Origin of the sequence: Deinococcus aerolatus, assembly GCF_014647055.1 — a bacterium.
Lineage (GTDB): Bacteria > Deinococcota > Deinococci > Deinococcales > Deinococcaceae > Deinococcus > Deinococcus aerolatus.
Window position 1 is genome coordinate 1 of sequence record NZ_BMOL01000020.1, and the last position, 49,757, is coordinate 49,757.

General features: G+C 65.8%; 50 protein-coding genes, 1 rRNA gene and 2 pseudogenes. 33 read left to right on the plus strand and 20 right to left on the minus strand.

Annotation, left to right across the window (positions count from 1 at the left end; all coding sequences use genetic code 11):
- Positions 1-67 (plus strand): 16S ribosomal RNA (locus IEY31_RS15660); the annotation flags it as partial.
- A 116-nt stretch (positions 68-183) separates the two neighbouring features.
- On the opposite strand, the gene IEY31_RS15665 is transcribed toward IEY31_RS15660, so the two are convergent.
- Entirely contained in the window at positions 184-474 is a 291-nt protein-coding gene (locus tag IEY31_RS15665) for a hypothetical protein (RefSeq protein ID WP_229723707.1), read from the minus strand.
- Between the two features lie 193 nt (positions 475-667).
- On the opposite strand from IEY31_RS15665, the gene IEY31_RS15670 reads away from it, so the two are divergent.
- Together IEY31_RS15670 and IEY31_RS15675 are read left to right on the plus strand one after the other, a co-directional pair.
- On the plus strand, positions 668-1,192 hold the full coding sequence (locus IEY31_RS15670; RefSeq protein WP_188973678.1) for a hypothetical protein: 525 nt from the start codon (positions 668-670) through the stop codon (positions 1,190-1,192).
- A gap of 5 nt (positions 1,193-1,197) precedes the next feature.
- Positions 1,198-1,821 (plus strand): ComF family protein, encoded by a 624-nt coding sequence (locus tag IEY31_RS15675; protein WP_188973768.1) that lies wholly within the window; start codon positions 1,198-1,200, stop codon positions 1,819-1,821.
- Between the two features lie 12 nt (positions 1,822-1,833).
- On the opposite strand, the gene IEY31_RS15680 is transcribed toward IEY31_RS15675, so the two are convergent.
- The 3 genes from IEY31_RS15680 to IEY31_RS15690 all read right to left on the minus strand — a co-directional run bounded on the left by IEY31_RS15680 (position 1,834) and on the right by IEY31_RS15690 (position 3,395).
- Positions 1,834-2,250, minus strand: a complete 417-nt coding sequence (locus IEY31_RS15680; protein ID WP_188973680.1) for a methylglyoxal synthase — start codon at positions 2,248-2,250, stop codon at positions 1,834-1,836.
- 147 nt (positions 2,251-2,397) lie between these two features.
- Entirely contained in the window at positions 2,398-3,045 is a 648-nt protein-coding gene (locus tag IEY31_RS15685) for an SRPBCC family protein (RefSeq protein WP_188973682.1), read from the minus strand.
- Between the two features lie 110 nt (positions 3,046-3,155).
- A complete protein-coding gene (locus IEY31_RS15690; protein ID WP_188973684.1) occupies positions 3,156-3,395 on the minus strand; it encodes a hypothetical protein in 240 nt (79 codons plus the stop codon).
- A gap of 178 nt (positions 3,396-3,573) precedes the next feature.
- Here IEY31_RS15690 and IEY31_RS15695 point away from each other — a divergent pair, with 178 nt between their 5' ends.
- Both IEY31_RS15695 and IEY31_RS15700 read left to right on the plus strand, forming a co-directional pair.
- Positions 3,574-4,518 carry a DMT family transporter gene (locus tag IEY31_RS15695; RefSeq protein WP_188973686.1) on the plus strand — a complete coding sequence of 315 codons (945 nt, stop codon included), beginning with the start codon at positions 3,574-3,576 and terminating at the stop codon, positions 4,516-4,518.
- Positions 4,515-6,017 carry an ABC transporter permease subunit gene (locus IEY31_RS15700; protein WP_188973688.1) on the plus strand — a complete coding sequence of 501 codons (1,503 nt, stop codon included), beginning with the start codon at positions 4,515-4,517 and terminating at the stop codon, positions 6,015-6,017. The genes IEY31_RS15695 and IEY31_RS15700 overlap by 4 nt, the downstream gene beginning before the upstream one ends.
- A 109-nt stretch (positions 6,018-6,126) precedes the next feature.
- Here the strand turns inward: IEY31_RS15700 and tkt are convergent, their stop codons facing one another.
- Genes tkt through IEY31_RS15715 form a run of 3 tightly spaced genes read right to left on the minus strand, consistent with a single transcriptional unit; the run spans position 6,127 to position 9,316 of the window.
- Positions 6,127-8,109: a transketolase gene (gene tkt, locus IEY31_RS15705; RefSeq protein ID WP_188973690.1), complete on the minus strand. Its 1,983-nt coding sequence runs from the start codon at positions 8,107-8,109 to the stop codon at positions 6,127-6,129.
- Between the two features lie 53 nt (positions 8,110-8,162).
- On the minus strand, positions 8,163-8,576 hold the full coding sequence (locus tag IEY31_RS15710) for a GntR family transcriptional regulator (protein ID WP_188973692.1): 414 nt from the start codon (positions 8,574-8,576) through the stop codon (positions 8,163-8,165).
- 38 nt (positions 8,577-8,614) lie between these two features.
- Entirely contained in the window at positions 8,615-9,316 is a 702-nt protein-coding gene (locus tag IEY31_RS15715; protein ID WP_188973694.1) for a phosphoribosyltransferase, read from the minus strand.
- Between the two features lie 307 nt (positions 9,317-9,623).
- On the opposite strand from IEY31_RS15715, the gene rpsP reads away from it, so the two are divergent.
- From rpsP to IEY31_RS15740, 5 genes are all read left to right on the plus strand, one after another.
- Positions 9,624-9,872: a 30S ribosomal protein S16 gene (rpsP, locus tag IEY31_RS15720; protein WP_188973696.1), complete on the plus strand. Its 249-nt coding sequence runs from the start codon at positions 9,624-9,626 to the stop codon at positions 9,870-9,872.
- Between the two features lie 100 nt (positions 9,873-9,972).
- Positions 9,973-10,212 (plus strand): KH domain-containing protein, encoded by a 240-nt coding sequence (locus tag IEY31_RS15725; protein WP_188973698.1) that lies wholly within the window; start codon positions 9,973-9,975, stop codon positions 10,210-10,212.
- Positions 10,213-10,214: 2 nt separating this feature from the next.
- Positions 10,215-10,784: a ribosome maturation factor RimM gene (gene rimM / locus IEY31_RS15730; RefSeq protein WP_188973700.1), complete on the plus strand. Its 570-nt coding sequence runs from the start codon at positions 10,215-10,217 to the stop codon at positions 10,782-10,784.
- A 7-nt stretch (positions 10,785-10,791) separates the two neighbouring features.
- Positions 10,792-11,604 carry a tRNA (guanosine(37)-N1)-methyltransferase TrmD gene (trmD, locus tag IEY31_RS15735; RefSeq protein ID WP_188973702.1) on the plus strand — a complete coding sequence of 271 codons (813 nt, stop codon included), beginning with the start codon at positions 10,792-10,794 and terminating at the stop codon, positions 11,602-11,604.
- 78 nt (positions 11,605-11,682) lie between these two features.
- Positions 11,683-12,288 (plus strand): LON peptidase substrate-binding domain-containing protein, encoded by a 606-nt coding sequence (locus tag IEY31_RS15740; protein WP_188973704.1) that lies wholly within the window; start codon positions 11,683-11,685, stop codon positions 12,286-12,288.
- Between the two features lie 55 nt (positions 12,289-12,343).
- Here the strand turns inward: IEY31_RS15740 and IEY31_RS15745 are convergent, their stop codons facing one another.
- Complete coding sequence (locus IEY31_RS15745) at positions 12,344-13,426, minus strand: lipid II:glycine glycyltransferase FemX (RefSeq protein ID WP_188973706.1); 1,083 nt, start codon at positions 13,424-13,426, stop codon at positions 12,344-12,346.
- A 122-nt stretch (positions 13,427-13,548) separates the two neighbouring features.
- Here IEY31_RS15745 and IEY31_RS15750 point away from each other — a divergent pair, with 122 nt between their 5' ends.
- Positions 13,549-14,583, plus strand: coding sequence for a peptidylprolyl isomerase (locus tag IEY31_RS15750; protein WP_188973708.1), 1,035 nt, complete (start codon positions 13,549-13,551; stop codon positions 14,581-14,583).
- 220 nt (positions 14,584-14,803) lie between these two features.
- Here the strand turns inward: IEY31_RS15750 and IEY31_RS15755 are convergent, their stop codons facing one another.
- Positions 14,804-15,775 carry an MBL fold metallo-hydrolase gene (locus tag IEY31_RS15755; RefSeq protein ID WP_188973710.1) on the minus strand — a complete coding sequence of 324 codons (972 nt, stop codon included), beginning with the start codon at positions 15,773-15,775 and terminating at the stop codon, positions 14,804-14,806.
- Positions 15,776-16,073: 298 nt separating this feature from the next.
- Between IEY31_RS15755 and IEY31_RS15760 the strand changes: the two genes are divergently transcribed.
- From IEY31_RS15760 to IEY31_RS15785, 6 genes and pseudogenes are all read left to right on the plus strand, one after another.
- A complete protein-coding gene (locus tag IEY31_RS15760; protein WP_188973712.1) occupies positions 16,074-16,211 on the plus strand; it encodes a hypothetical protein in 138 nt (45 codons plus the stop codon).
- Between the two features lie 384 nt (positions 16,212-16,595).
- Positions 16,596-17,936: a S8 family serine peptidase gene (locus IEY31_RS15765; RefSeq protein ID WP_188973714.1), complete on the plus strand. Its 1,341-nt coding sequence runs from the start codon at positions 16,596-16,598 to the stop codon at positions 17,934-17,936.
- Between the two features lie 18 nt (positions 17,937-17,954).
- On the plus strand, positions 17,955-20,513 hold the full coding sequence (locus IEY31_RS15770; protein WP_188973716.1) for an HD domain-containing phosphohydrolase: 2,559 nt from the start codon (positions 17,955-17,957) through the stop codon (positions 20,511-20,513).
- 377 nt (positions 20,514-20,890) lie between these two features.
- The gene (locus IEY31_RS15775; protein ID WP_188973718.1) at positions 20,891-21,184 is read left to right on the plus strand and encodes a WGxxGxxG family protein; all 294 of its coding nucleotides are present in this window, start codon (positions 20,891-20,893) and stop codon (positions 21,182-21,184) included.
- Positions 21,185-21,483: 299 nt separating this feature from the next.
- A pseudogene (locus IEY31_RS15780) lies at positions 21,484-21,633 on the plus strand (hypothetical protein); the annotation flags it as partial.
- 207 nt (positions 21,634-21,840) lie between these two features.
- Entirely contained in the window at positions 21,841-22,743 is a 903-nt protein-coding gene (locus IEY31_RS15785) for an MBL fold metallo-hydrolase (protein WP_188973722.1), read from the plus strand.
- Between the two features lie 32 nt (positions 22,744-22,775).
- Here the strand turns inward: IEY31_RS15785 and IEY31_RS15790 are convergent, their stop codons facing one another.
- On the minus strand, positions 22,776-23,252 hold the full coding sequence (locus IEY31_RS15790; protein ID WP_229723709.1) for a hypothetical protein: 477 nt from the start codon (positions 23,250-23,252) through the stop codon (positions 22,776-22,778).
- Between the two features lie 430 nt (positions 23,253-23,682).
- Here IEY31_RS15790 and IEY31_RS15795 point away from each other — a divergent pair, with 430 nt between their 5' ends.
- Entirely contained in the window at positions 23,683-24,270 is a 588-nt protein-coding gene (locus IEY31_RS15795) for a hypothetical protein (RefSeq protein ID WP_188973726.1), read from the plus strand.
- A gap of 125 nt (positions 24,271-24,395) precedes the next feature.
- On the opposite strand, the gene IEY31_RS18935 is transcribed toward IEY31_RS15795, so the two are convergent.
- A complete protein-coding gene (locus tag IEY31_RS18935; RefSeq protein WP_268238966.1) occupies positions 24,396-24,527 on the minus strand; it encodes a hypothetical protein in 132 nt (43 codons plus the stop codon).
- 635 nt (positions 24,528-25,162) lie between these two features.
- Between IEY31_RS18935 and IEY31_RS15800 the strand changes: the two genes are divergently transcribed.
- The 3 genes from IEY31_RS15800 (at position 25,163) to IEY31_RS15810 (ending at position 27,346) form a co-directional block, all read left to right on the plus strand.
- The gene (locus tag IEY31_RS15800) at positions 25,163-25,771 is read left to right on the plus strand and encodes a queuosine precursor transporter (RefSeq protein WP_188973728.1); all 609 of its coding nucleotides are present in this window, start codon (positions 25,163-25,165) and stop codon (positions 25,769-25,771) included.
- Between the two features lie 186 nt (positions 25,772-25,957).
- On the plus strand, positions 25,958-26,419 hold the full coding sequence (gene queF, locus IEY31_RS15805; protein WP_188973770.1) for a preQ(1) synthase: 462 nt from the start codon (positions 25,958-25,960) through the stop codon (positions 26,417-26,419).
- A gap of 486 nt (positions 26,420-26,905) precedes the next feature.
- A complete protein-coding gene (locus IEY31_RS15810) occupies positions 26,906-27,346 on the plus strand; it encodes a YdeI/OmpD-associated family protein (RefSeq protein WP_188973730.1) in 441 nt (146 codons plus the stop codon).
- A 341-nt stretch (positions 27,347-27,687) separates the two neighbouring features.
- Here IEY31_RS15810 and IEY31_RS15815 read toward each other — a convergent pair whose 3' ends face one another.
- Together IEY31_RS15815 and IEY31_RS15820 are read right to left on the minus strand one after the other, a co-directional pair.
- Entirely contained in the window at positions 27,688-28,686 is a 999-nt protein-coding gene (locus IEY31_RS15815; RefSeq protein WP_188973732.1) for a Gfo/Idh/MocA family protein, read from the minus strand.
- A gap of 336 nt (positions 28,687-29,022) precedes the next feature.
- Positions 29,023-29,235 (minus strand): hypothetical protein, encoded by a 213-nt coding sequence (locus IEY31_RS15820; RefSeq protein WP_188973734.1) that lies wholly within the window; start codon positions 29,233-29,235, stop codon positions 29,023-29,025.
- Positions 29,236-29,584: 349 nt separating this feature from the next.
- Here IEY31_RS15820 and IEY31_RS19115 point away from each other — a divergent pair, with 349 nt between their 5' ends.
- Positions 29,585-29,758, plus strand: a complete 174-nt coding sequence (locus IEY31_RS19115; protein ID WP_373289186.1) for a helix-turn-helix domain-containing protein — start codon at positions 29,585-29,587, stop codon at positions 29,756-29,758.
- Between the two features lie 566 nt (positions 29,759-30,324).
- Positions 30,325-30,597: a DUF4242 domain-containing protein gene (locus IEY31_RS15830; RefSeq protein WP_188973738.1), complete on the plus strand. Its 273-nt coding sequence runs from the start codon at positions 30,325-30,327 to the stop codon at positions 30,595-30,597.
- 290 nt (positions 30,598-30,887) lie between these two features.
- Here the strand turns inward: IEY31_RS15830 and IEY31_RS15835 are convergent, their stop codons facing one another.
- The 4 genes from IEY31_RS15835 to IEY31_RS15850 form a co-directional block, all read right to left on the minus strand.
- Positions 30,888-32,081: an MFS transporter gene (locus IEY31_RS15835; protein ID WP_188973740.1), complete on the minus strand. Its 1,194-nt coding sequence runs from the start codon at positions 32,079-32,081 to the stop codon at positions 30,888-30,890.
- Complete coding sequence (arsN2, locus tag IEY31_RS15840) at positions 32,081-33,064, minus strand: arsenic resistance N-acetyltransferase ArsN2 (protein WP_188973742.1); 984 nt, start codon at positions 33,062-33,064, stop codon at positions 32,081-32,083. The genes IEY31_RS15835 and arsN2 overlap by 1 nt, the downstream gene beginning before the upstream one ends.
- Positions 33,058-33,537 carry a MarR family winged helix-turn-helix transcriptional regulator gene (locus IEY31_RS15845; RefSeq protein WP_188973744.1) on the minus strand — a complete coding sequence of 160 codons (480 nt, stop codon included), beginning with the start codon at positions 33,535-33,537 and terminating at the stop codon, positions 33,058-33,060. Before IEY31_RS15845 ends, arsN2 begins: the two co-directional genes overlap by 7 nt.
- Before the next feature lie 356 nt (positions 33,538-33,893).
- Positions 33,894-35,102 (minus strand): YbfB/YjiJ family MFS transporter, encoded by a 1,209-nt coding sequence (locus IEY31_RS15850; protein ID WP_188973746.1) that lies wholly within the window; start codon positions 35,100-35,102, stop codon positions 33,894-33,896.
- Positions 35,103-36,022: 920 nt separating this feature from the next.
- Between IEY31_RS15850 and IEY31_RS15855 the strand changes: the two genes are divergently transcribed.
- Positions 36,023-36,832: a BKACE family enzyme gene (locus IEY31_RS15855; protein ID WP_188973748.1), complete on the plus strand. Its 810-nt coding sequence runs from the start codon at positions 36,023-36,025 to the stop codon at positions 36,830-36,832.
- On the opposite strand, the gene IEY31_RS15860 is transcribed toward IEY31_RS15855, so the two are convergent.
- Positions 36,823-37,614 carry a FadR/GntR family transcriptional regulator gene (locus IEY31_RS15860; protein WP_188973750.1) on the minus strand — a complete coding sequence of 264 codons (792 nt, stop codon included), beginning with the start codon at positions 37,612-37,614 and terminating at the stop codon, positions 36,823-36,825. The genes IEY31_RS15855 and IEY31_RS15860 overlap by 10 nt on opposite strands.
- A gap of 141 nt (positions 37,615-37,755) precedes the next feature.
- Between IEY31_RS15860 and lhgO the strand changes: the two genes are divergently transcribed.
- From lhgO to IEY31_RS15905, 9 genes are read left to right on the plus strand one after another with little or no spacing between them, the layout of a single operon-like run.
- Positions 37,756-38,964 (plus strand): L-2-hydroxyglutarate oxidase, encoded by a 1,209-nt coding sequence (gene lhgO, locus IEY31_RS15865; RefSeq protein ID WP_268238967.1) that lies wholly within the window; start codon positions 37,756-37,758, stop codon positions 38,962-38,964.
- Positions 38,965-38,989: 25 nt separating this feature from the next.
- Positions 38,990-39,967 (plus strand): TAXI family TRAP transporter solute-binding subunit, encoded by a 978-nt coding sequence (locus IEY31_RS15870; protein WP_188973754.1) that lies wholly within the window; start codon positions 38,990-38,992, stop codon positions 39,965-39,967.
- Between the two features lie 7 nt (positions 39,968-39,974).
- On the plus strand, positions 39,975-40,382 hold the full coding sequence (locus tag IEY31_RS15875) for a hypothetical protein (RefSeq protein ID WP_188973756.1): 408 nt from the start codon (positions 39,975-39,977) through the stop codon (positions 40,380-40,382).
- A gap of 14 nt (positions 40,383-40,396) precedes the next feature.
- Positions 40,397-42,451, plus strand: a complete 2,055-nt coding sequence (locus IEY31_RS15880) for a TRAP transporter permease (RefSeq protein WP_188973758.1) — start codon at positions 40,397-40,399, stop codon at positions 42,449-42,451.
- Positions 42,451-43,614, plus strand: coding sequence for a CaiB/BaiF CoA transferase family protein (locus IEY31_RS15885; protein WP_188973772.1), 1,164 nt, complete (start codon positions 42,451-42,453; stop codon positions 43,612-43,614). The genes IEY31_RS15880 and IEY31_RS15885 overlap by 1 nt, the downstream gene beginning before the upstream one ends.
- Before the next feature lie 30 nt (positions 43,615-43,644).
- Positions 43,645-44,817, plus strand: coding sequence for an acyl-CoA dehydrogenase family protein (locus tag IEY31_RS15890; protein ID WP_188973760.1), 1,173 nt, complete (start codon positions 43,645-43,647; stop codon positions 44,815-44,817).
- Complete coding sequence (locus tag IEY31_RS15895; RefSeq protein ID WP_229723710.1) at positions 44,814-45,743, plus strand: dihydrodipicolinate synthase family protein; 930 nt, start codon at positions 44,814-44,816, stop codon at positions 45,741-45,743. The genes IEY31_RS15890 and IEY31_RS15895 overlap by 4 nt, the downstream gene beginning before the upstream one ends.
- Entirely contained in the window at positions 45,740-46,519 is a 780-nt protein-coding gene (locus tag IEY31_RS15900; protein WP_188973762.1) for an SDR family oxidoreductase, read from the plus strand. The genes IEY31_RS15895 and IEY31_RS15900 overlap by 4 nt, the downstream gene beginning before the upstream one ends.
- A complete protein-coding gene (locus tag IEY31_RS15905) occupies positions 46,516-47,475 on the plus strand; it encodes a 2-hydroxyacid dehydrogenase (RefSeq protein WP_229723711.1) in 960 nt (319 codons plus the stop codon). Before IEY31_RS15900 ends, IEY31_RS15905 begins: the two co-directional genes overlap by 4 nt.
- A gap of 71 nt (positions 47,476-47,546) precedes the next feature.
- Here the strand turns inward: IEY31_RS15905 and IEY31_RS15910 are convergent, their stop codons facing one another.
- The gene (locus tag IEY31_RS15910; protein ID WP_188973764.1) at positions 47,547-48,644 is read right to left on the minus strand and encodes a M20 family metallopeptidase; all 1,098 of its coding nucleotides are present in this window, start codon (positions 48,642-48,644) and stop codon (positions 47,547-47,549) included.
- Between the two features lie 411 nt (positions 48,645-49,055).
- A pseudogene (locus IEY31_RS15915) lies at positions 49,056-49,622 on the minus strand (DDE-type integrase/transposase/recombinase); the annotation flags it as partial.
- Positions 49,623-49,757 lie beyond the last annotated feature (135 nt).

The following is a 49,757-nucleotide window of genomic DNA, read 5'->3' on the forward strand; positions in this document are numbered from 1 at the left end:
GTTCATGACTGGGGTGAAGTCGTAACAAGGTAACTGTACCGGAAGGTGCGGTTGGATCACCTCCTTTTACAGGTCACATTACTCAACACCAGAAGCGTCCTTCAGCGCCCCGGAACCATGATGGTTCCGGGGCGCTTTCTCGTTTGGTGCTGCGCCCAATCGGCTGACGGTGTGACGGTGGACTCAGGCGCTTAAGGGCAGGACCAGTGCGCGGGCCTTGACCCCCCGAGTGTGGGGATGCAGAGCGAGGGCCAGCATTTGCGTGTCCGGGCGCAGCAGATAGGGTAGCCACGTCTGGTGCAGCGTGTTCATGGCCGCGGAGGCGTGACCAACCGGACAGCCGCGCAGCACCAGCACAGCGCGGCTCCCGCCCACCGTGATCCAGAGGTCCGCCGTGGCCTCACCGTTCAGGCCGCTGGCCGTGCGGTACTCAAATGTATGGGCCTGCCTCAGCAGATGCATCGTCTGGTTCACTGCTCCTCTGGGCTGTTGCCCGCTTGATTGTCTTGAGTGAAGGTCCCTCAGCCTACGCAGCAAAGGCTGCGCCGATTGTCCCGCAGATGCCCCTGTTGGATAGACAACTGCGCCCCGGTGCCATGCGGGTTGAATCTTCTCAACCGCGCAAACATCACCATGCCATCTCCCTTGTCTTCGTTAAACTGCCCTTATGGGCGGTCTTCCGGTGTCGGAGCTGTTGCGCGAGTATCAGGGCTACGTGCTGGCTTACCGGTTGCGTGCGGCGGTGGGCGGACGGGTCGCGCCGGACGGTGAGCAGCTGAGCCTGCCCGCCTACGCCTCCACGCGTATCGAGCGGCAGGACCTGGCCCGTGGTCTGATCAAGCAGGGGCTGGACGCGGGGCGTATGCGCCGGCTGGACAGGCTGTCCGACACCCTGATGTTCGGCTTCTGGCTTAATCCTGCCGAGGTCGCGGCCTTCCTGCGCGCCGCCATCCGCGAGGGCAGCCATCCGGCACTGGGCCGCCCGGACGCCTTCGCCGCGTTGCTGACGCACAGCGAACGTGCGCGGCTGGGCGAGGCCGGGGTGCAGCAGGTCTGCGCCCATCATCTGGCCTGCCTGACCCTGGCCGTCCCGATGCTGGACCCGGACGGGCTGTCGCGGGCGTGGCAGCGGATTGAGGACACCACCCCCCCACTGTTTCTGGACGAATTGGCCGCTGTGGGCGTGGTTTGAACGGAATGCTGGCCAGCCTGTGGCGGACCCTGCTGCCCCGTGCCTGTCCCGGTTGCGGCGCACAGCTGGGCACCGAGGCGGGCTTGTGCCGTGCCTGCCGGGCTGGGTTGACGGCACGTGTCGAGTCCCACAGTCCGCTGCGGCCTCGACCAGAGCCGCATCTGGTGACGCTGGGCCGGTACCAGGGCGTGGGGCGCCGGGCCGTCCGCGCCCTGAAATTCGGTGGAGCGCGGGATCTGGCAGGTGTGCTGGGGGAGGCGCTGGCAGCGGGCGTTCCACCCGAGTGGGGCGTGGGCGCGGTGGTGCCGGTGCCGCTGCATCCCTCCCGGCAGCGCCAGCGCGGCTACAACCAGGCCGAACTGTTGGCCCGCGAGGTGGCCCGTCAGCTGGGGGTGCCGTGCGTAGATGCGCTGCGGCGCACCCGCGCCACCCATCAGCAGGCTCGGCAGCAGGCCGCCGGGCGCCACGAGATGGCCGGAGCATTCGCGGTCAGGCCCGGTCGACTGCCGTCTGGCCCGCTGCTGCTCCTGGATGATGTGATGACGTCTGGAAGCACCCTACTGGCCTGCCAGGATGCCCTGCACGCGGCGGGCGCGGCGGAGGTGTATGTCGCGGTGGTTGCCCGGTGAGGGTGAGGCGGCTCAGGTTGGAGGGCCGCTCTGCTCACGCAGCCACAGCATCAGGGCCTGGGCGCTGGCGGGGTTGGTGGCCAGTGGAATGTCGTGAACGTCGCACAGGCGCACCAGCGCGCTGACATCCGGTTCATGGGGCTGGGCTGTCAGCGGGTCGCGGAAGAAGAAGACGGCCATCACGCGCTCCTCGGCAAGCCGCGCGCCGATCTGCTGGTCTCCGCCCAGCGGCCCGGACAGGACCCGCTCGACCTCCAGCCCGGTCTGCTTGTGCAGGATGGCCCCGGTGGTTCCGGTGGCGACCAGATGAAAGCGCGACAGGACCTCGCGGTGGGCCAGCACGAACATCGCCAGTTCCAGCTTCTTCTTGTCATGCGCGATCAGCGCCACCTGCCGGGTGCCTGAAGGGGTGGGGAGCGGTGCGGTCATTGGGCCATTGTGTCACGGGGTCGTCATGGGCCACACACTCTGACAATCGGCGTCTCTCAACACAACTAAAACAGAATCGAGAGACAGCCGGGGACACGAAAAGGCCGGAGCACATTTGCCCCGGCCCCTCTCAGCTCAGAATTCGGCTCAGTTCTTGGCACTGCCCTCAAAGGCGGCCTTGAACTTCTGCAGGTCCTCAGCGATCTGCTGGCTGGGTTCCTCGCCGAACAGTTTGGCCACGGCGGCGCCCAGTGGGCCAGCCGGCGGGCGGTAGCTGAGGGCCACATGCACGCGGGTTCCGCCGTTGGGCAGTTCCTCGAACTGCACGCTGCCCGCGTTGTCTACGGTTGCGCCCGGCAGCGAGTGCCAGCCGATGCGCTGGCCCGGCTTGTCGTTGACGATCTCGGCTTCCCACTCGACATGGGTGCCCAGCGGAGCCTTGGCCACCCAGCGGCTGCGCTTCTCGTCCAGCTCGGTGACGCTTTCCAGATGGCTCATGATCTGGGGCAGATTTTCCAGCTTGCGCCAGTAGTCGTAAACGGCCTGGGTGGGCCGGTCGATAACCACGCTGTGCTCCACGAAAATGGGCTTGGAGGCCGCCGCGCCGCCGCCGCCAACTGCGGCCATCACCGGGTCATTGCCGGTGGCCGCGCGGTAGGCCAGGTAGCTGCCCACCGCAGCCATGCCCAGGCCCAGCACGCCGCGCTTGCGCAGGCCCATCAGCAGCAGGGCGCCGCCGGCTGCTCCGCTGATCATGCGGGTCTGGTCCATTCCACTGTCTTCTGTTTTTGTCATGGTTGATCCTCCGATAACCGGCAGTCTAAGGGTTGGGCGCGGGGGGGCCGTGAAAGGTAAACCAATCCAGAATATGCGCCGGCCAGGCGGCTCCTGAACCCGCCGGAACTTCAGGGCCTGGGGTCAGGCGCAGGCGTCCCCTGCTGCTCATGCTGCTGCTCGATCTCGTCGGTGGCAGCGCGGTCCGCTGCGGTGGCCGGACCCCCCTCCAGGTGCGCGTCGAGGTTGGTGTTGGCCCCGTAGCTGCTGGCCGCGCCGCCCTGATGGGTGTCCATGTCGATGGGCGTGCTGATGGCATCCGGAGCCGGAGCGCCGGGCGTGCTGGACGTGGTGGGTTTTCCCTCTCCCATGATGTAAAGCCCTCCTGAAATTGTGTCTGGGCCATGGTCGCGCAAACCCGGCGGCGGGAGGTGTGCAGACCTTGACCTGGGGTTGATCTGAGGGTGGCTCTGGTTGGACCGGGAGGAACGCGACATAAGGGGGTGGACTCCCCCCGTCACCCGCCGCATGCTCTACCCTGACGGATGTATGAGCGCTGCCGCCTCCCCGCGTCCTGAAGGTCTGGATCCCCTGTCGTTGACGGCCATCCTGGTGACCATCGTGTTCTGGGCCTCGGCCTTCGCGGGCATCCGGGCTGGCCTGGAGGCGTTCTCGCCGGGGCACCTGACGCTGTACCGCTTTCTGGTGGCGGGCCTGGCGCTGGGCGTGTACGCGCTGGTCACGCGCATTCCGCTGCCCAGCGCCGGGGATCTGGCGCGTATCTTCGGCCTGAGCTTCATGGGCATCACGCTGTACCACGTCCTGCTGAATTACGGCGAGGTCAGCGTGCCGGCCGGAACCGCCAGCCTGATCATTGCGGCAGGCCCGGTGATCACGGCGCTGCTGGCCACGCGTTTCGGAGGCGAGCGGCTGAACCTGCTGGGCTGGCTGGGCACCCTGACCAGTCTGGGCGGCGTCACGCTGATCGTGCTGGGCAGCGGGCAGGGGGTCAGCTTCACGCAGGGGGCGCTGCTGATTCTGGGCGCGGCGCTGTTTACCAGCATCTACTTTGTGTTTCAGAAACCGCTGCTGCGGCGCATGAATCCACTGCACTTCACGGTCTGGTCGCTGCTGCTGGGCACCCTGCCCATGCTGGTCTTCCTGCCGGGTTTCATGGGTGAGCTGCGGGCCGCGCCCGTGTCGGCCCATCTGGCCCTGATCTACCTGGGGCTGTTTCCCTCGGCGCTGGCGTACCTGACCTGGACGTTTGCGCTGTCACGGGTGCCGGCCAGCACCACCACGTCGTTTCTGTACGTCAGCCCGGTGCTGGCCATCGTGATCGCGCTGGTGTGGCTGGGCGAGCTGCCCCGGCCGGTCACGCTGCTGGGCGGCGCGGTGGCGGTGGCCGGGGTGGTGCTGGTCAACACGCTGGGCCGCCCCAGACGGCCTGCCCCACTGCCCGCACAGGCCACACAGGGGGCAGCGGAAACATGAGCGCCCCCGCTGCCGAACAGCCGCCTGCCCCGCCTGCCGACGCGCCCATCGTGCTGGAGGACGTGAGCGTGCGCCTGGGCGGCGAGACGGTCCTGAGCGGCGTGACGCTGGACGTGCGCCGCGGCGAGTTCCTGGCGCTGATCGGTCCCAGCGGCGGCGGCAAGAGCACGCTGCTGCGGGTGATCGCCGGGCTGCTCCGGCCGCTGTCGGGCACGGTGCGCGTGGGGTCGGTCCCGGCGCTGGTGTTCCAGGACTACCGCCTGCTGCCGTGGCGCACGGCCCTGCGGAACGTGGCCCTGCCAGCCGACCTGGGGGCCGGGGGAGGGCTACCCCCGAAAGAGGCGCTGCATCTGGTGGGCATGGACGCCTATGCGGGCTACTTCCCGGCGCACCTGTCGGGCGGCATGCGGGCGCGGGTGGCGCTGGCCCGCGCGCTGGCGCAGAGCGGCGACGTGCTGCTGCTGGACGAACCCTTCGCCGCGCTGGACGCCCTGGTGCGCGAGCGCTTCAACGACGAGCTGCGGCACCTGCATGAGAAGACCGGGCGCACCACCGTGCTGGTCACCCACTCCATCCGCGAGGCGGTGTGGCTGGCCGACCGGGTGGCCGTGCTGCGCGACGGCAGGATCGTGGAGGTTCTGGACACGCGCGGCGAGGGCCGGGTCAGCGCCTACACCGACGGCCTGGAAGCGCACCTGCGCGGCGTGCTGGGCACCGGTGACAGCACCCGCCTGCGCACGCCCCCCCGCGAGCGCCTGAGCCTGTCGGGGCTGCTGCCGCTGGCCGCCATCGCGCTGGGCCTGCTGGGCTGGCATCTGGCCGCCACCCGCCTGAACCAGCCGTTCCTGCTGCCCACGCCCACCGCTGTGTGGCGCGAGCTGACCACCACCTTCCCGGAGCTGGCCGCCGCCTTCTGGGTCACGGCCCGCACGGCGCTGGCGGGGCTGGTGATCGGCGGTCTGGTGGGGGTGATCATTGGCTACCCGCTGGCGAAGTTCCGGCCGCTGGAGCGGTTCTTCAGCCCGTTTATCATTGCCGCGCAAAGCACGCCCATCGTGATTCTCGCGCCGCTGCTGGTGTCGTGGCTGGGCTTCGGCTTCGTGCCGGCAGTGGTGGTGTCGGCCCTGAGCGCCCTGTACCCGATCATGATTGCCACCCTGGTCGGCGTGCGCGAGGTGGACCGCACCTTCTACGAGCTGTTCGGCAGCCTGCAGGCCACCGCGCTGCAACGCCTGACGCGGCTGGAACTGCCCGGCGCCCTGCCGGTAATGCTGGGCGGCCTGCGGCTGGCCGCCAGCCTCGCCCTGATCGGCGCGGTGGTCTGGGAATTCGTGGACGCCAACCAGAAGGGGCTGGGGCTGGCGGTGCAGGTGGCCGGCACCTACCAGAACAAGGCCGCGCAGTTCGCCGCCATCGCCCTGCTGATTCTCTTCGGCGTGCTGATCTACGCGGTCATCACCGGGCTGGAACGCGGCGTGATGCGGCGGCGCGGGCGGTAAGCGGCCGCTTTGCCGGCGTCTGCGGAGCCATTGCGTGGCCATTCCCCTCGTCCCAAACTCAAAACTCCCCCAGCATCACGCCGGGGGAGTTTCTGTGCGGAGACGGCGCTCAGAGAATGCTCTTGACCACCTTCACCACGTTCTCCACGCTGAAGCCGAACTTCTCGAACAGGATTTCGGCGGGGGCGCTGGCCCCGAAGGTGTCCATGCCGATCACCGCGCCGTCCAGACCCACCCACTCGTACCAGGGGGACTTGGCGGCGGCCTCGATGGCCACCCGCCTGACGCCGGGGGTCAGCACGCTGTCGCGGTAGCCCCGGTCCTGCTCGCGGAAGATTTCCATGCATGGCATCGACACCACGCGGACGGCGGTGCCTTGCTGGCCCAGCGCCTCGGCGGCGTCCAGCGCCAGTCCCACCTCAGAGCCGCTGGCCACCAGGATCACGGCGGGGTTCTCGGCGTCCCGCACGGTGTACGCGCCCTTCTTCATGCCTTCCGCGTTGCGCGGCAGAATCCGCAGGTCCTGGCGGGACAGGGCCAGTGCGGTCGGTCCATTCTCGTATTCCAGCGCCATCTGCCATGCCAGAGCGGTTTCGTTGGCGTCGGCGGGCCGGATGACGTGCGCTCCCGGCACGGCGCGCAGCATGGCCAACTGGTCAATCGGCTGGTGGGTGGGGCCGTCCTCGCCCAGCCCGATGCTGTCGTGGGTCAGCACGTAGGTCACCGGCTGCATCTGAATGGCCGACAGGCGGAAGGCGGGCTTGAGGTAATCGGCAAACACCAGGAAGGTGCCCACCAGCGGGCGCACGCCGCCGTACAGCGAGAGGCCGTTGGCAGCGGCGGCCATGCCGAACTCGCGCACGCCGAAGTAGACGTTGCGTCCGGCGTAGTGGTCATGGTTCAGTACCCCGCCGTCCTGAATGGTGGTCTTGGTGCTGCCCGACAGGTCCGCGCTGCCGCCCATCAGTCCCGGCACCACCGCCGCCAGCGCGTTGATGGCCTCGCCGCTGGCGTTGCGGGTGGCCATGGCCTTGCTGCCCACCTCGTACTTCGGCAGGCTGTCCTCCAGGTTGGCGGGCAGCTCGCGGGCCAGCAGCGCGTCCACCTGCTGCCCCAGGTCAGGGTGCGCCGCGCGGTAGCGGTCCATCAGGGCCTGCCACTGCTGTTCCTGCTGCGCGCCGCGTTCGCGGGCGTCCATGTGCGTGGCCACCTCGTCCGGCACGGTGAACGGGGGATAGTCCCAGCCCAGCGCGGCCTTGGTGGCGGCCACGCCGTCTTTGCCCAGCGCCTCGCCGTGCGCCTTGCTGGTGCCGGCGCGGGGGCTGCCAAAGCCGATGATGGTCCGCACCTGAATCAGCGTGGGCTGCGAGGTGTTGTTGCGGGCGTTGATGATCGCCGCGCGGATTTCTTCCAGGTTGTTGCCGTCCTCGACCTTTAGCACCTCCCAGCCGTAGGAGCGGTAGCGCTCGGCGGTGTCTTCGGATTCGGCCTTCTCGGTGGCGGTGTCCAGCTGAATGCGGTTGTCGTCGTGGAACCAGATCAGTTTGCCCAGCTTGAGGTGCCCGGCCAGCGCGGCGGACTCATGGTTCACGCCTTCCTGCAGGTCGCCGTCGCCCATGACGCTGTAGGTGTAGTTGTCGAAGATCTCGAAGCCCTCGCGGTTGTACTGCGCGGCCAGGTGGCGCTCGGCCATCGCCATGCCCACGGTCATGGCCGCGCCCTGCCCCAGCGGCCCGGTGGTGGCGTCCAGCCCCGGCGTGTGAAAGAACTCCGGGTGGCCGGGCGTCTTGCTGCCCCACTTGCGGAAATCCCTGAGCTCCTGCAGCGGCATGTCATAGCCGGTCAGGTGCAGCAGGCTGTAGATCAGCATGCTGGCGTGACCTGCCGACAGCACGAAGCGGTCGCGGCCCGGCCACTGGGGGTTGCCGGGGTTGTGGCGCAGGAAGTCCTGCCAGATCACGTAGGCCATCGGGGCCATGCCCAGCGGCGCGCCGGGATGCCCGCTGTTGGCGGCCTGCACGCCGTCAATGGACAGCGTGCGGATGGTGTTGATGCTGAGCTGTGCGGGACCGGTTGAGGTGGCTGGCGTCATGGCGTCCATCCTACCCTGTGCGCCGATTGTGTACCAAGTACACTTACGGGCAGTTACCTGGGCAGCGTCCTCTCGGTCAGTCCGTCTTCGACGGCGGCCCGCACTTCCTCATCGCTGATCCCGGCGGCCCTCAGCCCCTGCACCAGCCGCCGCAGCTCCGTCAGCCCACCCTGCGGCCCCGCCGGGTCACCGGCCAGGACCCGCGTTCCCGCCCCGGCGCGGTTCTCGGTCAGGCCGTCGTCCTGAAGCAGGGCGTAGGTCTTGGCCACCGTGTTGGGGGCCAGCCCCAGCGCCGCCGCCACCGCGCGCACGGCAGGCAGGGCGTCGCCGGGCCGCAGCTGACCGTCCTGAATGGCCCGCGTCAGTGCCCGGCGCAGTTGAAGGTACACCGGCAATTCGCCGCCGGCGCCCACCTGGCTGGCCAGCAGCCCCAGCAGTTCGGCGTGTCGGTGTGGGGTCTCATTCATGGAAGTCCCAGTGTGTCCTGCGGCGGGATGCGGCATCTTCATGCCTCCTTTTCTGTGGAGGGGCCGGTGTCGGGCATCCGGGCGGCGGGGTGTGGGCCTGCTGAGTGTTCCAGGCAGGTGCGGACCTCGGCGTCCGTCGTCTGGGCAAAATCGCGGTAGAACTGTCCCACCGCGTGGAAGTGGAGCGGGGTCCACAGGCAGATCACCTCATCGGCCAGTCCCTGGAGCCCGCGGCAGATTTCGGGCGGGGCCACCGGCACGGCGACGGCCACGCGGGCGGGGGCCAGTGCCCGCACTGCCCGCAGCGCCGCCCGCAGGGTAAATCCCGTTGCCACACCATCGTCGACGATCAGCGCAGTGTAGCCGCCCAGGGTCAGGGGAGGGCGGCCCGCCCGGTACTGCGCCTCACGGCGGATCAGCTCGGCCTCCTCATGCGCCTCGGCGTCGGCGATGGCCTGCGCCGACAGGCTCATCCGGCGCACCAGCGCGTCGTTCAGAACTCGCACGCCGCCCGGCGCGATGGCCCCCATCGCCACCTCCCCGTGCCCCGGCAGGCCCAGCTTACGGACCACCAGCACGTCCAGCGGAGCGCCCAGGGCATGGGCCACCCCGGCGGCCACCGGCACGCCGCCGCGGGGCAGTCCGAGCACCACGCTGCGCGGCCAGGGATGCAGGCCACCCAGGTGGGTGCCAAGCTGCCGTCCGGCATCCTTGCGATTGTGGAAAGGGAGTTGGGCCATGGCACCTCCCTTTTATCCTGGGGAAGCGTGGGCGGTGCCGGACCACATTTGGCTTGAGGGGTCTTGACCGGGCGTTCACGGCGGCTTCAGGGATGGGCGGGTGGCGCAGAAAGGCGCAGAAGGCAGGAGGGCGCAGAAGATGGTGTCTGCACCGGTCTGTGGCAACGGCCCCTTGCCTTCTCATCCCCGGCTTTGATACTCTGCTTCGGTGCGCGGCCCGGTTGGCTGCTGTCGGCCCGTATGATCCCCGCCATCCTTGCGGGTGCAACACCTTCAAAATCACCGAGTAAATCAGAGGTTTTCCATCATGGTCAAGATTCGCCTGTCCCGCTTCGGTTCCACCCATAACCCCCACTACCGCATTGTCGTGACCGACAGCCGTGTCGCCCGCGACGGCGGCTACATCGAGAACCTGGGGCACTACGATCCCCGCAAGACCTCCGAGAACTACCTGAAGGTCCACGTGGACCGCGCCCAGTACTGGCTCGGCGTCGGGGCCCAGCCCACCGACACCGCCCGCCGCCTGCTGAAGTCGCAGGGCGTCAAGTTCTCCTGACCCCAGCGTTTCCGGAAATGAGGCTCCTGCGGGGGCCTCTTTCCGTGGGGTGTGCGGCCTGTCAGCCTGCCGTCACGGCCGGGCCTCTAGAATGCACGCCATGAAGAGCGATCCGACTGACCTGACCCTGTTCCTGGCGCAAAGCGTGGTGGATCAGCCGTCGCTGGTGCGTGTGTCCAAGCGCGGACCCACCGTGATGGTGCGCGTCGCCCCCGGCGAGGAGGGCCGCCTGATCGGCCGCCAGGGCCGCGTGATCCAGGCCATTCGCACGCTGGTGCGCGCCGCCAGCGATCCCCGCGAGCGCGTGAACGTCGATCTGGACGCCCCGCGCAAGGGTTGAGCGTGACCGACGCGAACACCGCAGGCACCGAGATCACCCGCCTGGGCCACTTCTTGGGGCCGCACGGCGTCCAGGGCGGGGTCAAGGTTTACGTCCTGGGGGACGCGGCGCAGTTCAGGACGCTGCGGCGCGTGTATGTGGAAGGACGCGGCTGGCTCAAGGTGGTGCGGACCACCCAGCTGGCCCCCGGCGTGGCGCTGCAACTGGCGGGCCTGTCCACGCGCGAGGGAGCCGAGGCGCTGCGCGGCCTGAACGTTTACGCTGCCGACGATGAACTGCCCACGCCCGAGGACGGCGTGTACTACTTTCACGAATTGCGCGGCCTGACCCTCAGTGACGCGCAGGGCACAGAGCTGGGAACCGTGAAAGACGTGCTGGACGCCGGGCATCAGGACCTGCTGGTGGTGACGCATGACGGGGGCGAGGCGCTGCTTCCCCTGCAGGCGCCGTATGTCACCGTCCACCTGAATGCCCGGCGGCGGCCCCAGTCGCTGTCGCTGACGGCCGACGCGCCCGAGGGGCTGCTGGGTGAGGCGGACGAGCCAGACGAACCGGAGGGGGCCGACACTTGAAGCCGTCATGCTGACCTTCTCCTTTTTAACGCTGTTTCCCGAACTGCTGGCCCCCTTTGCCGGCGAGGCGATTATCGGCCGGGCCAGGCAGCGCGGGCTGCTGGACGTGAATCTGGTGCAGCTGCGCGATTTCTCGGACAACCGGCACCACAAGGTGGACGACACGCCCTACGGCGGCGGCGCGGGCATGGTGATCCGGGTGGACGTGGCCGAGCGGGCGCTCTCAAGCCTGCCGCCCGCGGACGAGGTGATCCTGCTGAGCCCGGCGGGGCCGCCCTTCACGCAGGCGGTGGCCGAGGAATTGGCGGGCAAGAGCCATCTGGTGTTTCTGTGTGGGCGCTACGAGGGCTTCGATGCCCGCACCGAGGGCCTGGTGACCCGCGAGCTGAGCATCGGCGATTTCGTGATGATGGGCGGCGAGGCGGCGGCAGCCTGCGTGCTGGAGGCGGTGGCCCGGCTGCTGCCCGGGGTGATTGGCGATCCGGAATCGCACCGCACCGATAGCTTCAGCAGCGGCCTGCTGGACTATCCCGAATACACCCGCCCGCCCGAATGGCGCGGCCAGGGGGTGCCGGAGGTTCTGCGCGGCGGCAACCACGGCGCGGTGGCGCTCTGGCGGCGCGAGCAGGCGCTGCGGCGGACGCTGGAACGCCGCCCCGACCTGCTGATGGCGGCGAGGCTGACGCCGCAGGACACCCTGACCTTGCTGGCGCTGGGGGTGGCGGCGCAGCAGTTGCAGGCCTGGAATGCGCCGCCACCCCCAGCGCCCCGACGGGCGCGGCGCAGGAAAAACATTGTCGTCAGCGAACAACCTGAATAGAGGGCAACGCTTTTTCACGGTTTTATTGTGGGTTGCGCTCAAGTCGCGCCTCTGGAACGGGCGCAGCATGAGCTTCAGATGACCGTTCCCCTGTTTCCCCTGCCCAACCTGGTGTTGTTCCCAGGTGTGGTGCTGCCCCTGTACGTCTTCGAGCAGCGGTACCGCGCGCTGGTCGCGGACACGCAGGCCAGCGGTGAGCCGTTCGGCATCGTGCAGATCGTCGACATGTCGGAAGAGGGAAGCGCGCCGTTTCACGAGCGGGTCTCCCGGGTGGGCACGCTGGCGCACCTGCAGCAGGCCGAGACGCACGAGGACGGCACCAGCACCATCGTCGTGGTCGGCGGCGAGCGCTTCACGGTACAGGACTTCGATTTCGGCCATCCCTACCTGAGTGCCGAGGTCAGGCTGTGGCCGCTGGAAAGCGCCCCCGCCGATCAGCAGGACATCGTGCAGGCCAGTGCCCGCAAGCTGCTGAGCGACCTGCTGCGCCTGCGCCCCACCGACGCCGACCTGATCCGCGCCAACGCGCCGGAAGACCCCATGCTGCTGGCCAGTTTTGCCGCCAACCTGCTGCCGGGCCTGGGCGGTCAGGACCGCGAGGCCGCCCTGTGCGCTCCTGGCCTGCTGGGCCGCCTGGACGTGCTGCTGGGCGCAGTTCCACGCGACATGAAGCTGATGAACTGAAAGCCCCCTGTGTAGGAAAGAGAGAGGCGGTGAGAGCGGCAGGGATGGAAGGGTTTTACAGCACGTCTTCGGCGCTGCCACGCTTGCGTTTGTTGTTCTGGGTCTTGCGCCAGCGCAGCGCCTTGACGATGGCGGGGGCGGCGGCATTGAGCGGCAGATCGTAGGCCGGGTACCACGCCCGCTGCTCGCTGAACTTCAGCTTCATCTTGAACACGCCGAACGAGTGCTTTTCCTCGTCCAGAACGCGCGGAATGCCCCAGAAGTCGAACAGGGTATACCCGCGTTCCCTGGCGTCCAGCATGGCGTTCCAGTAGAAGGCGTCGGGGGCCTTGCTGTCTTTCAGGGGCTTGCCCGCCTCATCCACGCGGTCGTCGCGCACGCTGCCGCCGAACAGGTAATACGTGCCGGTGCCCATGCCCAGAAAAAAGCCCCCGGCCAGCGCCTTGCCGCCGTGGCGCGCCAGCACGATGTACGCCTCGCCGCCTTGGGCATTGCCTTCGCGCAGCAGGGTCTCGTAGTACGCGCGGGGGTACGCGCCCAGCCTGGCCCGCTCGTTGGTGGCGGTAAAGATCTCCCAGAAGGCGTCGAAGTCGTCGTCGCGGCCCGCCACCACGCCCATTTTCTGCGCGGTGCGGACGTTGCGGCGGGCCATGCTGTGCAGGCCGGCGAACAGCTCGTCCTCGCTGCGGCCCAGGTCCGCCAGGATGGTGTGTTCGGGCTGCTCGGACTCGGCGCGGCGGAAGGGCCCGTAGCTTTGCGGAATCTCCGTGCTGGCGTCGGCGGGCAGCGGCCCAGCAGTGATCGGCACCGGCGGCTCGATCTTCAGGATCGCGTCGGTGGGTCTGGCCACCGCCCGCACGGCCTCGGCCACGGCGGGCAGCAGGTCCAGGCTTTCCAGCGCCGGGCCGCGCGGCGCGTACAGCGTGCTGAAACCCGGCACCAGCCGTTTACGCAGCAGTTGCAGGGCGCCCACCGTGCGCCCCGCCTCGCCCACAATCAGGTAGCGCATGGGCGTCTGCCCCAGCACCCGCCGCGCCTCGCCGTAGCCCCAGCCCTGCAGGGCGCTGGTGATCGGCATCTGCCGCACGGCGTCGTCATAGACGCGCGGATCGGTGGTTTCCAGGAGCTTCAGGCGCACGGGGCGGATTGTAGCAGGGGCGGCGGTTCCCCACCGTTCAGTTGCTCGGCATGGGGCCGGTGGCCCGCGGTCTTTGCCCTTTGCCACCATCCCTCATCGCCGTGCAGGCTAAACTGCCGGACGTGAAGAAAATCCTGCTGACCCTGGCGCTGCTCGGCGGCGTCGCCCTGGCCCAGACGGCCCCGCCTGCCCCGGCGCCGGCCCCCACCACCCCAGCGCCTGCTGCCCTGGCGCCCGTTACCCCGGCCGCTTCTCCCGCCGCGCCGGTCAGCACCGGCGATCCGGCGGCTGTGGTGGGCAAGGTGGGCGATCAGACCTACACCCTGGCGGACTTTGACCGGGCCTTCCGCGTCGCCGCCGCCCGCGTGGTCAATGCCCAGGGCATTCCCTTCGAGGACGCCTACCTGGCCGAGTTCGCCGAGGCCCGTCCGGATTTCCTCAAACAGTTCCTGCGGGACCGCGCGGTGACTCAGCTGGCCCAGTCGCGGGCCAAGGTGGATCAGGCCGCTGTGGACAAGCAGTTTGAGGACGCCCGCGGCAACTTCGAGACCGACGAGGCGTTTTCCGAGGCGCTGGCGGCCACCGGCTACAGCACGCCTGACGACCTGCGCGCCGAGCTGGGGCGGCAGGCGCTGATCAACGCCTACCTGGAAAGCATTCGGGACCGCTTCAAGTTCGGCGACGCCGTGGTGGCCGGGTACTACCAGCTGAACCGCAGCAAGCTGACGCGCGAGGCCGAGGCCTGCGTCAAGCACATCCTGGTGCCCACCGAGGCCGAGGCCAGCACCATCGTGAAGGATCTGGCAGGCGGCGCGGACTTTGCCAAGATCGCCGCCGAGAAGAGCCAGGACCCGGGCAGCGCCCCGCAGGGCGGCGATCTGGGCTGCTTCGGGCCGGGGCAGATGGTGGAAACCTTCGACAAGGCCAGCTTCACCGGGCCGGTGGGCAAGGTCCAGACGGTGAAGTCGGATTTCGGCTACCACGTTCTGGTGGTCACCAAGCGCACCGACGCGGGCGTGACCCCGCTGGCCGAGGCCGCCCCGCTGATCCGCCAGCAGCTGTCGGGCGAGGCCGCGCAGAAGTATCTGGACGCCCAGATTGCCCGCCTGAGCACCGAGTCCTTCCCGGATGTGGTGACGCTGCCGGCCACCGAATAGGCCCACAGGCGGTCTCCCCGCCGAGCAGGGTTGAAATGAGAGAGGCTGTTCTGAACGTCAGAACAGCCTCCCTGTCGTGTTGGGTGGGCCGTGCGCAGGAGAGAGGTGCCGGTGGGCTTGTGCCGGATCGCCTTGTCCTGCCCTGACTCAGGCGGACCCTGCCACATGAATGCCCCCACGGCCTGCAGCAGTGGGGGCATCCTGCGGGATGGACCGGGGTTCAGCTCCAGTTCCACACCGTGGGTTCAAACTCGAAAGAGCCTGCGCCGAGGCGGCGCAGGTGGCCGATGGCGTGGAAGGGAAAGTGGTAGCCGCTGACCCACAGGTTCTCGCTGACGATCCGTTCGAAGATCTGCTGGCGGGTCTGCGCCGCCTGGTCGCCGTTGGTGTCGAAGGACACGTACGCGCCCTGGTGTTTCAGGGACAACAGGAAGTGTCCGCCCGCGTCACCTAGGATCATGATGCCCTGCCCGGCGCTGCGCGCCAGCACGCTGAGGTGGTTCAGGGTGTGGCCGGGGGTGGCCACCGTGGTCAGGCCCGGTACGATTTCTTGACCCGGCTGAATCAGCTTGAACTGGTCTTTCAGGGCAATCAGGTTGTTCTTGACCGCGTCGTTGGGGGTGGCCTGGGTGGTCCAGAACTTGAATTCGGCCTCGCCCATGATGTGCTGGGCATTGGCGAAGGTGGGTTTCCCGGCGGTGGTCAGGCCCCCGATGTGGTCGCCGTGCCCGTGCGTGATGAACACGGCGTTCACGGTCTCGGGCTCAATGCCAGCGCGGCGCAGGTTGGTGACCAGCTGCCCGTTGGCGCCGCCGCGTCCGGTGTCCAGCAGGATGCGTTTGCCGTCCAGCTCGATAAGCACAGGATTGAAGTGGTTGACAGTGTTCTGGGCGGCGACGTGGTACTCCGCGAGGGTGGCGGCGAACTCGGCCTGCCGGTCCGGGTTGGCGCCCCAGGTGGGCAGCAGCGCGGCAAGCGCGGCGGTGCCGTCGCTGACCACGGTCACGGTCATGTCGCCAATGCGCTGACGGTAGAAGCCGTTGCCGTTCATGGGGGCCGGAGCAGCCGTGGCCGGGGCGGCCGTCTGGGCGCGTGCGAGAGGTGCGGCAGCGACCACGGCACCGGCAGCGCCCAGCAGGCGCAGGGCGTCACGCCGGGCGAGGGTACGGGGGAGACGGGAGTCATCGGACATATAGGAACCTCCAGGCGTGAAGCGAAACCAGGGCGGATGGGCAGACCGCTTCACGTTAAGCAATAGGGCGGACAGACACTGCAATCAGGCATACCCACCAGATGGATGGGCATGCACAACAAATTGCGTTAGAGACACCGTGATGTCGTTGGGTTCGTACGCTGTGTCGGCGTTAGCCGTATCCCATTGCCGCTGTCTGGTCGCTGCCCGGAAGTCCCCCTGACACAGACTGGACAACCTTGCAGCCCAGATTTTCCGGGTGCTGGTTTCAGGCCATCCAAAATCCAGGAGGTGAAGAATGAAGAACCTACGCAAAGCGTTTATCGCGGCTCTGGTGCTGGTGGGAACGGCTTCGGCTGATTCCTTCGGCTCACAGGGCGACGCCCCTGCCGGTGGGGTTCATATGGACGGCAAGATCAGCATGTGGTCAGGCTGAGCCCATTTCTGGAATGCTGGATGTTGGTGCTTTCTTCTTGGCGGTAAACGTGTCTGCTCTGGCTTCGCGCCGGTGCCGACACTTTTTCGTCTGGAGTGCGTTGTTCTCTACCGGAATTCCATCAGCCGGGCGTGCCCCCGCCAGCTCTCTCGGGAGACATCCGCCAGCTCTTATCCGAGCTGTTCTCATTATCTATGGAAAATTTAATGCTGGATATGCATCCGGCAGGCTTGCCAGGCTGGGTGCCGCTCGCACGCGGCTGCACGCCCTTCATGGAGTCCCATGCCAAGGATGTGCGAAATCTGTCATAAGGCGTGGGGCACACTAAATGAGTTAAAAGCCCATCCTATACGCCCATTTTTTCTTTTGAGGAGTTTCGATACCATGCCTAAGTTTGCCGCCCTGAGCCTGTTGACCCTTGGTCTGCTGTCCGCGTGCTCCGGCACGGTGCCCACCGCTGCTGCGCCCGCTGTCCAAGAGCGTTTTGCCAGTGCTGCCCTGGTCTCCCTGAAGCCGGGCGACACGCCCAAGAGCCTGACCAAGGCGATGGGCGGCAAGCTGTTGACCTGGGATGATGCCGGGTGCAGCGAGGGTGATGCGGAAAGCTGCACGGCGGTGCTGGGCCTGAACCAGCCTGTCGGTGCTCTGACGCTGCGCGCCCTGGCTGACCAGACGGTGGACATCGAGCCGAACAAGGACATGTTCAGCGGCGGCGGTATCCTGACGGCCACAATGGGCGGGAAGATCAGCATGTGGTCTGGCGGGAAGATCAGCATGTGGTCTGGGGGAAAGATCAGCATGTGGTCTGGTGGAGAGTTCAGTCTGCTGCCGGAGAACTCGAAATTGTGGCAGAAAATCCGTCTGGAGCAGGCGCAGCGCATGGCCCCCAGGCTGGGAGAAGGCGTGACTGTGGCCGTGATCGACACAGGGCTGGACCTGCAGCACCCGGCGTTTAATGGCACGCTCGCAGATCCGTCCACCTGGTACGACTTTTTCGCTGGGGACGCGATGCCGCAGGAGGAAGGGACCTTCGGTGCCGACGCTTACGGCCACGGCACCAATGTGGCGGGCATCGTCTTGCAGGTGGCCCCTGCCGCCAAGATCATGCCCATCCGGGTCCTGGGCTCCGATGGGTCCGGCGACGTGATCATGGTGGCGCAGGCCATCCAGTGGGCCGTGGAGCACGGGGCCAACGTGATCAACCTGAGCCTGGGCAGCACCGAGAGCTCAAAGATCGTGCAGAAGGCCATCAAAAAGGCGTCCGACCGGCAAGTGCTGGTGGTGTCCTCGGCCGGCAACAGCAACCTGAATAAGATCACCTACCCGGCCGCCCAGGCCAGCCGCAAGGACTACACCCTGGGCGTGGGCAGCGTCGACCTGAACGACGTCAAGTCGACTTTCTCGAACTACTCGGGTGATCTGGAACTGGTGGCCCCCGGCGAGCAGGTGTATGCCCCGGCGCCCGACGGGCGCATGGCGGCCTGGAGTGGAACGTCAATGGCCGCGCCGATGGTGAGCGGCGGTCTGGCGCTGGGGCTGGGCCAGCGGCTTGCCGCCAGGACGCCTATCAAAGACAAAGATCTGGCCAAGGACCTGACCAAAGCAATGGCCGAGAGCGCGGCAGACATCTACGAAATCAGCGGCAATAAACCCTTCAAGGACAAGTTGGGGAAAAAGGGACGCATGGACCTGGTGAACTTCCTCAGCAACATCAGCGGCGACTGAGGGCTGTGGGCTGTGACTGTGAATTTCCATAACTCAGGGGCGGCGTTGCCGCCACAGTCACAGCTTCAGCTTCTACAGGCGGCCATTCCGGAGCTGCTGAGTGTCGATCCGGCCCAGGCGCTGGCCCTGGCCCGGCGCTGCTGCGCCCTGACAGCGGACGAGGACTCCACAGACGCGGCTGAAAGCCGGGTGTTGCTGGGGCGGGCCTTGCAGGCCAGCGGACAACAGGCGGAAGCCCTGACAGAATTTTGCGCTGCCGTAGATGGCTTCGAGCGGCTGGGTCAGCTGTTGTCGCAGGCCGAGGCCTACAGTTTTGCCGGGAAGATGCTGCTGGACCTCGGGCGTTTCGATGAGGCGGCGGCGCAACTGGAACGGGCGATTGAGCTGGCCCGGTCCCAGGCTGACGCGCGCGGCATCCAGGCGACGGCGTTGAACCTTCTGGCCATCGTCAATCACCATCAGGGCAGGGTGGCCGAGGCGCTGGGAATGTTGCATCAGGCCCTGCATCTGCGTGAGCAGGAAGAAAACGCCACGGGTCAGATCAATTGCCTGACCAACATCAGCAACATTCAGATGTGGTTTGGGCAGTTCGATGACGCCATCAAGTCATTGACGCGTGCCTACGCCCTCTACAAGACCCAGTCGACCGATCCCAGATTGGAGACTCCCATCCTGCACAATCTGGCCCACGTCCACAGCATGCGGGGTGACCATGGGCTGGCGATCCAGGTCATGGAGGCGGCCTACAAGTCGGCCGTGGCTTCTAAAGATCAACGGATTCAGGCCACGGCCAGTCTTAATCTCGGCGACTTATGCCTGGACGCGGGGCAGTTTGACCGCGCGCGCGAGCACCTGCAACTGGCGCTGGACCTCAGCCGGGAGCTGAAGTATCAGGTGGGTGAATTGAGTGCTCTGGACAGCCTGGGCAGCCTGTACGCGCAGACCGAGGAACCCGCGCTGGCCCTGCAGGTCATCGGGGAGGCGCTGGACATTGCGCTGGAGATCGGGTCCAAGCAGGGCGAACTGGAGGCTCGGCTTCGGCTGGGGCGGTTGCACCTGCGCCAGGGAGCGCTGGACGCCGCCCAGCTGCAACTGGAAGCGGGGCTGGACCTGGCGATCGGCATCCAGTCGGTCAAGGAGCAGGCCGAGGCCCATGAGGCCCTGGTCGAATACTTCGAGCGGCGCGGTGAACTGGGACATGCGCTGGCCCACAGCCGCGAGCTGGTCCGCATTGAGCGCGAACTGTTCAACGCCGAGCGTGACCAGCAGACCCGCAACCTGAGCATTCAGTTCGAGGTCGAGCGTGCCCGGCAGGACGCCGAGCTCTACCGCGTGCGGACCGACGTCGAGCAAGAGGGCCGCCAGCGCGCCGAGGAGCAGGTGCGTATACGGACCGCCGAACTCGCCCGCGCCCAGCAGGAGGTGGTCACGCGCCTGGCCATGGCCGCCGAGTACCGTGATGACACCACCGGGGAGCACACCCGCCGGGTGGGCCGCACCTCGGCCCGCATTGCCATGGCGCTGGGCTGGCCGGAGAGCCGGGCCAATGTGCTGGGCATCGCGGCGCGGCTGCACGACGTGGGCAAGATCGGCATTCCCGATAGCGTGCTGCTCAAGCCCGGCAAGCTGGACCACGCCGAATTCAGCCAGATGCAGACCCACACCCTGATCGGGTCACGCATCCTGTCCGGCGGACGCTCGGAGCTGCTGCAACTGGCCGAGGAGATCGCCCTGACGCACCATGAGCGCTGGGACGGCAGCGGCTATCCCCACGGCCTGCGGGACACCCAGATTCCGCTCACGGGCCGCATCGTGGCCCTGGCTGACGTGTTCGACGCCCTGACCCAGGAGCGGCCCTACAAACGCGCCTGGAGTGCGGCAGAAGCCATGGACGAGATTCGCAAGCAGGCAGGCAGTCACTTCGATCCTCAACTGGTGGAGATGGCCCTGACGGTCCTGACCCAGCAGGACGCAGCGGGGGGTGAGTGGGCCGAGGAATCTCCTCCGCTGGATCAGGAGAACGCCAGCCACGTGCTGACCGTTTTCGAGCAACTCCTAGTCGAGCGCACCCACGAGCTGGAGCAGGCCCGGCAGGAGGCTGAGCGGCAGGCGCTGACCGACTGTCTGACCGGGCTGGGCAACCGCCGGGCGTTCGAACAGGAACTGGAACGCACCCTGAAGCAGGCCGCCGAGCGCCAGCGCGAATTCACCGTCATCTCCTTTGACCTGGACGGCCTCAAGGCCACCAATGACACGCATGGGCACGCCCGGGGCGACGAATTTCTCCAGAACTTCGCGCAGGCGCTGACCGCAAATTTTGCCGATGTGGGTCTGGCCTACCGGATTGGCGGCGACGAATTCGCCATCGTATCTGGACAGCCGCTGGACCCGGAGCCGCTGCAACACCTGCTGAATCACACCCAGGACCATCTGCGGCGCCAGGGCTTCGACGGGGCCAAGGCCAGCATGGGAACGGCCCGGTATCCGCAGGACGCCCTGACCGCGGGCGATCTGCTGAGGCTCAGCGACCAGCGGATGTACCGCGTCAAGCTCTCTCAGCGGCTGCGCCTGCACTGAAGCGGTCCTGGAAGGTGCGTCGGGCCGACTTCTGGACGGCCCGCTTATGCTCAGAGCGCGGATGTCGCCCCTCTCCAGGGTCCCGACACCCGGTGGCCTGAACACGTTGATGTGGCTGCTCTGCAGACGTCAGGACTGGTTTTGAACCCCAGTCCTGCAACCGGGTTTCGGACTTGGCCCCACTGATGCTCCACGTCCGTTCTTCATCCATGACAGGCGGATAAAGCGCCTATAAATCTCTTTAAAGGGGCATTGTATCGGATCACATGATTTTGGGTGGCGCTGAACTTAAATTTCTTCCACGCCCATAGGACGCCAGGCCAGTCAGCCACAGGGCAAGACCCGGTGATCACATGAGCTCCAAAAGGTGGTTCCCTATGAATAAGGTTCTGTTTCTTTCGCTGATTCTGTCTGTCTCCCCGGTTGCCCTGGCACAAGACACCACCACCGATACCACCACGGACACCACCATCACCGACACCACCATACCACTCGACCCCAACAACGACGGGGTTGTGGACACCAACAACAATGGCCGCGCCGGTACGCGCGAGTTCCCCTGGGGACTGCTGGGCCTGATCGGACTGGCGGGACTGGCGGGCCTCAACCGCCCCACACCCACGCCTGTCCGCGTGGACACCCGCGATACCCGGGACACCACGCGCCTCTAAGGTCATCCACCATCTGAGACGCCCGTCCTGTGTTTACGCAGGGCGGGCGTCTCAGATCCTGTCTTGGTCTGTGCCGCATCTTCCAGCAGTCCGTCCTGGGTGAAGAGGGAACACGGGATCTGGCATGAGTTGGTCAGGATGGGCATTACTCGTCGTGCTGACCGAAGGATTTCAGCCTGATCTCAGGGGGCCCTGTGCCCGGCCTTTGCTGATGGCTGGACTGTGCAACCGCACCATGACCCTGGATGGGCCGCTGGTGGGCCGCAGGGGCGTGACCCGGTCATCAGACCCAGTCACCGACGCCGGATCTGGTGGAGGTGCATGACCGCATGCCTGCCCTGCTGCTGAGCAAGGACATCGACGCGTGGCTGGACGCACCGCCGCAGCAGGCCCGCGCCGCTGCCATGAGCAGCTGGCCGCCACGCATCCTGACCGTCACCCCCGTGTGAGATCCTTTCTTCTCCCGCAAGGTCGGCCTGATCCGGCAGGCTGGGGACAGTCCGTTTGCCCGCAATGATGAGCAACTGTACACCCCGCTCAGCCTGGTCCTGGCCGCCCTGTACAGCGTGCTGGGGTCAGGCGCAAGGGCAGTAGACGGGAACAGAGGTCGGTCAGGATTCCCCTGGGCACAACCATCTTCTGGCAGACTCTCTCCCATGGTCAGTCCCCACCCGCCCACCCATGTGCAGGAACTGCGTCACCCCGAGGTGGACCCACGGATTCGCTGGTTCCGCGCCGGCGAGGAGGTGGACACCTTCGCCGTGGTCACGGCCCGTTTCCTGATCTTCGTGGACACCATGGCAACCCCCGCCCTGATGCGTCAGGTGATCAAGGCTGTTCGCCCGGACGTCGCCGGACGTACGGTCCTGGTGCTGAACACCCATGCCGACTGGGACCACGTGTACGGCAACCGCCTTTTTACCCCGGAGGGAGACCTGCCGGGCCAGCTGATCGCCAGCGAGGCCACCCGGGACCGCCTGCTCTCCGGCCACGCCCAGGACCGCCTGCGGCAGCAGCAGGCCCAGGACGCCCGCTTCGCCGACGTCACGCTGGTCGCGCCTGACATGACCTTTTCCGGGCGCCTGACCCTGCACGGCGGCGACCTCACCCTCGAAGTCCTGCCCACGCCGGGCCATACCCCCGATCACGTGTCAGTCTGGATTCCGGAGCTGGGCACGGTTCTGGCGGGCGACGCCGCGGAGCATCCCTTTCCCCAGGTGCGGGGCGGGGCCCAACTTGCGGTCACCCGGGCTTCTCTCGAGCGTCTCCAGGCGCTTGACCCGCGGGTGGTGCTGCCCTGTCACGGGGGCACCACCACTCCCGGGCTTCTGATGCGGAATCTGGAGCATTTCGAATTCCTGCGCGCGCAGCTGGGGCAACTTCCCTCGCCCGCCGACTGGCTGGACCGTCCCCAGGAGGCCGGGGAGCTCGCCGGGGCGTCCTACGCCCAGGCGCTCGCACGGCTGGGAGAACAGCCCGGCACCGTCCCGGCCTTCTACCAGGACTTTCACACCGACGCGCTGCACGCGACCCTGGAGGACCTCGCTGGCCTCCGCTGACGCTGGCGGGGATCTTTGCGTCGACGCCTGGCTCAGTCAGGGGCTCCACGGCCGCCTGCTGCCGCGGGGAACACCGCCCTGCCCGCCACAGTGCTCAGATACCTCGCCTGAGGCTGGATACCGACGCGGGGCAGATCGAGCCGGTCAGCGTCCCAGCACGCACCCACGGTAGGTTCGTCGGTGGTCTGGCCGCTGGCGTGGTGTTTGCACGCCCACTGCAGCAGCTGGAGCTGGGTGGCGGTGAGGCCCAGCCAGGTCCGGTAACGGTCAACCAGCCGGACCGCTTGGTGGCCGTGAAGGGAATCCGCGCCCCCGCTGTGCCGGGCTGCGTCATGGGGGCCACCTGGACGTCGCCCCCCGGCCTGGGCGAGGCGCACGGCGGTGTCCTCGACGCGCTGCCAGTGTTCCGGCCCATGCAGGGAGCCGGGACCGAGGACGAACTGGGCGATCAACTCGGCCTTGATCGCCGGATACGGGCCGGCGGGCCGCGCGGGCATGGAAGTGGTCACAGGGAAGCTCATGCCCCCTCTGCCCTCCGGTTCAGAGGCACATCGGGGCGCAGCTCTTGTGGTCACTGGACACGCCTCATGGGAACGAGGACGCTCTCCTTCAGCAGGGACGGAACGCCCTCCACGGCGGCTGAGCTCTTCACCTGAACGATAGGGCAGCCTCAGCGGCCCATCAACCTTCAATCACGCCCCGATCAGTCGCTGCCTACAACCCTCGCCTCGACGTCTCTGTGGCCCTCCTCGCGCGCCCGCAGCTGGACCATAGGCGTGTGCAGGGCGGCGAACAGACGCAGCTGCCGGCGCGAGGCCCACGGCGCCCATCGATCTCGAGGAGGACAAGGGACGGGTGGCATAAATTTCAGCCTGTGGGTCCAGAGTGGGCGTTCGGCAGCCGGGCGCTTGCCCCACAGCCCCTCTGTACAATGGCTGAATGACCCGTCCCCTGGCCTCGCTGTTGCACGCTGCCGCCGTCGCCCGTGGACTGCGGTCCGGAGACCGGTTGCCAGATGAGCGTGAACTGTTTGAACTGGTGCGCGACATGCCCTACGCGCGGCCGAGTGGGCATGATCCAGCGGTGATCGTGCGCGAGTGGCGCGGGACGTGCAGCACGAAGCACGAGTTGCTGGCGGCGCTGTACGCCGAACTTGGATTGTGCAGCACGCTGTACGCCTGCACGCAGGAGATCCGGTTGCCGCCGGGGTCAGCGCCGGAACTGGCCGAATGGGCCGATGGACCCGTGATTGATGTTCACAACTATCTGGTGTTGCATGAGCCGGGCGGTGACCGATTGATGGATGCGACGTGGCCGATCTCGACGCGGGCGCTGGGGTTGCCAGCGAACGAGTGGGGGACTGACATGCAGATCGCGTGTGTCCCGCTGGAGACGTGGGCACTGGAGCCGGGGACGGATGTGGCGGCGTTCAAGGCGGAGCGGTTGCAGGAGCGGTATTCTCCTGAGGAACTGGTGCGGCGCGATGGATTCATTGAGACGATTGGGCGCCTCTTCACGAGAGGCTAGGAAGCGAACCACGTACACCACCTATACGCGGTGTCGGGGCAACATATTCGATGGAGGGGCAGCCCGCCAGAGTCGCTGGGCGCTGCGCCGCTCCGTCGTGCCTGCTCCCTGCGAGCTTGTAGAGTTCAGCAGTCAGTAAAATTCACAGGGTCACCACGGACAAGCAGGTGGCAACTGCTGTAGGAATGCCAATCCTCATCCCAGACGCCCAGCGTGAACACGTCGTCGGCAAGCAATTCGAAATGAGATTCAGTCATTCGGTGCTCCTTTGGGTCGGAGAACTCAGGAGCTGTACCTGCATCATGACGGCAGGGTGCTCTCAGTTGGAAAAATCCGTGACTTCGACACTCCCAGATTCTGGGGGAGCGCTTTTGCATCCCGGCAGATGGGTTCCCGGCGGTTCCTCCCACGGCCCATGCCGGCACGGCCCACGGGCGTGACAGGTGTGCAACACTCCCGTGGGCGCAGAACGTGCCCCATCTTTCACATGTAAGGCCGCACATGCGTCAAGGAGACCTATGAATCAGTACTACGGCAGGAATCGGACATCCCCCTGTCCGGCTGGAGGCGCCCCCCCGCCCCGCCGGCAGCCTGGCCCCTGGACCCTCGCCGAGACGCAAGACACGCTCTTGCGCCGTGGCGCTGCCGCTCCCGGGCCGCGACTGGCGAGGCACGCTGCTTCTCAACGGCGCGCCCCAGTCGTCACGTGACACGTTGAAGTAAAGCCCAACACCCCATCTCCGTCCGGCCAGGTTCCCCGGCCGCAGCGAAGGTTGTCTATTCTCCCGGACGTCCCCGCCACTGTGACAAATGTCCAGCATGGGCGTTTGACGGGAACCTGACCGTCTCCGGGCCGAGACGCCGCAGGCCGTCTGCCCCAGTAAAGGATCACATGACCTCACGCAACACCCTCCTGGTGATTCTGGTTGCCGTCTACATCGGTGCCGAACTCGTCAGCAATGTCACCGCCGGCCGCCTCGTCCAGTTCGGCGCGTTTATTTTCCCTGGCGCGATCTTCCTGTATTCCCTGACCTTCACGCTGCGTGACGCTATTCATACGGCAGGCGGCTGGACCATCGCCAAGGCGGCCATGTGGGGCGGCCTGTTTGCCAACGCCCTGCTGGCCGGATACGGCGTGCTGATCAACGCCCTGCCCAAACCGGACTTCTTTCAGGACAGCGCGTATCAGGTCGTCTTCGGTTCCACCCTCAGGGTGGTGGTGGCCAGTCTGGTGGCTTACCTGATCAGCACCGCCCTCGACGCCCTGATCTTTGAACGCTTGAAAGCGCGTGGCATCTCTACACAGGTGATTGCATCGAACGCCGTAAGCACCACCGTGGACACCGTTATTTTCATCACGATTGCCTTTGCCGGAACGGGCGCGCCCCTGCTGAACCTGATGCTGGGGCAGATCGTCTTGAAGATGCTGATCAGCCTGCTGCTGATTCCCCTGGTGCGCTGGGTCCGCACACAGGTCGGCCCCGCCCCAGTTCCCGCCTGAACACCTCTCCATGCGCGCAATCGAGACCGAGATCATTGCGCCGCTCTCAATGGCCCCCGATACTGTCCGGGTGAGGTGAATCCACCCCGGTACCGGGGTGCGGGACGCCCACTCCACCATGGATGACCTGTGCTGTCATCCCGGACGCCACCAGTGGCGTCTGCTCCAGGAGAGACCATGACGAAGATGCAAGACAAGGCCGCCGTGAGCGCGCCCCAGCAACCCGGATTTGACCGCCGCTACGATGTGCAGGGCCTGGACGCCATCGACACGGATGTGCTGGGCACGTTCGAGCAGGTGCGCCTCGACGATCCGGTCCACTATCCCGGTGAACCCATGCAGATTGAGATCACCACCGATGAGTTCAGTCCGGTGTGTCCGTGGAGCGGCCTGCCGGATTTTGGAACGTTAGAGATCCGCTATCAGCCGCGTGACGTCTGCGTGGAACTCAAGAGCCTCAAGTACTACCTGACCAGTTACCGCTTCGTGGGGATCTATCACGAGCACGCCACGCGCCGCGTGCTGGCCGATCTGGTGAAACTCCTCGATCCCCTGAGCATGGAAATCCGCTGCGATTACGGCATGCGCGGCGGCATCAAGACCGTCTGCACCGTGCAGTACATGGCTCCAACGCAGGAAACGTCCTGAATCCCTGAAGTCTCCTCTCTAAACTGGCTTGCCGATCCGCGCATGCCTTGACCAGCTACGGCGCCTCCGATGGCAAGACCCTCAACTGGCGCAGGCAAGCCATCAATCAGAGCGGTCTTGGCGCCTCTCACCTCAATGCTTCGTCGGACATCGCCGACAACACAAAGGCCGAGGTGTAGTGCTGCCATCTGCCGCCAGAACGTGAACGCGCTCCCCCGGAATCTGGGACTTTGCCACTCCCAGGTTCCCCCGGCTGGGAGCGCTTTACGGCCAGCTTTGCAGGTGCAACTCGTAAGGATGGGGCGATCCCGCTACTTTATTGATGACGGTATAGGTTCGTACTGGTCCCCTGAGCATCGAGGCTGATATGACGCGTTCGGAACACCCTCAGGGCGTCTTCTGAGGCATCTCCTGCTCGCCATCGGCTTCCCTGCCCGAATCAGCCCAACCTTCAAAGCCGTCAGGTGTATAAACAGACCTGTGCCCATGTTCGAGACGACCCTGAAACAGGAGCGCAAGACGGCCACCGGCATCGAAGTTCCCTCACATATCGTGGCGGAACTCGGCGCGGGGAAAAAACCGGCCGTGACTGTGATCCTGAACGGCTACACGTACCGCAGCACTGTGGCGGTCATGGGCGGCCGATACATGCTGCCGGTCAGCGCCGAACACCGCCAGGGCGCAGGCGTTCAGGGCGGGGACCAGGTGAGCGTCACCCTGCACCTGGACACTGAACCCCGTGAGGTCACTGTGCCGGACGATTTGCAGGCCGCGTTAGATGGTACGCCAGCCGCCCTGGAGCGTTTTGGACGCCTCTCGTACAGCCAGCAACGCCAGCATGTGTTGTCGGTGGAAGGCACCAAGAACCCTGAGACCCGTGCCCGACGTGTGGCGAAAGCCATTCAGACGCTCACGGCGGATAATTGATAACGGCAGAGGTTATACAGATCTTCCGAGCATCGGGGGTGCTATGACGCTGCTGTGACACCTCTGCATCAGGTCATCCACGCAAAGCTACGCCGCGATCAACAGGGAATTAACTTCCTGTGGATTGCGTGAGGCACGAACAAGGCATGCTGCCCAGGCTGCTCTGATCAATCTGGCTTCTCGAGGGTTGATACGGATTCCGTCTGTTTCGTTAACAAACCGGGAGGGCGCAGGTTTGCCAACTCCACTCCCGGAACCCGTTCTACTCGTTCTCGCTTCGCTCGGATTTTCATCGTTTTGCAAATGATTCAATCGGAGCCCGTATGAGTTGTCAGAACCCTTCACGCCTGCGCGACATCCACCCACGTCTCTACAACCGATGAGCGTTCCCAGGCCTCCAGGATGGCTTGAATGCGGACACCTATGGTGAAATCGACGAGATCGCCGGAGGTACCGCGCACACGGCCCACCAGCGCCTGAACCAGCCGTGTTCCTGCAGCCGCCTGCGCTCCCTCAACGGGCACAGATTCAAGCGGTGCCTCCCTCAGCGCCGACACAGGCATTGTCCAGTTCACCAGCCCAGCAGTGCCCGTTGAACCGTACACGGTCAAGCTGACCTGTTCGGGGCGCGGGACGTTCGTCAGGCACGACACGACGACCAGGGCCCCACTTTCGAGCTCGAGCGTGCCTAGGGCGGCAGTTTCACAGGCGCCCGGATCGTCTGTGGGGTACTCGGTGTGTGCCCACACCCGCGCCACCGGACCAAGCGTGTTCAGGATGACGTGCAACAGATGCGGCCCAACCTCACGGATTGGTCCGCCCTGCTCCCGCCCCCCGATCCAGGGATTTTGTTGCCACCCTCGTGGCCATTGCGGAAACACCAGGGTCAGCTCGGCGCGGCGGAGTGTCCCAAGACCGCCGTCCCGAACGAGATGGTGAAAGGTTTCGACTCCAGGATTACCGTGCAGGGGCAGATTCAAAGCGTGAACGACGCCCATCGCCTGCGCCGCACGCTGCATTTCCTGCGCTTCGCTCAGCGTGAGGGCGAGCGGTTTCTCGCACAGAATGTGTCGTCCCGCGGCAATGACATCCAGAGCAATGGCGTGATGCTGCCTCGGCGGCACAGCCACGTACACGAGATCCAGGTCGACCTCGTCGAGCATTCGACGGTGGTCAGTCCAAACAGAGGCCGCAAGTGGCTGGGCGGTCCTTTCAGCGAGGGAGGCGTCCAAATCGCATACGGCCGTCACCTGCACTTCGGGATGGGCGGTGAAGGCCTTCAGCAGGTTCTGGCCGATGGCGCCGAGGCCGATCACGCCGATTCGAACGAAATTGGTCATCTGGTTCTCCTTTGGTTCCGCGAACGCCGTCCTGCACACTCGGCATTTGGCGTTATGGTCTCGGTATCCAGCAGCGGTTCTGGTCCCCAGTGTGCGTGATCCGCACAGGTTGACCAGCTCCATTCTGACTGACGTCGGTCTCCTTCAGACAGCGTTGCCTTCTCCACGTCATGATCTCGAACCATCTGCTCACGCCAATCCGCCCTGCTGGCATAAAGGTTGCAGTCCACCATCGCCCTTTTACCCCGGTCGTCGTCAACTCGTGGTGCTCAGAAAGCCTGACAGAACTCCTCCCGCCCGTTGAGCAGGTGGGGCACACTGAAGGGAAGAGAGCCTTCAGGGCGTGGCGCTGACTGTCACTACGGGGCTGAAGTCCCCCAACGTGCCTGCTGAGGAGATCGTCCGAACCTTGTATGTGCTGCTCGCCGTGCCGTCCGGGTCGGTAAAGGTGCCTGCCTTCAGGATGGTGCTGATCTGCACGGACTGCTCGCTGCTCATGCGGTACACGACGTATCGCTTGCCCTCCTGTATCTTCCAGGCGAGTTCCACGCCTGCTGTCCCGGGAAGCAGTAAAGCCCGACTGTCCTGAGGCGCGCCTGCATCGACGGGAACGGGCAGGGCCGCGCGCACGGTGTTGGACGGTGCTGAAACGTTCTGATGGGCATCGGCACTTTTCAGGGTGTACCCGTATGAGACTCCAACCTGCGTGCTGCCGAAAGCGGCCACCGAGCGACGTGTTGCACTTGAACCGGTACCGTCTATGGCGCGGTATCTGCACCTGGGCTCGGCACGGCTACGCGATGGGCGGCAAGACAACCAGGGCGCACCGCGGATCTTGACGTCAAAGGAGCAGTAATCTCTTGCCGCTCGATTGCAGGCGGATGTTGAGCAGGACATCTTGTGGTCGGGCAAAGACATGCGGACGTGGGTGCAGGCACAGTTTGGCAAAATGGTGCATTTGGGCTGCACCTATAAATTCATGCGGAAGGCGGGGTTCTCCCTGCAAAAACCCCGTTCGCGGCACGTTAAAGGCGATAAAACGGCCAAAGCAGCCTCTAAAACAAGGGATTAATGGAGACGCTCCGCACAGCGGAGCGTCTCCATCCTCAGGTGTCTTTGTGGTGCCTGGACAAACATCGACTGGGTCTCAAGCCGATTCGCCGAAGGGTCTGGGCGCCCACGGGTCAGCCGTTCACCTGTCCGGTTAAGCCCGCCTGCGAATGGCTCTTTCTGGACGTATTCGTTAATCCATAAGCCGGCTGTAGCCGATTCTGGTTGGTGCCCGTCTTGAACAAACCGGCCTGTGTGGCCGTCATGACAGCCTTCGCCCACAGTGTCGGCGTGTGTGCCGCCCAACACCTGCTTGTAGTCCAGGACGGTATTGGCTTTCATGTCCCGGCCGAGCACCCCCTGGCATCCCTGCTGGGTCTGCCGGTAATCGCGGTCTGGGGCGTCAGCGTGGTGCTGCGTGTACCCTGGCGTCGCCTCTCGGCCGGGAGTTGAATAGAAAGTGGAGCCGCCTTTCTCGGCACTCTGATGTGGACGGGCCTATACTGGAGGGTGACCGGGTAAGGCCTGTGGCGAGGATATTCATGCCGAATGCCCAGAACGCGGAGCCTGCCGGCGTGGAGGGAGCCTATGAAAGTCTTTATGGCAGAGCGGCATCTCCCGGGCATCACGGCAGAACAACTGGGCGCAGCGCAGGCGGCGGCTATTCGCGAGAGTGACCGCGCCACTGGGGCCGGAACGCCGGTCCATTACCTGCGCAGCATGTACGTGCCGGGCGACGAGCGGTGCGCGTGCCTTTTTGAGGCTGAGAGCGCCGAGGCCGTCCGCCAGGTGAACGACGCTGCGGGTGTGCCGTATACGCGGGTGGTTGAAGCGCTTGACCTGAGGCCACCGGTCTCCTGACCCATGTTGGTCGACGGAAGCGACAGAAGGGCTGAAAAGAGCTTCATCAGCAGACGGGCCAGGCTGAAGAAGGCGGCCTCAATGCGCGGGGTCAGGTCACGGCGCGCGAGGCGCAACTCGGCCCGGCCCCACAGCCCGCAGTAGTGGGCCAGCGGAGAGCGCAGGGGGGTGCTCGCCATTTTGAGCAGCAGCCGGCCACCGGAGTCCTTTCTCACGGCACTGTGACTGATTGGCAAGCGCTGGCGGCGGCGTTCAGGACCCTACTGCAGGCCGGGGATCTGTGACCGCAGTCAGTCTCCCCCTCGCGTCTCGACGGCAGTCGTGTGGAAGCCGCCACGTGCCGCGCCCAGCAGGGTCAGAGCCGCCGCGCATCCCAGCGCAGTCATCAGGAGCAGCGAGAGGCTGTACCCCCCGGTCCAGGTGAACAGCAGGCCGACCCCCAGCGGTGTGAGCGCCTGCGCCAGGTTGACCGGCCGGGCCATCCAGCCGTTGGCGGCCCCGAATGCCTGGGGCAGGTAGTGCTGCGCCAGCAGCTCCGCGCGGGCCAGGGTCAGTGCGCCGCTGGCCAGGCCAAACGCGATGATGCCTGTCACCACAGTGGCGTGTGAACCCGTGAAGTGCAGGAGCAGGGTGGAGAGGGCGAGTTGCGCGAACAGGAACACGGTCAGTGGCGGTGCTCCCAGACGTGAGAGCAGCGGGACGAACAGGGCACGCCCCGGCAGCGCGGCCAGGCCCGCCAACCCCGTAAGGCTGGCGGCCAGGGCTGGGGCGTAACCAGCGGCCAGCAGGAGCGGCGCGAGTTGCAAGCCTGTGCCCACCGTCACCAACCGCGCCAGGGTGAACGCCAGCGTGAGCCGGATCAGGCGGGCATCCGGGGTGAAGGGCGGACGTTTCCCTCCAGGTGTCCCCATCCCATAATCCGGCAGCACGCGCCAGGTCAGCCCCGCGACACCCAACAGCAGGGCGGCCAGGATGACAAGCGCCTGGCGCAGGCCGCCACCCTCCAGCAGGGCGCTGGTCAGGGGTACAAAGATCGTGCTGGCCAGCCCGGCGATCAGGGTGATCGTCAGGGTCGCTCGCGTGCGGGCCGCCCCCTGCGTTTGTTGTCCTACCACGGTGAATACCGACTCATAGAAGGTCAGGCTCATGGCGCCCCCGGCCAGCAGCCATCCGGTAACGAACAGGGGATAGCTGGAGGCCAGGGCGAGCGTGAGCAGCGCCAGGGCGCCCAGGAGGGCACCTCCCGTGAGGAGGGTTCGCCCTCCCCGCGCGTCCAGGGCGCGGCCCACCGCCGGGGCAACGAAGGCCGTCACCAGCAGCGCCAGCGTGAAGGCCAAGCTCGTCTGCACCCGGCTCCACCCCAGGGCGTGCTCGGCGGCTATCGCGAGCAGAGGCTGGGCGTAGTACAGGGTCCCGTAGCTGACGGTGCTCAGCAAGGCCAACGTCCACACGAGGAGACGTGTGGACGTGGATGGGACGGGCATCAGCCGAGGGTGATGAGATCCGGGGCGGCGGGGGTGCAACAGCCGCTTGCCGGGGCGTAGGCCGTGCCGGCATCTGTGGCCGGGGTGTCATAGGCATCCGAAGCCTTGCACTGCACGGCGGGCGTCCGCAGGTGGACCTGCAGGCGATCCAGGAGAAGTTCCAGCCCGGCAACGTGGTACTGCATCGCCGGAAGGGCGCTGTTGCCGTATTCAAAACGCACCTCTGCCTGGCTGGACACGGGGACGCGCTGGGCCACGCGGTCGTAGATGGCCAGGAACTTGCGGTTGGTCATGAAGCCTGCCCGGGCCTCCGCCGCCGTGCCGTCCATCAATTGGATGACCGTCTCCCGCCAGGCATTCGCCTTGCCCCCGCAGTCCATGGCCTCGATGCTGACCGCTTTCACCTCCGTGACGTGGTAACCGGCGGACACTAGCTGCTCCCCGTGCAGGTGGAACTCCAGCGGGCGCGGCGCTGCGCCGCGCAGGGCGGTCAGGAGCTCATGGGTGGTCATGGCGTTCTGGAGGCCGGGGATGGTCTGGGTCATGGCAGGCTCCTTCAAGGTCAGGTGCATCAGGGTGGCGGTCTGGGGGCAGGCGTCCTGGAATTCGCGGGAGGCCAGCAGGGCGGCGGGGGCACTGGAGCGGGGAACTTCTGCGAAGCCCAGGCGCGGGAAGTAGGCCGTGGCCGTGGTGGTCAGCAGGTAGACCTCTTCCAGGTTCAAGGCACGGGTATGGTCGAGGACTTCCCCGACAAGCTGAGCGGCCAGCCCCTGCCCCTGCGCGTCACGCGTGACGGCCACAGAGCGCAGGAGGGCAACCTGCCCGTGCTGTTCCACGCCTGCCATACCCAGCAGAGAGGGACCGTCCTCGATCAGCCGCATGTGGTCCAGATGGTCGGCCACTCCTGCCACCGGCAGCCCCAGGGTATTTAGCAGCACTTCGAGCCGGGGCAGATCGGCAGGGATCGCTGGACGGCTCAGCATCCGAATCCCACCTCCCCGTCGAGTTCTGCCTGAAGGGCAGCCCCCAGGGTGGTCAGGAGCCGGAGTGCGGCGGCCCGGTCCTCCTCGGGCAGGCGCGCCAGCACGCGGGAGGACTGGGCGTTGAGCTGCGCGTCAAGGTCCTGGGCAGAGGTCTGACCGGCGTCCGTCAGCCGGAGCAGCAGGGCACGGCGGTCGTTGGGGTGAGGGGTCTTGACGAGGAGGCCCTGCTCGACGAGGTCATCCGTACTGCGGCTCAGCCACGCCTTGTCCAGGTTCAGGGTCCGGGTCAGGGCGGCAAGTGTCTGATCGCCCTCCCGCTGGAGGGTGGTCAGGATGGAGCACTGCGTGGCGGATTGGACGTCACAGCAGGCAGAATTCCGCTGCTGCAGGTCCCCGAAAAGCCGCGTTATCGTGCGGAGGAGCGCCCCTGTCTGAGCGGCCTCTCCAGTTTTGTTGTCTATAGCAACATTCATGACAGCACTGTAGATCACTTTCATATGGTTGTCAAGCGCAACATTCAGAAGGAACAATCACTTTAGGCCACGGGAACGAGATGGCTCAAGGGCGCTGATAGGGCCGCCCCCAGCAGCGGAGCCGCCCACTACACCCACCCGCCCGGGGGATGGACAGCGTCTCTTTGCGGCCAGGTCAGCTTCCGTCCAGAGCCCTTGCTGCATTTCCGGCACCAGGACGCCACTCAGCCGCCCTCGACCTAATCCCTATCAGGCATCGTCTCGACCCGCTCCATAAAGGTTCCGCTCGGTTGCGTCCTGCCACAACTGGGGTGTGGTGGGCACGGGCGGGTGTAGATCACGAGGGAACCCCAGCATCAGCGGTGGTCACCGACAACACGCTGGCTGAAGGCCACGCCGGCGCCCACGATCAGAAGGAGGGCGGACGCTCCCAGACCCCACCTCAGTCCCCCCGGTCCGCTGTCTGCCAGCGCCCCTGCCAGCAGTGGTCCCAGGCTCTGGAACACTGCAAAGGTGATGGTATAGGTGGCCACCCCCGCTCCCCACACCGCCGCGGGCAGGCTCTGGCGCACGAGCGTGGTGGTTGAGGCCACCACTGAGAGGGCAGTCAGCCCGAACAGCACGGCCGAGAGGGCTGCAACCCAGGGAAGCGTCGACAGGACAGGCAGGGCGGCCCCGGTGCCCATCAGCAGCATCAGGATCCCCATGCTGCGCCCTCCCCAGCGTCTGGACAGCAGGCGGCTCCACACCAGGGGGGCCAGCACCCCGGACAGACCCAGCAGGGCCCAGAACAGCGTCACCAGCGGAGTGCTGGCCCCCTGACTACGCAGGTAGCTGATCGAGAAGGTGGTATACGCCACGTAACCGAGTCCCGCACAGGCGTAGGCAAGCAGCGAGTTGCGCAGGGGCCACAGTTGGGCCATCCGAATGGCGGCGCTGCCGTGAAGCTGGGCGGCCGTGTGCCGGGCGGCGGTCCAGGCGACGCCCAATCCCAGAAACGACACCAGTCCCAGGCTGAGCCAGCCGGCCCGCCAGCCCTCCACACCAAGGTGGGCCAGAAGCGGCCCCAGCCCCAGCCCGGTCAGCAAAATCCCCAGACCCGCTCCGGCGTAGAACAGGCTGAGGATTGCTCCTGCTCGCTGGGGGGGCGCGGCGGAAGCCACCTGGGCCACCAGGAGGCCGCCCGAAGTGAAGGTCACGGCCCCGCCCAGGCCAGTGAGAAACCGCATCGCGGCCAGCCAGCGCAGTTCGCCGCTGAGCGCTGTCAGGGCCAGCGTCAGGGCGATGCCCAGAAGCGAGACCATGAAGGCGGCACGCACGCCAGACCGCCGCATCAGGACGGGGGCCAGAATGGCTCCGAGCAGGTAGCCCAGTCCGTTGGCAGTATTCATCGCTCCGGCCTGGACGTAGCTCCAGTTCAGGGCCGTTTGCATGGGAGGCAGCAGCAGTGCGTAGGCGAACCGTCCAAAGCCCAGCGCAACCACGGGGCCAATGGCCAGTCCAGCGGCGATCAGGAGTGGGGCCTGCGAGGAAAGGCGGGAGCTCTGGTTCAAAGATGGGGTCACGTCAGGCTCCGCCGTCTCGGCGTACCTGGACCGGTTCGGTCGGGGGAGTCACCCGGCCAGCATAGCCCCACCCACCAACGTCATCGTTTGCGAATCCACCTGCATTGGTAACCCCGGGAGTTGCTCCAGCGGCGCCAAGACAGACCACTGGCAGGTTGTTTGGAGATGGGAGCAGTTCCCGCAGATGACCAAAGAGCGGACGGGCATTGCTCCCGGTTTTTGAAGGGCATCCATGAGACTGCTGCAACGGGATAGATCACCTGACGGCCTGACAGATTGTATAAGAGTGGACGAATACGAGCTGCCAGCCGGCCTCTGGAGTGGTTTGAGGAGGAACATCGGAGCGCTTCCGCTGACCTGGAGGGTCTGATCGCCCCAGTCGCGTAAGGCACGGGTAACGAGTGAACCGTAGATGTTGCGACAGGGGATGATTGGATTCTCCAGCCACTGACAAACGCGGCGTTCGCTGCTTTGCGCGAACGTGGCACGGGAGTGGCTGTGGGGGAGCTGGGCGGAAATGGAAATGCGCCCTGAGAGCAGCAGGCCCGTCACCATCCAGGCCAGCGTGTGGGCGCCCTGGACGTCGTTCCACAACCCCTGCCGTCTGTGGGTGAGGATGGCTTGAGAGCGTTGGGGCGCGTTCCTGGTAGCACTTGGGTTGTCACAAACAGGAACGGTCCTCTACCGGGGACGCTTCTCATCCTTTCTATCCAGCCGTAGGCAGAGTACGCTCAAAGTTGCACATCGGCCGGCACCGCCGATGGGTCACCCTGCCATTAGCCTGCCGTGATGCCAGTTAAGGCAACACAACCCCCGGATCGTTGGGCAAGTTGACTTGTCGGGGCGTAGTCGCAGCAAACTGGACTGTGACTTCCCAGACTTCTGCCACTGGCCCAGCGGTTCCCGCTCCTCACCAAATCATGCTGGCTGTCGCGCCCAACGGAGGCCGGCATACCCGACAGGACCACCCGAATCTGCCACTTACTCCGGCGGCTCTGGCTGCCGCTGCCGCCGAATGTCTAGAAGCGGGTGCCAATCTGCTGCATGTGCATGTGCGCGATTACCAGGGTCGGCACACGTTGGACGCCGCCGCCTATCACGAGGCGTTCACAGCCATCCGCCATGAGGTAGGCGACGGTCTGGTGCTGCAGACCACCACCGAGGCCATCGGCCAGTACACGGCGCCCCAGCAAATGGAGGCGGTGCGGGCTTTGCGACCCGAAGCTGTATCTCTGGCAGTAGCTGAACTGTTCAGCGGCGCGGCGAGCGAGCGCGAGGTTGCGACTTTCCTGGCCGAATTGGCGCTCGATCAGGTGCTGGTGCAATACATCCTCTACAGCGCCGATGATCAGCGGCACCTGCAGACCCTGGTTCAACGAGGAATCGTGCCTTTGCCGTTCTGGACGCTGTACGTGTTGGGTCGTTACGGCCAGCCCCGACTGTCCACGCCGCAGGACCTGCTGGCCTTCCCTCCCTTTTCAGGACCGGTCACAGCGCCCTGGGCTGTTTGCGCGTTCGGGCCCGGCGAGTTGCGCTGCGCCTTGGCGGCGGTGGCCTTTGGCGGTCACGTCCGGATTGGATTTGAGAACAACTTCCAGACGCCTGACGGGCAGACCGCCACCTCGAACGCGGCCCAGGTGCGGCAACTTGTGGCGGCCCTGGGGGCGCTAGGTGCCGTGCCCATGTCGGCGGCGCAGCTGCGCGCGATCTGGCAACAGCCTCAAGGCTGAGGACTGAGGAAAATGACCGGCTCGGCGGCTTCTTCGACAGGGGACACACCGGCTTCAGCGCTGCTCAGCTTGGTGTCGTTGAGTCTAGCTGCCCGGCCGATCATCCGGCCAATATATGAAAAGGCCTGTTCGGCTTCACCAGCGTAGAGCGCCTCAAGCATTTCTTCGTGGTCGCTCAAGCTGTCTTGCAGACGCCCGCTGGCGTAGAGCTGCCGGACCGACTGGGTCAGCTGAAAGCGCAGCGGATACTGAATGGCGCGCATCAGTCGGCTGACGACCCGGTTGCCGGCCACCGCAGCCAGGGTCATGTGCAGCCGCATATCAGCATCGACGTACGCCTCGGGATCGTGCAGCGCCGCGCGCATTTCCATCAAAATCTCATTGAGTGCCTGCTTGGCTGCCGGTGTCAGGCGCTGCGCCGCCGTGTGCATAGTGAAGTGTTCGAGCAGGTGCCGCGCTTCGAGCAGTTCGCGGAACTCGTCCGGGTCACTGGCCACGCCGAGCCAGCCGTCGAATTCCGACTCGGACCGAGTAATTGAGCGCACCACCGTACCGTGGCCGCTGCGGGCGTCGAGCACCCCGGTGGCCACCAGCACGCTGATTGCCTCGCGCACCGAGGACACGCTGGTGCCGAACATCCGGGCGAGTTCGCGCTGACTGGGCAGCGTGGAGCCCGGCGGATAGGTGCGGTCCTGAATCAGGCGCTGGAGTTGCACGCCGATGTCCTCTCCAAGAGAACGGCGGCGTGCCAACGGTTGAAAGACTTCCGGCGGTTGAGACATGCGGCGATACTCCTCAGGTGTTCGGAACATTTGAACATTGGTTCTTCTGCATGCTACGTTAAAGCCATCATAAATTAAAGCCGCTTCTGCGCTGGTGTGCGGGAGGAAGCAGGGACTGATTTGGAAACAGATGTTGCAGTGGTGGGCGCTGGCCTCGTGGGTCTGGGGACCGCACGGGCCATTCAGAAGCACTACCCACACCTCCGGGTGACGGTACTCGACAAGGAAGCCGAAGTCGGTGCCCATCAGTCGGGCCACAATAGCGGCGTGATCCACGCCGGGCTGTACTACAAGCCCGGATCGCTCAAGGCAAAGCTGTGCCTCACTGGCCGCCAGCAACTGGAACAGTACTGCGCCGAGCATGGCGTGCGCTTCGAGCGTTGCGGCAAATTGGTGGTCGCTGCCGATCGAGAGGAGAAGGGCCGCCTGATGGCCCTGGCGCACCGCGCCCTTCAAAACGGCATTCACGTGCGCCTACTGTCACCGGAACAGATGAAAGAGTACGAACCGCATGTGGCTGGCACCGCCGCCCTGTATTCCCCCGAGACCGGCATCGCCGATTATCCGGGGCTGGCTCTGGCGCTGAAAGCCGAACTTCAGGGTCTCGGTGTCCAGATCGTCACTGGCGCTGGTGTGCAGGCGGTGACGCAGGGCGACGTCCAGGTGCTGCACACCAGCGCCGGTGAGGTGCAGGCGCGCTGGATCGTGACCTGTGCGGGCCTGCAGGCCGACAAGGTGGCCCGGATGTGTGGAGCGCAGCCGGACGTGCAGATCGTGCCGTTCCGGGGCGAGTACTACGATCTGGTGCCGGAGCGGGCCGGACTGGTGCGCAACCTGATTTACCCGGTGCCGGACCCGCGCTTTCCCTTCCTGGGCGTTCACCTGACTCGTATGATCGGCGGCGGCGTGGAAGCGGGCCCCAACGCAGTCCTGGCGTTTGCCCGCGAAGGCTACCGCCGCAGCCAGATCAATCCCCGAGAACTGCTTGAAACGTTGGCGTATCCGGGGTTCTGGCGCTTGGCTGCCCGCTTCCCCAAAGTCGGCACCTACGAGATGTACCGCTCGCTCATCAAGGGCGAGTTTGCCCGCAGCCTGCAGCGGTTGGTGCCGGAACTCACGGCGGGCGATCTGCGGCCGGGCGGCTCGGGCGTACGCGCTCAGGCCCTCAACCGTGCCGGGCAGATCGTCGACGACTTCGCCGTTCAGAAAACGCCGCGCGCCCTGCATGTACTGAACGCGCCTTCACCTGCTGCCACCGCCTGTCTGGCGATCGGCGAGCATCTGACCCGTCTAGCGGCCCGCAATTTCGGTTGGGAAGCGCCGCCCAGCACTGTCCGCCTGTCCGCCTGAAGCCTCTTTTGCCTGGAGATTCCTTATGCGTAAAACATATTTGACCGCTGCCCTTGCCCTACTGTCTCTCACCGGCGTTGCCGGAGCCCAGAAGCCGCGTGTGGTGATCGCCACTGGCGGCATCGGCGGGGTCTACTACTACTACGGCACCGTGATGGCCGAGATCCTCAGCAAGCACGCTGGGGTCGACGCTACCGCCATCCAGACGGCGGCCTCGGTGGACAACATCCTGCTGGTTACCGAAAAGTCCGATCCCAGCCGCAACACCTATTACTGCGGCCTGATCTTGCCGGAGTCAGGTCTGCTGGCCTACACCGGGCAGCTCGACCGCTTCAAGGACAAGCCCGCCACCAAACTGCGTACCCTGTTTGCGACCTACCCCAACTACCTGCAGATCGTGACCACCAAGGGCGCTGGCACCGTGCTGCAAAACCTGGCCGGCAAGCGCATCTCGCTGGGCGCGCCGGGCTCCGGCACCGAGATCGAGGCCAACCTGGTCTTGCAGGCCGCCAAGATTCCGCTCACGAAGTTCTCCAAGGTCGAGCGTCTGGGGGCCAACGAATCGGCGCAGGCCCTGGCCGACGGTACCATCGACGCGTATTTCTGGTCCGGCGGCCTGCCCACCGGCTCAATTGCCGAACTCAGCCAAACCCTGGCCCGTAAGGGCAAGCAGATCGACTTCATCGCCGTGCCGCAAAAAGGCCCCATCGCCGGAGCGTTCGAGAAGGCCTTCCCCGGCCTGGCTGATGTCCGGACACTCGACAAGAAAGTCTACGGCTCGGCGCGCTCGGTCCAAACGCTGGCGTTCTGGAACTCGTTTTCCTGCTCCTCGGAAATGCCCGCCGACCTGGCCTACAACATCACCAAGGCGACCTTCGAGCACCTACCGGAACTGACGGCCTCGGTGCAGTCGGCCAAGGACACCACCGTCGCCAACGCCCTGCGCCTGAGCACCAGCAAGGTGCCGTACCACGAGGGCGCCCTGAAGTTCTTCAAGAAGTAACGCCCGCGTGAAGCCTATTGCCCGCCTCCTTCTGGCGGGCCTCGCCCTGGGAGTGCTGGCGCTGGTGAGTTGGCAGTTGCGGATCATCGAGGTGCAGGGCCGCCCGGTGATCGCCTGGGCCTGGCAGGACGCTCAGGTAAGCTTCACCAACTCGGTGACGCGGCGCCCGGTGCTGATCAAATTTGATCTGCGGCGCGATTTCAGCGACTTTCAGATGATTACCGACTTCGATACTGAGGGCTACTACACCGGCGGCGAGTACCGCATCAACGACCGACTCAAAGGCCAACAAGAGCGCACCTTGCAGTACTGCTCGGTGGTCGGCATGCAGCTACGAATTGGAGAACAGCAGTGGAACATCAAACAGAGTTGCTTGACGGCGAAGCTCCTGTGGCCTCCTGGCTCAGGCGGCTGACCAAGATTGTCCTGATGATTGCCGCCCTCTACCACCTGTACCTGGTGGTTCACCCCTTCTTGCCCTGGAGCGGATCGGGCATTAAGGTTTTGGAGCTGACCCAGGTGCAGCGCGCCACTCACGTATTTTTCATCGTGCTGGCTGGCTACCTGCTGACTTCACAGCAGCGTGGACGCAAGACCACCTGGGGAGGCGTGGTCTTCGCGGTCCTGACCCTACCGGCGCTGTGGGAATTTCTGCGCCTCGATTTGCCGCTCATCATCAAGGCCGTGACGGTGGTCATCTGGGCGCTGGTCACGCTGCCAGCCGTGCTGCCCAGGCTGCAAAAATACGGTGACCTGCTGGTGGCCGCTGCCATGTTCGCGCCGTACTTCTATCTGTTGACGCAATTCGAGGAGCTCATTTACCGGGCCGTGGTGCCCGAGCCCTGGGACTTGGCGATGGGCTTTGCACTTACCCTCAGCGTGCTGGGCCTGACTTTCCGCTTCCTGGGGCCGGTCCTGCCGTCGCTGGTGCTGGTGTTCATGACCTATAACCTCTTCGGCAATCAGTTGCCGGGCGTGCTGGGCACCGCCGGCATGCCGATTGACCTGCTGATCGGCAAGATGTTCAGCGAAACCGAGGCCGGACTCTTCGGCATTATCACCGCCGTGTCACTCAAATATCTGGTGTACTTCACCTTGCTCGGCAGCGTCATCACGGCGCTGGGCTTCGGCCCGGTCATCGCGCGACTGGCCCTGCGCGCCGTGGGCCGCTCGCCCGCCGCGCCGGGCCGCAGCGTAGCCGTCATGAGCGTCTTCATGGGCCTGTTCAGCGGCTCCGGCGCCGCCGACACCCAGTTTGTCGCCACCGTGACCAAACCACTCATGGAGCGCTCCGGTTATCCCCGGCTGACGGCAGCAGGCATCACCGCCACCGCCGGTTCAATTGCCCTGATCACGCCCCCGGTGCTTGGCTCAATCGCCTTCGTGATGGTGGAAGTGCTCAATATCCCCTATCTCAGCATCTGCCTGATGGCGCTGGGACCGTGCGTGCTGTACCTCGCCGGGGTGTGGTTCTATAACGAACTGTACGTACGGCGCTCCGGCTTTGTGCGCGACGTGATGCCCGACGAGGGCAAAAACGTGCTGCGGTCGCTCTACGTGTTCTTGCCGCTGTTGCTGATCATGGGGATGCTCTACCTGGGCTACAACGTGAGCCTGGCCGTGAGTCTGGCGCTCATTTCGTTCATCGTGCTGGCCTACCTCGACCGCGATGTGCGGCCCCCGGTGAGGCGCATCTTCGACGGGCTGGCCGACGGCTTTGCCCACCTTGTGCCGATTGGCGCGGCGGTGGTCAGCGCCAACATGATCCTGACCATGATGGTGCTGACCGGCCTGCCCTCCAAGATGTCGCAGGTGCTGACCCTCATTTCCGGGCAGAACCTGCTGATGGCCACCCTGTTTGCCGCCGTGTTCAGCCTGGTGCTGGGCATGGGCATTCCGCCGATCGCCACTTACGTGCTGACCTCAGCGCTGGTCGCGCCGTCGCTGGTGGCCCTCTCCGTGCAAAACGGCATTCCGCCGGAAGCCGCGCTCCTCTCGACCCACATGTTTCTCTTCTACTACGCCATTCTCGCCGACGTGACGCCGCCGGTCGCTCTCTCGGCGTTTGCGGCGGCGTCGGTCTGGAACACCGATCCGATCCGCACCGGCCTCGTGACTGCACGGGTGGCCTTGCCCAAGTACTTCCTGGGCATGTTTTTCCTGCTGGCGTATCCGGCCACCGCCGTATTGATCGTACCGGTGGTGGCGCACCAGGGTCTGGCCTCTGCTCTGCCGCTGATCATCTACCGCTTCGCCGTTTCGGTGCTGGGGGTGCTGCTGATTTCGGGGGCCACGGTAGGCTTTACCCGCCGCACCCTGAAGCGCTGGGAAGGCTGGGTGCTGGGTCTTGCCGGCGTGGCGCTGCTGAGCCCCTACTGGTGGCTGAATGTGCCGGGCCTGCTGATCGGCGCCTACTTCTTCCTGATGGGCCCGCGTGAGCGGCCCCGGGCACCGGAGATGTCGGCGCAGGAGATAGCGCTGTGATGCTCGAAGGCGTCAAGGTGGCCGACTTTACCCGGGTGCTGACCGGCCCCTTTTGCACCATGTTGCTCGGCGACCTCGGTGCCGACGTGATCAAGGTGGAGCCGCCGCAGGGTGATGACACCCGCGCCTGGGGGCCACCGTTTCAGACGAGCGGCGAGGCCCGCGAGTCGAGCTATTTCCTGAGTGTCAACCGCAACAAGCGCAGCATCATCTTGGACCTCAAGTCTCCTGAGGGCCAGCAAGCGGCGCAGCGCTTGATCGCGGAGTCGGACGTGGTGGTTGAGAACTTCCGCCCCGGCACGTTCGCCAAACTGGGCTTCGGCTGGGAAGCGCTGCACGCCGAGAATCCGCGCCTGATCTATGCCAGCGTCTCGGGCTTCGGACAGGACGGCCCCTACCGCGACCGCGCCGGGTACGACGTGATCGCCCAGGGCATGGGCGGGTTGATGAGCTACAACGGCGAGGCCGGACATGAGCCGCTGCGGGTCGGGGTGGCGGTGGCCGACGTGTTCTCCGGCTCACTCATTACCCAGGCGATTCTGGCGGCCCTCTACCAGCGCGAGCGCACCGGGAAGGGCGAGCGGCTGGACGTTAACTTGCTCGAAAGCGTCATCGCCCTGGGCACCAATCAGGTCAGCCGATATCTGACCACCGGAGAAGTGCCGGTCGCCATTGGCAACGAGCACCGTAGCATCGTGCCCTACGGTACCCTGCGCTGCCAGGACGGATTCATCAACGTGGCGGTGGGTAACGATTCGCTGTGGCGCAAATTCTGCCGGGCGCTGGACCTCAGCGAGTTGGCCGCCGATTCCCGGATGGACACCAACGAGGGCCGGGTCAGCCACCGCGAGGACCTCGACGTGCAGCTGCTGGCCGGGCTGGGCCGCTTGACCCGCGCCGAGATCATGCAGCGCCTGGAAGAAGCGGGCGTGCCGTGTGGGGCCGTCAACAACATGGCCGAGGTCTTCGCCGATCCGCACATTCAGGCCCGCAAGGTGGCGGTGACGCTGCCGCACGCTTCTCTGGGCCAGACCACTGTCACCTCGCCTCCGTGGGACATCGGTGGAGCCAAGCCGGAAGTGCGCCGCGCGCCGCCCACCCTGGGCCAGCACACTGCCGAAATCCTGAGTGAACTCGGTCTCACCGCCCACACCGACGCTTAAATTCAGCCCCTTTGGGCCACAAGGAGTTTCATGCTCGATTACTTTCAAGCCCATTCGCTGGTCGGCAGTGACGAACAACTGGTGATGCAGAGCGTCCGCTCCTACGTGGACAGCAAACTCATGCCGCAGATTGCCGATTGGTGGGACAGCGCCGAGCTGCCAGCCCGCGAGGTGATGAAAGAAATGGGCAACCAGGGGCTGCTCGGCCCCACCACGCCGGAAGAGTATGGCGGCTCGGAAGTCAGCTACAGCGCTTACGGCGGCATGATGTACGAGCTGGAGCGCTGCGACAGCGGCCTCAGAAGCGCGGCCAGCGTGCAGGGCAGCCTGGTAATGTACCCGATCAACACCTACGGCAGCGAGGAGCAGAAGCGTCAGTACCTGCCGGGCCTGGCCGCCGGCGACCTGATCGGCTGCTTCGGCCTGACCGAACCCGACGGCGGCTCGGACCCCGGCGCGATGCGCACCCGCGCCCGCAAGGACGGCGGCGACTACGTGCTGAACGGCAACAAGATGTGGATCACCAACAGCCCAGTGGCTGACCTCGCGGTGGTGTGGGCCAAGCTCGAAGATGACAGCGGCAAGGACGTGGTGCGCGGCTTCATCGTGCCCAGAGGGGCCAAGGGCTTCTCGACGCCCCAGATTCACCGCAAGATGAGCCTGCGCGCCAGCGTGACCGGCGAGATCGTACTCGAGGACTGCCGCATTCCTGCAGAGAATATGCTGCCGCTCTCCGGCGGCCTGAAAAGCCCGCTGTCGTGCCTGACCTCGGCCCGCTTCGGCATCGCCTGGGGCGCGCTCGGCGCGCTGGAAGCGGTGTATCAGACGGCGCTGGAATACACCACCGGGCGCACCACCTTCGGCAAGCCGATCGCCTCGCGCCAGCTGGTGCAGGACAAGCTGGTGCGGATGGTCACCGATCACTCCACCGGCCTGCTGCTGGCTACACAACTCGGCGCGCTCAAAGACAGCGGCAAGATGACCTTTGGGCAAGTCTCGGTCGCCAAGCGCAACAACGTGCGGGTGGCCCTGCAAGGAGCGCGTCTGGCCCGCGAGATGCTGGGCGGTAACGGCATCACCACCGAGTACCCGGTAATTCGCCACATGCTCAACCTGGAAACGGTGGACACCTACGAGGGCACCCACGACATCCATACCCTGATCGTGGGCCGTGACCTGACCGGCCTGGGGGCGCTGGAATGAGCATGCCCCCAACTGGTCATCTTCAGGGCGTCTACACCATCATGCCCACGCCGTTTACCGGCAGCGGCGAACTCGACCTTGGGAGCCTCGACAACCTGGTGGACTTCCAGCTTGACGCGGGCATTCACGGCCTGGCGATTCTGGGCTTTCTGGGTGAAGCGCACAAACTCAGCGGCGAGGAACGCCGGGCCGTCATTCGCCGCACCATCGAACGGGTCGCCGGACGGGTGCCGGTATGGGTCGGCGTGCGCGCCATCGGTACCCCGGCCAGCATCGAGCAGGCCACAGAAGCCCAGGACTTCGGGGCCGACGCCGTGTTCGCCGCGCCGATCGACGTGCAGGCCGACGCAGCGATTTTCCGGCATTACCAGCAGTTGCAGGCGGCCCTCAAGGTGCCGGTGCTGATTCACGACTTCCCCGAAAATTTCGGCATCACCATCAGCTCGGAAGTGGTGGCTCGGCTCGGCAAAGAAGGCGGCGTCCACTACATCAAGATGGAAGAGCCGCCGGTCGGTCCCAAGACCAGCCGCATCCTGGAACTTTCGCAGGGCTCGGTGCACGTCTTTGGTGGGCTGGGCGGCACCTTCTTCCTGGAAGAACTGGAGCGCGGCGCGGTGGGCACCATGACCGGCTTTGCCTTTCCGGAAGTGCTGCTGCGCATCTACGATTTGTTTCGGCAGGGCCAGCACGCAGCGGCGGCCCGCGTCTTCGATCACTACATGCCGCTGATCCGCTACGAGTTCCAGCCCAAACTCGGCCTGGCGCTGCGCAAACACACCTACCATCGCCGGGGCATCATCGCTTCTGACCATGTGCGCGCGCCGGGCATCAACATTGACGGGCGCACCGCCAAAGAGCTCGAAGCCATCGTCAAACGGGTCGGCTTCGAGTTCGGCGTGACCGGTCCCCAGGAGCTGATCGGATGACTCAAAATTTTAGTGGTCGGCACGCGGTGGTCTTCGGCGGCAGCCAGGGTCTGGGCCTCGCCAGCGCCCTCAAACTCGCCGAGGGCGGCGCGAACGTCACGGTGATTAGCCGCAGCGCCACGCAGGAACGCCTGGTCAGGCAGGGTCTGCCGTCAGCGCAGGCTCAGGCGCTCTCCGGCGAGCTTACGCAGAGCGATATGAACGAGCTGCTGAGCGCCGCCAAAGACAAGTTCGGCCCGGTGGACACCCTGGTGCTCAGCGGCGGTGGTCCCAAGGCCGGTACCTTCGCCACCCTCAGCGACGACGACTGGACCGGGGCGTACCACCTGCTGCTGCTCGCACCGGTGCGGGCCATCCGCGCTGCCCTGCCGGACATGCAGGCGGCGGGCTTCGGGCGCATCATCTCGGTGCTCTCCAGCGGCGTCAAGCAGCCGCTGCCCAACCTGATGCTCTCCAACGCGCTCCGGGCCGCCACACTGGGCATGCTGCAGACCCTCGCGCGCGAAGTGGCGGGACAGGGCATCACCGTGAACGGCGTGGTCCCTGGGCGCATTGACACCGACCGGGTGCGTTCGCTCGACCAGGGGGCCGCTGAGCGCAGCCAGCGCACCCCCGAGGAGGTCCGCGCCAAGAGTGAGGCCAGCATCCCGCTGGGCCGCTACGGACGGCCTGCCGAGTTCGGCGCGGCGGTGGCGTTTCTGGCGACCGCCGACGCCAGTTACATCACCGGCAGCTTGATTGAAGTGGACGGTGGCCTTATCAACACCCTGACATGACCGCTCAGCGCGACATTGTGGTGATGACGCCGCGCCTGCCGTTCCTGCTCGGCGAGTTGCGCCGCGATTACCGAGTCCACGCCTATTGGGAAGCCGATCAGCTCGGCTCGTTTTTTAAGCAGGCACGTCAGGCGCGGGCCATCGTGACCAACGGCGTCGTCGGTTGCCCGCGTGAAGTGGTGGACGCCCTGCCGAATCTGGGCCTGATCTGCGTGGGTGGCGTCGGCCTGGACGCGGTGGATGTGGCGCATGCCCGGGAGCGCGGCATTCAGGTGACCACCACGCCCGGCGTCCTGACTGCCGATGTGGCTGACCAGGCCGTTGCCCTGCTGTTGGCCGCGTCCAGGCAACTGTTGCGAGGCGACCGCTCCATCCGGGAAGGCGGCTGGGAGCGCGGCGAGGATCTGCCGCTGACCCGGCGCGTGAGCGGTAAGCGCGCCGGTATTGTGGGCCTGGGCGAGATCGGCAAGGCGATTGCCCGCCGCCTGAGCGCCTTTGACATGCCGGTGGCCTACACCGGGCGGCGTGAGCAGCCGCAGCAGCCATACCGTTTCGTGGCCGATGTGCTACAGCTCGCCCGCGAAGTCGAGGTGCTGGTCGTCAGCAGTCGCGGGGGCGAGGACACCCGACACCTGATCGGCGTGAACGTTCTGGAGGCGCTGGGACCGCAGGGTATCCTGATCAATATCGCGCGCGGCAGCGTGGTCGATGAGGAAGCGCTGATTGCCAGCTTGCAGTCCGGCAAAATTGGAGCGGCGGGTTTGGACGTCTTTTCCGACGAGCCGAACGTTCCGGCCGTGCTGAAGGCTCTGGACAATGCGATCCTCTCGCCGCACGCCGCCACCCGCACCGTGGAGTCGCGGCAGGACATCAGCCGGATTGTGCTGGCCAATCTGGAGGCGTTCTTTGCCGGGCAGCCGCTCTTCACGGCGCTGCCGATGAAGCGCCAGCGCTGAGGTCCAAACAAAATCGAAAGAGAGAGCGGTTGGCCCCTACCAGGCCAACCGCCCTCTTGACCTGATTCGTCTCAGCTGGGGCTTTCGCTGACCAGCAACTCGGCCAGCGCTCTACTGTAAGCGTCGATGTCGGCCACCTTGACCGATTCCTTGGTGGTGTGGGCCAAGTCTTCGTTGCCGGGTCCCCAGCCCACGGTGGGCCACCCCGCGTTGGCGGTGTAACGGCCGTCGGTGGCAAAGCGCCAGACGCCCGGCTCAGCGTGAAAGCGCGCTGCGTACGGCAGCACCTTGAGGGTTAGCGGATCGCCCGGCTCGGTTACAAAACCGGGCGTGTATTCCGGTGTCCACAGCGCTGAGAGTCTTCCCTGGGCGGGCAGGCCCTCCAGCAACTTCGCCAGCGTCTGTCGGTTGGAAGCGTCGTCCTCGTTGAAGCGCCAGTCGAGAATCGCCGTCACGGTGTTGGGCGTCAGGTTCTCGCTGCCAGAGTCGGTGAAGAGTTGCGTGACCGTCAGGGTCGAGGCACCGGTCACCGGAAAGTCAGGAAAGGTCAGGGCCTCAATACGCTTGAGCAGTTCAGCCAGCGCGAAGATGGGGTTTTCGTCCTTGATCGCCAGGCTGGCGTGGTGGGCGCGGCCCTGAAGCTGCACCCGCACCCGCGCCACGCCCCGGTGCCCCAGCATCAACTGGTTGCTCGACGGCTCGGCCACGATCACCGCGCCGATCTCGCCGGGCGGGTGGGCGACCAGATACGCTGCGCCGGGCCCGCCAATTTCCTCCTCGGCCGCCGCCACGATCCAGACGTCGCTGCGCGGGCGCTCACCCTTCGCCAGCAGTGCGGCCAGCGCGTAGGTCTGGGCCGCCAGTGGGCCCTTGATGTCCACCGCGCCGCGCCCGTGAATCACGCCCTCCACCAGCACCGCCTCGTAGGGTGGGTGCTCCCACAGCGCCGGGTCGCCCTCGTGGACGTGGTCGAGGTGGGTCAGCAGGAGCCAGGCCGGTCCCGGCTCGCGCCCCCGGATCCGCGCCAGAGCGTTGCCGCCCGCGTCGGCCTGCACGTCCTCGAAGCCGAGCTGACGCCACTCCTGCAAGACCCGCTCGCGCAGCATTTCTTCTTGCCCTGGCAGCGCCTGAATACGGATCAGATCGCGCAGGAAATCGGCGGCGCTCATGTTGGCCACCCGCTGGCGGCCGTGCCAGGCCCGAAGCAAATATGGCGCGCGGCGCTGGCCTGCGGACCTGCGGGGAAGAGGGGAGTGAAACGTGCGGCCAACCTGGAAGCGGCGTTTTGCCTCATTCTGTGCAGTCTACAGAAAGGAGGCTCGGTCGGCGGCTGGTCTTGCCAGGGTTTTGTGGAGGGAGAATTCAGTCTGGTTCGGACTTGAGACGGACACGAGTATGCCTAAGCAGCAGTACACCGCCGCCCCTCTTGCAGGAGGCGGTGCGGCTGACCCAGAGTGCGGGCAAGAGTTGTGCCCAGATCGCCTGCGACCTCGGCGTCCCCGCCCATTACGTCGTTCGTTGGAAACGGCAGCAGGAATTTCAGGGGGTCAAGGGACGACCCGTGAACACGGGACGTGGCCTCACGGGCGTTCTGAACAGGAAGACCGGTTGTGGCAAGTTATTGGTGCCACGTCCCGCCACGTCTTGAAAGCAGCCTGTTGGTTGGAACGCCGGCGCCGAGCGGGGACGGTGGAGCGGGCAGGATGATGCGGGTTCGTGATCCGGGCAGGCAGGTCGAGAAATTCTTATGCCCGTCGTGGTGCTCGGAAGCCTCGCTGCGCATGTTCCTGCCGTCGGGTGGGCCGACGAGACTGCTCAATTAAGTTACTGCAGCGCCGTTAAGTTAACCTGGACGTGCTCCACACCGTGGAGCACGGGAAGTTTTCGCAGGGTAGCGCCGTAATTCCAGAGCTTATCGGTGTGAATAACCTTTGACACGTCGTATTCGCCCAGCAGTCGCTGGGAGAACATTTGGAGGCCTCAGTATTCCGGTGTTCTTGTAAAAAGACGTCCACCACGGTGCCGCGCTCATCGACTGGCCGCCACAACCAGTGCTTGACCCCGCCGATGTCCACGTGCATCTCGTCAAGGTGCTACCGGGAACCCCGTCGGGGTAGACCTTGGGCGAACAGATCGCTGAACTTGATGCACCCTCATACCCTCAGCTGTCACAACTTCTGGGTTCTGAGGCCTGTGCGAGACTGATGGTGCTGCATGAGGAAGGTGCGACGTGAAACCAAACGTCCACAGTCCCCAACATCGGAAGGAGGATCAGTATGAAT

Excerpts from the sequence above, each read along its gene's own strand:
- IEY31_RS15670 (WP_188973678.1), top strand. The coding sequence starts at position 668 with ATGGGCGGTCTTCCGGTGTCGGAGCTGTTGCGCGAGTATCAGGGCTAC.
- IEY31_RS15675 (WP_188973768.1), top strand. The coding sequence starts at position 1,198 with ATGCTGGCCAGCCTGTGGCGGACCCTGCTGCCCCGTGCCTGTCCCGGT.
- IEY31_RS15680 (WP_188973680.1), bottom strand. The coding sequence starts at position 2,250 with ATGACCGCACCGCTCCCCACCCCTTCAGGCACCCGGCAGGTGGCGCTG.
- IEY31_RS15685 (WP_188973682.1), bottom strand. The coding sequence starts at position 3,045 with ATGACAAAAACAGAAGACAGTGGAATGGACCAGACCCGCATGATCAGC.
- IEY31_RS15690 (WP_188973684.1), bottom strand. The coding sequence starts at position 3,395 with ATGGGAGAGGGAAAACCCACCACGTCCAGCACGCCCGGCGCTCCGGCT.
- IEY31_RS15695 (WP_188973686.1), top strand. The coding sequence starts at position 3,574 with ATGAGCGCTGCCGCCTCCCCGCGTCCTGAAGGTCTGGATCCCCTGTCG.
- IEY31_RS15700 (WP_188973688.1), top strand. The coding sequence starts at position 4,515 with ATGAGCGCCCCCGCTGCCGAACAGCCGCCTGCCCCGCCTGCCGACGCG.
- tkt (WP_188973690.1), bottom strand. The coding sequence starts at position 8,109 with ATGACGCCAGCCACCTCAACCGGTCCCGCACAGCTCAGCATCAACACC.
- IEY31_RS15710 (WP_188973692.1), bottom strand. The coding sequence starts at position 8,576 with ATGAATGAGACCCCACACCGACACGCCGAACTGCTGGGGCTGCTGGCC.
- IEY31_RS15715 (WP_188973694.1), bottom strand. The coding sequence starts at position 9,316 with ATGGCCCAACTCCCTTTCCACAATCGCAAGGATGCCGGACGGCAGCTT.
- rpsP (WP_188973696.1), top strand. The coding sequence starts at position 9,624 with ATGGTCAAGATTCGCCTGTCCCGCTTCGGTTCCACCCATAACCCCCAC.
- IEY31_RS15725 (WP_188973698.1), top strand. The coding sequence starts at position 9,973 with ATGAAGAGCGATCCGACTGACCTGACCCTGTTCCTGGCGCAAAGCGTG.
- trmD (WP_188973702.1), top strand. The coding sequence starts at position 10,792 with ATGCTGACCTTCTCCTTTTTAACGCTGTTTCCCGAACTGCTGGCCCCC.
- IEY31_RS15740 (WP_188973704.1), top strand. The coding sequence starts at position 11,683 with ATGACCGTTCCCCTGTTTCCCCTGCCCAACCTGGTGTTGTTCCCAGGT.
- IEY31_RS15755 (WP_188973710.1), bottom strand. The coding sequence starts at position 15,775 with ATGTCCGATGACTCCCGTCTCCCCCGTACCCTCGCCCGGCGTGACGCC.
- IEY31_RS15760 (WP_188973712.1), top strand. The coding sequence starts at position 16,074 with ATGAAGAACCTACGCAAAGCGTTTATCGCGGCTCTGGTGCTGGTGGGA.
- IEY31_RS15765 (WP_188973714.1), top strand. The coding sequence starts at position 16,596 with ATGCCTAAGTTTGCCGCCCTGAGCCTGTTGACCCTTGGTCTGCTGTCC.
- IEY31_RS15775 (WP_188973718.1), top strand. The coding sequence starts at position 20,891 with ATGAATAAGGTTCTGTTTCTTTCGCTGATTCTGTCTGTCTCCCCGGTT.
- IEY31_RS15785 (WP_188973722.1), top strand. The coding sequence starts at position 21,841 with ATGGTCAGTCCCCACCCGCCCACCCATGTGCAGGAACTGCGTCACCCC.
- IEY31_RS15795 (WP_188973726.1), top strand. The coding sequence starts at position 23,683 with ATGACCCGTCCCCTGGCCTCGCTGTTGCACGCTGCCGCCGTCGCCCGT.
- IEY31_RS18935 (WP_268238966.1), bottom strand. The coding sequence starts at position 24,527 with ATGACTGAATCTCATTTCGAATTGCTTGCCGACGACGTGTTCACGCTG.
- IEY31_RS15800 (WP_188973728.1), top strand. The coding sequence starts at position 25,163 with ATGACCTCACGCAACACCCTCCTGGTGATTCTGGTTGCCGTCTACATC.
- queF (WP_188973770.1), top strand. The coding sequence starts at position 25,958 with ATGCAAGACAAGGCCGCCGTGAGCGCGCCCCAGCAACCCGGATTTGAC.
- IEY31_RS15810 (WP_188973730.1), top strand. The coding sequence starts at position 26,906 with ATGTTCGAGACGACCCTGAAACAGGAGCGCAAGACGGCCACCGGCATC.
- IEY31_RS15815 (WP_188973732.1), bottom strand. The coding sequence starts at position 28,686 with ATGACCAATTTCGTTCGAATCGGCGTGATCGGCCTCGGCGCCATCGGC.
- IEY31_RS15830 (WP_188973738.1), top strand. The coding sequence starts at position 30,325 with ATGAAAGTCTTTATGGCAGAGCGGCATCTCCCGGGCATCACGGCAGAA.
- IEY31_RS15835 (WP_188973740.1), bottom strand. The coding sequence starts at position 32,081 with ATGCCCGTCCCATCCACGTCCACACGTCTCCTCGTGTGGACGTTGGCC.
- arsN2 (WP_188973742.1), bottom strand. The coding sequence starts at position 33,064 with ATGCTGAGCCGTCCAGCGATCCCTGCCGATCTGCCCCGGCTCGAAGTG.
- IEY31_RS15845 (WP_188973744.1), bottom strand. The coding sequence starts at position 33,537 with ATGAATGTTGCTATAGACAACAAAACTGGAGAGGCCGCTCAGACAGGG.
- IEY31_RS15855 (WP_188973748.1), top strand. The coding sequence starts at position 36,023 with ATGCTGGCTGTCGCGCCCAACGGAGGCCGGCATACCCGACAGGACCAC.
- IEY31_RS15860 (WP_188973750.1), bottom strand. The coding sequence starts at position 37,614 with ATGTCTCAACCGCCGGAAGTCTTTCAACCGTTGGCACGCCGCCGTTCT.
- IEY31_RS15870 (WP_188973754.1), top strand. The coding sequence starts at position 38,990 with ATGCGTAAAACATATTTGACCGCTGCCCTTGCCCTACTGTCTCTCACC.
- IEY31_RS15880 (WP_188973758.1), top strand. The coding sequence starts at position 40,397 with ATGATTGCCGCCCTCTACCACCTGTACCTGGTGGTTCACCCCTTCTTG.
- IEY31_RS15885 (WP_188973772.1), top strand. The coding sequence starts at position 42,451 with ATGCTCGAAGGCGTCAAGGTGGCCGACTTTACCCGGGTGCTGACCGGC.
- IEY31_RS15890 (WP_188973760.1), top strand. The coding sequence starts at position 43,645 with ATGCTCGATTACTTTCAAGCCCATTCGCTGGTCGGCAGTGACGAACAA.
- IEY31_RS15895 (WP_229723710.1), top strand. The coding sequence starts at position 44,814 with ATGAGCATGCCCCCAACTGGTCATCTTCAGGGCGTCTACACCATCATG.
- IEY31_RS15900 (WP_188973762.1), top strand. The coding sequence starts at position 45,740 with ATGACTCAAAATTTTAGTGGTCGGCACGCGGTGGTCTTCGGCGGCAGC.
- IEY31_RS15905 (WP_229723711.1), top strand. The coding sequence starts at position 46,516 with ATGACCGCTCAGCGCGACATTGTGGTGATGACGCCGCGCCTGCCGTTC.
- IEY31_RS15910 (WP_188973764.1), bottom strand. The coding sequence starts at position 48,644 with ATGAGCGCCGCCGATTTCCTGCGCGATCTGATCCGTATTCAGGCGCTG.